The sequence below is a fragment of the Lachnospiraceae bacterium JLR.KK008 genome (genome assembly GCA_037015955.1).
Lineage (GTDB): Bacteria > Bacillota > Clostridia > Lachnospirales > Lachnospiraceae > VSOB01.
The window spans coordinates 1,588,263-1,645,933 of sequence record CP143548.1; the positions used below are offsets into that span (position 1 = coordinate 1,588,263).

Sequence of the window (57,671 nt, forward strand, 5' to 3'; positions counted from 1 at the left end):
AAGTTTACGCTGAAGATGGTGTTGTTTCAGCTTTTGCTTGCCTGGAGCGCAGCCGTGCTCGTCTATCAGATCGGGAGCAGGCTGCCGATAGTTTGATAAAAAAATAACAAAAGGGTTGATTTCCTCATGTGTTTATGTGAAAATAGAACGTGAACATATGAGGAATTTTGATATGAGAGAGATTGTATTGGATGGAGGAGCTTATGAGAGGAATCGAGACGCAGGTCAGAAAAACAAGAAGACGTGTATTCAAGGAGATTGCTTCCCTTGCCTATGATTCGGAAAATCTGATTCATGATATGGAAGCGCTTCCTTACAAGATCGTAAATTATACAGAGTCATCTTACCGGGAAAGCGTTTACAGGGAACGGGCGATCGTCCGGGAACGGCTGCGACTGGCGATGGGGATGAGCCTGCGGCCGGAAAATCTTCCGGTCCATGTGACGCAGGGGATGGAAGAGAGCAACATTGATGAAAAATATTATGAACCGCCGCTGATGCAGGTCATTCCTTCCGCCTGCAATGCGTGTCCGGTCAATGAATATGCGGTGACTGACAGGTGTATGGGCTGTGAAGCGCATCCATGCAACGAGGTCTGTCCCAAGGGCGCCATTTCGATGGTAAACGGAAAGTCTTATATCGATCAGGAAAAATGTATCAAATGTGGAAAGTGCAAGGCGGTCTGTCCGTATGATGCCATTTCTCATCAGGTGCGGCCCTGTGCGGCAGCCTGCGGTGTGAGCGCAATCAAAAGCGATGAGTCCGGCAGAGCGGTCATTGATAACGATCTGTGCGTCTCCTGCGGACAGTGTATGGTGAGCTGCCCGTTCGGCGCTATCGCGGATAAGTCTCAGATCTTCCAGCTGATCCGGGCCATGCAGTCGGGAAAAACGATCATCGCTCAGGTAGCGCCTGCCTTTGCCGGACAGTTCGGACCGAAGGTGACACCGGACATGCTGAAGACGGCGCTTAAAGAGCTCGGGTTTGCGGACGTATACGAGACGGCGATCGGTGCGGATATGGGCGCAGTGGCGGAGGCAGAGCATTATGTACATGCGGTCGCCACCGGCGAGCTGCCATTTCTGCTCACCTCCTGTTGTCCATCCTGGTCAATGCTCGCCAAGAAGTATTTCCCGGAGACGATCGGCAACATATCCAATGAGCTGACGCCGATGGTGGCGACTGCCAGAGTGATCAAACAGGAGCACCCGGAGGCGAGTGTTGTATTCATCGGTCCCTGTGCGTCCAAGAAGCTGGAAGCATCCAGACGGACCGTCCGTTCGGACGTTGACTTTGTCATCACTTTTGAAGAGCTCGTAGGCATGTTCGAGGCCAAGGGGATTTTGCTGGAAGAAATCAAGGCGATGGACGAGATGAAAGATGCCACCGGGGCCGGAAGAGGATACGGCGTGGCGGGCGGCGTGGCCAGTGCCATTGAAGACTGTATCCGTGAATATTATCCCGATGTGGAAGTCAATATCGATCATGCGGAAAGTCTGGCAGAGTGCAGAAAGATGCTGATGCTCGCAAAAGTGGGCAAGAAGAACGGCTGTCTGATCGAAGGGATGGCCTGTCCGGGAGGCTGTGTGGCAGGGGCAGGGACGAATATTCCCGTCACACAGGCGGCAAAAGAAGTAAATAAATTCAAGGCGGCGGCAGATAAAAAGCTGCCCGAGATGGAAGCGGCGGAGGAAAACTGAGAGATGAAAAAGATAAGAACGAGATTTGCGCCCAGCCCGACAGGGCGTATGCACGTGGGCAATCTGCGGACGGCGCTGTATGCCTGGCTGATTGCCAAACATGAAGGCGGAGACTTTATCCTGCGGATTGAGGATACTGACCAGGAACGCCTTGTGGAGGGGGCTGTGGAAATTATCTACCGCACACTGGAGAAGACAGGGCTGCTTCATGACGAGGGGCCGGACAAAGACGGAGGCGTAGGTCCTTATGTGCAGAGCGAGAGACAGGCGCAGGGACTTTATCTGGAATATGCCAAAAAGCTGATCGCCCAGGGTGAAGCCTACTATTGCTTCTGCGATAAGGAGCGTCTGGCGACATTGACCAGAGTGGTCGATGGAAAAGAGATCAATATTTACGACAAACATTGTCTTTCTCTCTCACAGGAAGAGATTGATCAGAAGCTGGCGTCCGGGATTCCCTATGTCATTCGCCAGAACAATCCCGCAGAGGGGACGACAGTCTTTCACGATGAGATTTATGGGGACATCAGCGTCGGAAATGAAGAGCTGGATGATATGATTCTGATCAAATCCGACGGCTATCCGACCTATAATTTTGCCAATGTCATTGACGATCATCTGATGGGGATTACCCACGTCGTGCGGGGGAATGAATATCTCTCGTCGTCGCCCAAATACAACAGGCTTTATGAAGCCTTCGGCTGGGAAGTGCCGACCTATGTGCATTGTCCGCTCATCACGGACGAGGAACATCATAAACTGTCCAAACGCTGCGGACATTCCTCATATGAGGATCTTGTGGAGCAGGGTTTTCTTACGGAAGCCATTGTCAACTTTGTGGCGTTGCTTGGGTGGAGTCCGGCGGATAACAGGGAGATCTTTTCCCTGCAGGAGCTGGTGGAAGCGTTTGACTATCATCATCTGTCCAAATCACCGGCAGTTTTTGACTATACGAAGCTGAAGTGGATGAACGGGGAATACATCAAGGCGATGGACGACACAGTCTTTTACGAGAAAGCTCTGCCATTCCTGAAGGAGAGCATCAGCAGGCCGCTTGATCTGTCAAAGATCGCGCAGATGGTCAAGACCCGGATCGAGATATTACCGGATATTCCGGCGATGGTGGACTTTTTTGAGACCTTGCCGCAGTATGATCCGCAGATGTACTGCCACAAGAAGATGAAGACGACAAAAGAGTCTTCACTGGAAGTGCTCAGAGAGCTGTTCCCTCTTCTTGAGGCGCAGGACGACTACAGTAACGATGCCCTGTATGAGCGGCTGCGTGGTTATGTGGAAGAGAAGGGGTACAAAAACGGCTACGTGATGTGGCCGGTCCGGACAGCGGTCTCCGGGAAACAGACGACGCCCGCGGGCGCGACCGAGATCATGGAAGTGCTCGGAAAAGAAGAGTCTCTGCGGCGGATCCGCAGAGGGATCGAACTGCTGGAAGAATAAGACCATTCATTCACAGAAGGAGAATTGAAAATCATAACGTTTGATTTAAATACATTCAATGCTTCCCAGCGGGAAGCGATCTGCCACCAGTCCGGGCCGGCGCTTGTACTCGCCGGTCCGGGCAGCGGCAAGACGACCGTGATCACGAAAAGGCTGCAATATCTGACGCAGGTGCTTCGCGTACCACCTGACAAAATATTGGCCGTCACCTTCACAAAGGCTGCGGCTCTGGAACTGCGGCGGCGGTCGGTGATCCTGACAGAGTCCGCATCTCAAATTCGTTTTGGCACGTTTCATGCCATCTTTTATCAGATCCTACGGGAAAGTTCTTCCAACTGTCTCACCTTACTCACCGAAGCGGAAAAGCAGCAATATATCCGATCTGTTCTTCGCAGACAGCAGATTGACGAGACGCTGGCTTCTGCCTTTCTGGAGGCATTTGCCAGTTTGAAGGGAGGCACTGTGCAGCGGCCGGGTACTGTCGCACAAGACTGCCGCAGAGGTTCGCTTGCACTGTCTGGCGCGGGAGAAGGTAAAGTGACAGGGAAGTCAGAGACCGCAGTTACACAGGAGCAGGTTACGGCTGTATTTCATCGCTACAGAAAACTTTGTCAGGAACGGAACAAGCTCGACTTTGATGATATGGCCTATGAGTGTCTGAATTTGCTGGAGCAGCGTCCTGATGTGCTGCAGCGCTGGCAGGATCGGTGCCGTTATATTCTGGCTGACGAATATCAGGACATCTCGCCGATTCAGGAGAAGATTTTATTGCTGCTGGCAAAGCCGGAAGACAATCTGTTTCTTGTCGGCGATGACGACCAGTCGATCTATGGGTTTCGCGGCGCCGGGCCGGAACGTATGCTGACGTTCCCGGAGCGGTACCCACAGACGAGACAGATCGCTCTGGAGGCAAATTATCGGTGTCGGCCGGGGATTATCCGGGCCGCAGGCGCTGTGATTGCGGAGAATACAAACCGTTTTGTAAAAACACAGACTCCCGCACGGGAAAGTGTGAATGACAGCGAAGTCATCTGCGAAGAGTTTTCGGATCAAAGGACAGAGAATCAGGAAGTGCTTCGCCTGTTGCAGTGTCTGCGCAGAGAAGGGCATCTGGCCCGGACGGCAGTCTTATTCCGCAGGAATGGGGAGGCAGACAGTCTCGTCCGGATGCTGGCTGAATCCGGGGTCCCGTATGTGCGGACAGGGAAGAAAAATTCCGGTCGGAGTGATTTTATCTGGGAAGATCTGGCGGCTTATGTCCGCCTGCTGCTGGGAGAGCGGAGGAGAGCGGATTTTTACCGGGTCATGAACCGGCCCGACAGGCAGATCGACAGAGAGAGCTGTCAGAAAGAGACGGTCTGTTTCCGCGAACTGCTCAACGGAAATGCTGACATGAATGTCATGAAAAATATCCGAAAGCTGGAAGCCGACTGTGAAAGGGCCTCACGCATGAGGCCTTTTGCCGCGCTGATGTATATTCGTAAGGAAGTGGGATATGAGGCGTGGCTGCATGGTGCATTTCAGGGAGAAGCACTGGAAGAGGCGCTGCAGATATTGATGCAGATACAGGAAATGGCGGCTGCGGCGAAAGGCTTGTGGGAACTGCGGGATCAGCTTGCGGAAAACCCGGACAGGCGGGCGGAAAGCGGGAAGATACGGAAGGAGGCGAAAAGAGACGGCGTTCATATTCTTACTTATCACGGTTCGAAAGGACTGGAATTTGACTATGTGATTCTACCTGGTCTGAATGAAGGGAATGTGCCCCATAAGAAGGCGGAAAACGGGAAGGAGATGGAGGAAGAGAGAAGGATGTTTTATGTAGCTATGACCCGGGCGCGGGAAAAACTGTATCTGTTTTATAAAACAGGGACAAAAAAAGAACCGGAAACGATGTCCCGGTTTCTGAAAGCGATTGTGGGAGATAAGCACAGCGCAACATAAATTAAAAAGGAAAAACTTTGGGTTGGAAAACCGCAGTCTTACCAACCCGCCTGTCATTTTCAGGAGTTTTTGTTATCTACAAGTTCGTCAAATTCCGAGTTGTCCAGATATTCGTCAAAGGCCTCTGCTATGGCCTCATATTCCTCGTCATCTTCGATGTAGGTCAGTTCCGGTTCAATATCCGGGTCTACCTCATCTTCATGATAACGGTACAACCACACTTCTCCGTCCGTATTTTCCCCTTTTTCATCCAAAGGGAGAAGCGCGATGTAATCTTGTTCCCGTACAGTCAGGATCGTGATAATGGCACATTCAACTTTAGAGCCGTCTTCCAGCTCCAGTTCCACAGTCATTTCTTCGTCGGTATTGTTTATCCCCATATGTTGTACCTTCCTTTCGGTTCCTATTTTCTCCCCACACTTATTGTACAAAAAGAATGAAAAAAAGTAAAGCACAGGGAAAACTATTGTATAAAATTATCGCAACCAAGGAAGATTTATGATATAATGTCCGTACAGTCATGAGCAGTGCAAAAAAAGACAGATAAAAAATACGTCGTACCTGTACGTAAGCATTCTTTCAGATAGCTTTTTTTATAGGGCGAACGCCCGTGAGTGAGCTGGAACGCAGTGGAAGCTAGCGCACTGCGAATGTATGTATATGAATATGGCAGAGCGCGGTGAAGGTACGCACTGTGGACAGAGGAATTGGATAGCAGTTACAGGGTTGTCTGTGACAGATACTTTAGCGATAGAGGATTACTTGGAAGGGAAGACTTGCATGAGAGATAAAAGTTACTATCCGAAAGGCGTAACAGTGGTAGACAGAGGCATTCAGTTTGTATTTAAAATAGAAGAACCTGCTGCAGATATAAAAATCGGGATATTTGCCGGAGAAAGGGAATTGATGAGAGTTCCGGTGTCAGAGAGCTGCCGACAGGGACAGATGTACTCTGTGCTCCTGGAAGATCTGCCGGAAAAGGCTGACAGTTATTGTTATTATGCGGATGGCAGGGAAATCTGCGATTTCTATGCGCGGGGCGTGGTCGGTATGCGCTGTTATGGACAGGAAAAGGGAGCGCTTCGCTACGAACTGCCGCGTGGGAGCTATGAGTGGGGAGATGAGGTTCGTCCCCTTCATTCTTACGGTCAGTCTGTCATCTATGGTCTGCATGTACGCGGTTTTACGAAACATACTTCCTCGGCAGTCAAAAAGAAAGGGACGTTTGCAGGCGTCAGAGAAAAGATTCCTTATCTGCGGGAGCTGGGTATCACGGCGGTTGAACTGATGCCGGCGTATGAGTTTGATGAGATCGATAAAACGGAGAGCACTTATCAGAAAGAAGCGGAGATAAAGATCAACTACTGGGGCTTTAAAGCCGGATATTATTATGCGCCTAAGAGCGCCTACGCTTATGGCCGCAATGCGGCGGCTGAGATGAAGGATATGGTCAGGGAACTGCACAAGGCGGGTATTGAAGTCCTGATGCAGTTTTATTTTCCGGAAAAGACTGCGGCGGCAGAAATCCCGGACATTTTGCGTTTTTGGGTGGAGGAGTACCATATTGACGGATTTCATCTGATCGGCGGCGATGCGCCGGTCGTGATATTGGCCACCGATCCCTTTTTAAAAGATACGAAACTGATCGGTACGCATCTGCCACTGGAGAAAATTTATCCGAAAAAGAAAGGGAGCTGGAATAGAAATCTTGCATTTTGGCGGGAGAGTTTTCCATATGATATGAGAAAGGCTTTGAAAGGGGACGAAGGCTGTATTAATGCGATGCTTTCCCATCTGCAGGACAATGAAGAGAAGGCGGGAGTTGTCAATGCCATTGCCGGATACGGCGGGTTTACGTTACAGGACCTTGTTTCGTATGACAGAAAGCATAATGAGGAAAACGGAGAGGAGAACAAAGACGGAGAAAGCTACAATAACAGCTGGAACTGTGGGGTGGAGGGGAGCACAAGGAAACGGTCGATCCGGCTCCTGCGCCGCCAGCAGATGAGAAATGCACTGGGGCTTGTTTTTCTATCCCAGGGAGTTCCTTATCTGCAGAGCGGAGATGAGTTTGGTCAGACACAAAACGGTAATAACAATCCATATTGTCAGGACAATTCCGTGACCTGGCTGGACTGGAAACTGCTCAAGTCCAATCAGGATTTTGTCGATTATACGAAAAAACTGATCGGTTTCCGAAGAAATCACGCAGTCTTTCACAGAGAGCAGGTGCTGAAGGGAATAGATTATCTCGGATATGGAAATCCGGATATTTCCTTTCATGGGGAAGAAGCATGGAAACCCGCGCTGGATCACAGCAGTCGCCATGTAGGCGTATTATACTGTGGAAAATATGCGCAAAATAAGGGCGGAGAAAAAGACAGTGACTTTTATGTCGTCTATAATATGCATTGGGAGCCTCACGAATTTGCACTGCCGAAACTACGCAAAGAGATGGAATGGAAACTTTGCATGGATACGTCAGTTCCCACAGGGTATCTGTCAGAGGAAGAAGAGGAAGCGGTTTCTCTTTCCGGAGGAATCGCATTGGCGGGAGCACGCACGATTCAGATCTATCAGTCCAGAAAAAAGGAAGAGCATTAAAGGAAGACATTACAATGAAAGCATGGAAACATTTTAAGACGATCACATATCACAAGTATCTGGTGATGAAAGGCTGTTTTGCAGTAGGGCTGTACCGACAGGGACTGCTGCATGACCTGTCAAAATATACGCTTACGGAGTTTCTGGTGGGGGCCAGGTATTATCAGGGAAACAGAAGCCCGAACAATGCGGAGAGAGAGACTATTGGTTATTCTTCCGCCTGGCTTCATCATAAAGGGCGGAACAGACATCATTATGAATATTGGATCGACTATTGCGCGGACGAGGGAACATGCAGAGAGGGGATGAAAGCGGCGCCCATGCCGGACCGCTATATTATTGAAATGTTTATGGATCGTATCGCTGCATCAAAGGTGTATAATGGCAAAGCGTATACGGACAAAGATGCGCTCGCATATTATAAAAAGGGTGCAGCGAAAATGCGGTTTTTCCTCCATCCCTATACGAGAAAGCGACTGGAGAAGCTGCTGCGTATGCTTGCCGTCAGAGGCGAGAAGGCAACCTTCGCCTATATCCGTGCGAGGAGGAGAAACGGGTATCATATCGATGTATAGAGAGGTCTGATTTCATTTTGGCAGGCGCATAATATTTCACTGTCACAAGGCCGGGAAATCCACATAGAATAATCATATAAAAAAGGAGCGAAAGCAATATGAATATTTTATGTTGGTTAATCTTGTTATGCTGCTGTAATCATGGTGGCATGGGCGGAAACTGCGGCTGTATCTGTGACTGTGGCTGTAACTGTAACTGTGGTGGTAATGACTGTGATTGCGACTGTGGCTGCAATTCTCCGGCACCTCCGTGTCCGCCGCCGTGTCCTCCGTCAGGCCCTGGCTGCGGAAATAATAACAGCTGCGGCTGTGGGAACAATAACAACAATGGCTGTGGCTGCAATCCTCCGGCACCTCCATGTCCGCCGCCTTGCCCGCCTCCGGGACCAGGTTGTGGAAACGATAACTGTGGTTGTTGCGGAAACGACGGCTGTGGCTGTGAACCGCCCAGACCGGTCTTTCCGTGTGGATGCAGTGATTGATGGCTGGCAATGGAACTAAGTGACAAGTTGGCCGTCAACAGATGGCGGTATGTTCCCCAAAGGGGCATACCGCTGTTTGTTTGGCCTCTTTGTTGACGAACGAAAGCGGCAGTGTTACACTGGATAAAGTATGACAGGGAACGATAATCAGGAGGAAATAAAAATGACAGGTGATAAGAAAGTACTTTTCAGTGCGATGCAGGCAACGGGAACCCTTACCTTGGGGAACTATCTGGGGGCGCTGAAAAACTGGATTACTCTGAGCGATGAGTATGAGTGCTTCTATTCGGTGGTGGACATGCACTCGATCACGGTCAGGCAGGACCCGGCTGAGCTGAGAAAGCGTGCCAGAAATCTTCTTATTTTATATATTGCGGCAGGACTTGATCCTGAGAAAAATTGTATCTATTATCAGTCTCATGTGTCCGGCCATGCGGAGCTTGCATGGATTCTCAACTGCTTTACGTATATGGGAGAACTGAACCGGATGACGCAGTTTAAAGATAAGGCGGCCAGACATGCGGACAATATCAATGCCGGACTGTTTACGTATCCGGTGCTGATGGCAGCGGATATTCTGCTGTATCAGACAGATGTGGTGCCGGTTGGAAAAGATCAGCTTCAGCATCTGGAGATCACCAGGGACATTGCCCAGAGGTTCAATGCGATCTATGGGGATGTATTTACGATTCCTGAGCCTTTTATCGGTAAGGCGGGAGCTAAGATCAACAGTCTGCAGGATCCGGCGAAAAAGATGTCCAAGTCTGACGACAATCCGAACGCCAGCATCTACCTGACGGATGATCCGGATACGGTTATTCGCAAATTCAAACGCGCAGTTACCGATTCCGAGGCCAATATCGCATACAACGAACAGCAGCCAGGGATTCGCAATCTGATTGACATTTACTGCGCATGTACCGGTAAGACGGTGGAAGAGACGGTAACGGAATTCGCGGGCAGCGGGTATGGAGAGTTTAAGCTGGCTGTGGGAGAGGCTGTGGCAGATATTTTGAGACCGCTGCAGACGCGGTTTGCAGAGCTTCAGAAAGACAAGGCTTATATCGACAGTGTCATCAAAAATAACGGAGAGAAAGCCAACTATTTCGCGGCGAAGACGCTGCGCAAAGTGCAGAAAAAAATCGGATTCCCCGAGAGGATTCGGTAAACTATACAAAAATCCGCAGCTGAGTAATCAGAACTGCGGATTTTTGTATTTCATAAATGGTTTCTGTTTATCTTTGCCGGACTACTTTGCCTCAGGCTATTCCGATTTCACTTCTTTCCAGAATTCGTTGTACAGTTCATCACCTGCTTCCCCGAGATAGGAATAAGTTTCAAGGTTGTCGTACTGTGACAGGTCAGGGAAGGCGATGGGAGAGTTTTTGATCTGCTCATCCTCGATAAGTTCCCTCGCCCCTTCGTTGGGGGTGGAGTAGGTGATGTATTCAAAGTTTTTGAGAGCGATGTCGGGGCGGCACATATAGTCGATGAATTTCTCTGCATTTTCTTTGTTCGGCGCGTTTTTAGGGATGACCCAGGAATCGATCCAGACATTTGTGCCTTCTTTGGGAATCACATATTCGAGATCGGGATTTTCGCGCTGGGTATAGATTGCCTCGCCGGAGTAGATAACGCCGATCGCAGCCTCATTTCCGATCATCTTATCCCGCACCTGATCGATGACATAGGCCTGCACAAGCGGCTTCTGGGCAATCAGGTCTTCTTTGGCGGCGTTTAGCTGTGCCTCATCAAGACTGTTCATGGAGGCGCCGTTTCTTTTCAGTGCGACCATAAAGGCATCTCTGACAGAATCCTGCATCAGGATATTGTCGGCATATTTCTCATTCCATAAAATATCCCAGGAGTCTACCGGATCGTCCACCATCGTCTTATTGTACAGGATGCCGACGGTACCCCAGCAATAAGGAATGGAATATTCGTTGGTGGGGTCAAACTCTTTTGACTGGTCAAAGTACTGCTGTCCGATGTATTCTCTGGCGTTGGGGATGTGGTCAAAATTGATGGTGTCGAGCAGATCGTTGTCGATCATCTTTTTGATCATATAGTCGGAAGGACAGACGACGTCATAAGCGGAGGCGCCGGCTTCCACCTTCGGATACATGATCTCATTGGTCTCAAACTCGTCATAGACGACAGTGATACCCGTCTCTTCCTCGAACGAAGTCAGTACATCGGGATCGATATATTCTCCCCAGTTGTAGACGATGACTTCACCGTTTTCTCCGCTGCTGCCGCCGCAGGCCGTGAGGGAGAGGGCGGTGATACCGCAAAGAAGCAGAGCAGTGAGTTTGACCGTTCTCTTTTTCGGGAACTGAATCTGTTTCATTTTTTGATTTCCTCCTCATGATTCGTTATCAGCATTGCTGTTTGAGTCCTCTTTTTCCCGGAAGGAGATCTGTTCACGAGAAAGAGAAGAATTAAAACCGTTACAAATATCAGTGTGGACAGAGAGTACATCTCCGGTTTGATGCCTTTTTTGACTTCTGTGTAAATTTTCGTCGATAAGGTGTCCACACCCGGGCCTTTCGTAAAATGAGTGATAATAAAATCATCGAGCGACATCGTAAAGGCCATCAGGAAGCCGGAAAGCACGCCGGGCAGAATGTCCGGAAATACGACTTTGAAAAATGCCTGTATATGTGAAGCGCCCAGATCAAGGGCGGCCTCATAAATGCTCGGATTCAGTTGTTTCATACGGGGCATGACGCTCAGTATCACATAAGGAATGTTAAAGGTAATGTGAGAGAGCAGGATTGTCATAAAACCGAAGCGAAAACCGAGTGTGATAAACAAAAGCATCAGGGAGATGCCGGTGACGATCTCGGCGTTTAACATCGGTATATTGGTGATTCCCATAATAATGGCTCTGTTTCTGCGTTTCATGCCCTGCATGGATATGCAGGCGATCGTACCGATGACCGTGGCAATGAGAGCGGAGAGCAGGGCAATGACAAGGGTATTGGAGAGCGCCTGCAGGATCGCCCTGTTATGGAACATCGACAGATACCATTTTACGGTAAAACCGTCCCATTTGGCTCTGGAACGCCCGGAGTTGAAGGAGAGGACGATCAGCGTCACAATCGGGGCATATAAAAATAATACGATCAGGCCGATGTAGAGCCTGCGGAGTGTCTGTTTCACAGTGCTGTTCCCTCCCCGTTTTTATCAAATGCGGCTTCCACAGCCATGTTGATGATAATAAAGATCATCAGGACGATGGAGAGGCCGCTTCCAAGGTGCCAGTTGTTTGTCTGAGTGAACTCCTGTTCGATCACATTTCCGATGAGCAGGATTTTGCTGCCGCCAAGCAGAGTGCTGATGACAAAGGTCGTCAGTGCAGGGATGAATACCATCGTGATACCACTGATGATGCCGGGAACAGACAGTGGCAGAGTGACCCGGAAAAATGTCTGCAGACTGTTGGCGCCCAGATCTCTGGCGGCGTTGATTACGTTTTTGTCAATCTTCACGAGCACATTATAGAGGGGCAGGACCATAAAAGGCAGGAAGTTATAGACCATGCCGAGTATGATCGCCGCTGGCGTGTTGATAATCTCCAGCGGGGGCAGGTGAAAAAAGCCCAGAATATTGTTGATGACCCCTGTTTTCTCCAGTAAAGTCTGCCACGCGAGCGTGCGCAGCAGAAAATTCATCCACATCGGAAGGATGAAAATCAGGACGATAAAACTGTGCTGGTTTACGTTCATGCCCGCCAGTATCATGGCCAGCGGGTAGGCGAGCAAAAAACAGATTGCCGTGCTGATGAGAGAGAGGCGGATAGAAATCATCAATGCTTTCGCGTGTTCCGCTGTCGCCATCGTGGCAATATTCTCAAGCGTAAAAGCTCCGGTCTTATCTGTCAGTCCATAATAAAAGACCATACAGAGTGGAATGAGGATAAAGACCACAGACCAGAATATGTAAGGAAAAGAGAGCGTTTTTTTATTCATCAATGCCGATTGCCTCCTCATCTTCGGATACCGGTTTGTTCATAATCTGGATATTAAAGGGGTCTACGAGAAGACCGACCTGTGTGCCTGCCGGAAACATTTTAGTCGACTGCACAAGCCACTCAAAACCGCCCGCCATGACTTCCATTTCATAATGTACCCCTTTGAAAATGATATGAGTGACAACACCTTCGATGATACCGCGCTGAGGCTCCACGAGTTCTACATCTTCCGGCCGGATGACGACATCGACCGGTTTGTTTTCCCCAAAACCCTTATCCACGCAGGCGAAGCGGGTGCCCAGTATCTCTACGAGCTCATCGCGGATCATGACGGCGTCAATGATATTACTGTCGCCGATAAAGTCAGCCACAAAAGCATTTTCCGGCTCATTGTAGATCATTTCCGGGGTACCGATCTGCTGAATATATCCCTGATTCATGACAACTATTGTGTCGGACATCGTCAGCGCTTCCTCCTGATCGTGGGTCACATAGATGAAGGTGATGCCAAGTTCATTTTTCAGCCGGATCAGTTCATACTGCATATCCTGACGCAGTTTTAAGTCCAGTGCGCCGAGCGGTTCATCCAGGAGCAGTACTTTCGGTTCATTGACGATTGCGCGGGCGATTGCCACACGCTGCTGCTGGCCGCCGCTCAGAGAGTCCGGCATCCGGTTCTCATAACCATCGAGATTGACGAGTTTCAGGGCATAGGTGATCTTATCACGGATATAAGATTTCGGTTTGTTTTTTATGCGCAGACCGAACGCAATGTTTTCTCCGATATTCATATGGGGAAAGAGGGCATATTTCTGAAACACGGTGTTTAGCTGGCGCTTGTGTGGCGGATACGAGGTAATATCCGTTTCGTCAAAAATAACGCGGCCTTTATCCGGAGTCTCAAAACCGCCGATGATGCGCAGAGTGGTCGTCTTGCCGCAGCCGCTGGGTCCGAGCAGTGTCAGAAATTCGTTTTCACGTATATACAGATTCATATCATCCAAAACGACATTGGAATCATAGGCTTTTGTGATATGCTGTAAGTCGATGAGTTTATGCAAGTTGGATTCCTCCTGTGTAATAACTTTTGTAAATAAGCGGAAACAGATCAAAAGCTGGGCGGACTGCTGACCCAGATTACGATGGCGCCGCCTTTGCCCGTGCATTCGATGTAGTGGGTCGTGTTCGGCGTAAAATAAAACGATTCCCCCTTCTTCGCCGGATAGGACCGCTTGCCGAGATGGAGAACGATACTGCCGGAAAGCACGTAACCGAATTCCTCTCCCTCATGGGGATTATCCGGGTATGTGGAGCCTCCCGGCTCGAGAGTGAGGCAGATCGGTTCCATAATGTTTTTCTGGGCGTTGGGAATGATCCATTCGACTTTGTTTTTCAAGTCTGTGTCCTGTTTTTCAAAATAATCCTCTTTATGAAATACGATTTGTTCTTCGGTGTTTTCGTTGAAAAAATCCTTCAGATCCGTCCCCAGACATTGAAGAATGTCCACGAGAGTGGCAATGGAGGGAGAGGTCAGGTCCCGCTCGAGCTGGGAGATGAATCCTTTTGACAGTTCGGCTCTGTCAGCAAGCTCTTCCTGAGTCAGTCCTTTTTGGATTCTCAATTCTTTGATCTTCGTTCCGATATTCATGACAACACCTCAATAGTAAACACAAAGTTTAATAAAACTAAACAAACGCTGATAAATATTATACTAGGTTTCTTCCGCTTGTCAAGCATTATGCTTTTGAAAAATCACCGTATTTTTTGTTGACCCTGTTGTTGGCAGATGATACAATAAAAGCGCAGATGGAGGGTAAGAGCGATGAAAGCAGACAGATATGTTGCCTATGTATCGACCTACACGACAAAGGGAGATGCACATGGCATTAAAATTTATGATGTTGATCTGGAATGTGGCAAGCTGATCGAAAAAAACCAGGTGATGATCACCAATTCTTCGTATGTGACCATTTCTCATAATCAGAAGTTTCTGTATTCGATCACAGATACCGGCGTGGAGGCCTACAAGATCAATTCTGCCAGCGGCGATCTGGAGTTGTTGGGACATGGTTCCATCAATGGAATGAGAGGGTGTTACCTGTCAACGGATTATACGGATTCCTACCTGTTTGTAGCCGGGTATCACGACGGCAAGCTGACAGTGCTGGATTTAAAGGAAGACGGCAGTATCGGCGAAATCACGGATGAAGTGTTTCATAAGGGACTGGGCAGTATCGCAGAGCGGAATTTCCGGCCTCATATCAGTTGTGTGAAGATGACGAGAGACAATAAGTATCTGCTGGCGGCCGATCTGGGTATGGATCACGTAAATGTATATCGGTTTGACCATGCGACCGGAAAGGTAAAACAGATCGATATGATCCGCAGCGAGATAGAGTCCGCGCCCCGCCATGTAAAATTTACAAAAGACGGAAGGTATCTCTATATCGTGCATGAACTGAAAAATATTATTGATGTCTATCGCTATCAGGAAGTCAAGGGCAATCCCGAATTTGAAAAGATTCAGACAGTCTCCACGCTGAATGATTATCATGCGGGAGGTTCTGCGGCCTGCACGCTCAATTTTTCAATGGATGACAACTATATTATCAGCTCCAACGCGGGTGATAACAGCGTTGTCGTCTACAAAGTCAATCATGACACGGGAGAGCTGGATAAATTGTTCTGTCTGCCGATCAGCGGCGACTATCCGAAAGATGCCAATTTCTTCCCGGATCTGCGTCACATCGTATCGCTGAATCATGAGTCCAATACAATGACTTTTTTCAATGTGGATCTGGAGAAGGGTCTGCTCGTGATGAATGGAAAAGAGATTGCGGTTGATAAACCGAACTGTATTATCTTCCATAAACTGACCTGAAAGTTTACGGATAAAGACGGAAGGAATCAGATCAGAGACGATTTTGTCATATTGTCATGGAAAATTACCGAATAAGTTATTGAGATTAAGAAATTAAGAGTGAAAGGATGCTTGTCACAGAGCATCCTTTCGTTTTATGGCCGTTCCTTTGGACGGACAAAGTCCATAAATCGTTTCATCGCCTCATTGGCGGAGGCTTCCTGTCTGCAGGCAAAGCCGATCTTTCGCCTGGGGATCGGCACCGGAGAGCGCAGGCGGATCAATTCTCCCTTCTCCAGCTCTTTTGCTACGAAATCGGAGATGACACAGGCAACGCCGAGGTCGATCTTGGCGAACTCAATGAGCAGATCCATCGTCGTCACTTCGATGAGACGGTCGTTCTCGATCAGTTCCCGGCTCAGATACTTGTCCACATATTGCCGGCTCAGATTGTCCTGATCAAGCAGCAGGAGAGTTGCCTGGGAATAGATGGACTCGTGATCCGCAAAGTGACGGACATCCATACGCTTTTTGAGGTTTTCCAGGTAGCTTTTGGTAGTGACAAAAATATCCTGGATCTCTTTCAGGGGAAAGAAGCAGAGTTTTCCCACTCTTGCAGGTTCTCCGATCAGCCCTACGTCGATCTCGCCGTTTTCGAGCGCGCGGATTGTCTGATAGCTGGACTGACTGGAGATTGATATTTTAATATGAGGATTTTTCTGGACGAACTCCCGCAGATAGGGAAGAAGCATATAGCGGCAGAGTGTGGCGCTGACACCGATAGAGAGATGGCCGATCCCAAGCTCTCCCGCCTTGCGCAGATGCTCTTCCCCCTGCCTGAGAGCGGAGAAGGCAGCGTCTGCCTGCCGGTACAGGATCTGTCCTTCCGCAGTCAGAGTTACGCCCCGGGAGCTGCGGGTAAACAGAAGCGTGTCCAGATTTTGTTCCAGTTTGGAGATGGACTTGCTGATGGCCGGCTGGCTGATAAAGAGCTGATGGGCAGCGGCGGAGATGTTGCCACATTTGGCGACGACATAAAAGATATGATACAGATGCAGATTGCTTTCCATGGCGGTCCTTTCCGGTAATGCTCAGTTATGTTGGTTATAATAGAAAATCATATCATAATAATCAGTTATAGTAAATATAAATAATAGATATTGGGAAATGGGCTGCGAATGTGATAGGATAGAGGAGAAAGGCGTTTAACTGCCGTGGATCATATAGTGTGCGAAACTTTCTGATCTGTTTGTTTCATAAGTATTTTAAAAGAGAGAAAGCAGGAGGATAAAGGAATGGGAATGACAATGACGCAGAAGATTCTGGCTGCCCACGCCGGCCTGGATCATGTAGAGGCCGGACAACTGATCGAAGCGGACCTGGATCTTGTGCTTGGAAATGATATTACAAGTCCGGTGGCCATCAAAGAGATGGAAAAGATGAATATCAAGGGGGTCTTTGACAAAGACAAGATTGCGCTTGTTCCGGATCATTTTGTCCCTAATAAAGACATTAAATCGGCGGAGCACTGCAAATGCGTGCGGGAATTTGCGTATCGCAACGAGATCACCAACTATTTTGAGGTAGGTGAGATGGGGATCGAACACGCACTGCTGCCGGAGAAAGGTTTGACAGTGGCGGGAGACGTCATTATCGGCGCGGATTCCCACACTTGCACCTATGGTGCGCTCGGTGCATTTTCCACCGGTGTCGGCAGTACGGACATGGCAGCCGGTATGGCGACCGGCAAGGCATGGTTTAAAGTGCCATCTGCGATCCGGTTCCATCTGACGGGAGAACTGCCCAAATGGGTGAGCGGAAAGGATGTGATCCTGCATATTATCGGTATGATCGGTGTGGACGGCGCACTGTATCAGTCAATGGAGTTTACGGGTGACGGGATCGCCAGTCTTTCCATGGACGACCGCTTTACGATCGCCAATATGGCTATTGAGGCGGGTGGCAAAAACGGGATCTTTCCGGTAGACGAAAAGGCCATCGCCTATATGAAAGCACATTCCCAAAAGCATTATACAATTTATGAGGCGGATGAGGACGCCCGGTATGAGGCGGAGTATACGATTGATCTGAGCAAGCTCCGTCCGGTTGTCGCTTTTCCGCACCTTCCGGAGAATACCAGAACGATTGATGAGATCACGGAAGAGATTGCGATCGATCAGGTCGTGATCGGCTCCTGTACGAACGGACGGCTTGATGATATGCGCATGGCGGCACAGATCTTAAAGGGAAGACACGTGGCCAAAGGCATCCGCTGTATTATCCTTCCGGCTACGCAGGCAATCTATATGCAGGCGATGGAAGAGGGACTTCTGAAAGTCTTTATCGAGGCGGGAGCCGTTGTCAGCACTCCGACGTGCGGACCCTGTCTGGGCGGCTATATGGGCATTCTTGCGGCAGGGGAGCGCTGCATATCGACAACGAACCGCAATTTTGTCGGACGTATGGGACATGTGGATTCCGAAGTCTATCTGGCAAGTCCGGCCGTTGCCGCCGCCAGTGCAGTGACCGGAAAAATATCCGGCCCCGATCAGCTTGCGTAAGGAGGAGAGAGAAATGAAAGCAAAAGGCAGTGTATTTAAGTATGGAGACAATGTGGATACGGACGTGATTATTCCGGCAAGGTATCTTAACACATCCGAGCCGGCGGAGCTGGCTGCTCACTGTATGGAAGACATTGATCAGCAATTTATCCATAATGTAAAACAGGGAGACATCATTGTCGCCAACAAAAACTTCGGCTGTGGCTCTTCCCGGGAACATGCGCCGATCGCGATCAAGGCAGCCGGCGTAAGCTGTGTGATCGCCGAGACATTTGCGAGAATTTTTTACCGCAATGCCATCAATATCGGACTTCCGATTATTGAATGTCCGGAGGCGGCCAAAGCCATTGAGGCGGGCGAAGAGGTGGAGATCGACTTCGGCAGCGGTGTGATCACGGATGTGACGAAAGGCGTGTCCTGGCAGGGGCAGGCATTTCCGGAGTTTATGCAGAAAATCATTGAGGCCGAAGGGCTGATCAATTATATCAATCAGAAATAAACCGGCAGGAAAGCCGGATGGTCAGGCGGACAAAAACAGAAAGAGGAGAAGATGAGCAGAGGAAGACGGAAGATAGCGGCGTTTACGGCGATGCTTTTGCTGGCGGTGAGCTGTCAGGCAGAGGCGGCGCCGGAAACGCCGGTTTTGCAGAAAACAGAGCAGGAAGAGGGAATCAGTGTGGATTTTGATGTGGATCGCTTTGCACTCCCGGAGGGCGCACAGGTGCTCGTCGTTGTGGAGGGGACGGGCGGCTCTCAGTGTAACGTTTATGCCTATGAGAAGATCGATGGTGTTTGGATCGGTAAAGTACGGACCTGTGGCTATCTCGGACGGGGCGGTATGAGTAACGACCGCGTCGAGGGGGATAAAACGACGCCGATCGGTCTGTTTCAGATGAATACGCCTTTCGGACAGAAGGAGGCGATGGAAGGATTCCCGGCGAATTATCTGCAGGTGAATGAGAACCATGTCTGGCTTGCCTCTTCGAATCAGATGACAGAGGACAAGAGCGCCCGGGGCCATGGAGAGGCAGTGGGTACCCCCGCGTATGCCGGCTATTACGATTATGCCATCGATGCCGGCTATAACAAATATGGAATTGCGAAAAAAGGGTCCGCGCTGTTTTTGCACTGCATCAGGGAGGGTCGCACGGATACTTCCGGCTGTGTCGCTATCCCCACGGAGCAGATGATTGCCATTATGCGGCTGTATGGCGCTCACGGGGATGGGGCCTGCTATATTGCCCAGGCTCCCCAAGGGACATTCTCACTGATCTATGATTCTTACGGGGCAAATAACGGATTGTCTCCCGATGGTGAGTTTCAGACGGCGGCAAAAAACAGTTGAAACATACGTTCGATCGTGTTACAATGGGTGCATGAAAAAACGAGAATTACTATTTGCAGGGACGGTTCTGGCGGTGGCCGGTGCTTTCTTTTTAGTTCAGAGAGCGGCGTCTTTGACTGATGGAGAAGAAACGGTGACGGTATATCAGGAGAAGGAGCAGATCGCCGTTTATTCTCTCCGGGAAGAGCGGGAGGAGACGATTTACGGAGCAGACGGCAGTATGAACCGTCTTGTGATCCGCGGAGGGGAAGCATGGATCGAAGATGCGGACTGTCCGGACCGTCTCTGTGTAAAACAGGGCAGGATCTCCCGCAATGGACAGGCAGTGACCTGTCTGCCCCATAAACTGGTGATAACGGTGGAAAGCGGCAAAGAGACGGAACTGGACGGGGTCACAAGGTGAAAATATGAGAAGTCATTCGGAGAAAACGGCAGCGCTTGGTGTGCTGCTCGCTTTTGCGCTGATTCTTGGATACGTGGAGACTCTAATTCCGTTTTCTTTTGGCGTGCCGGGCATGAAGCTGGGGCTTGCCAATCTGGCGGTCGTACTTACGCTTTATCTGTCAGGCGTGAAAGAGGCTTTCTGGATTGATATACTGCGGATCGTGTTGAGCGGTTTTTTGTTTGGCAGCATGTACAGTCTGCTGTACAGCCTTGCCGGCGGCATGTTGAGCTTTGCGGCAATGGCGTTTGCGAAAAAGACCGGAGGGTTCGGAGTCTGCGGGGTAAGTATGGCCGGAGGGGTGTTTCATAACATCGGACAGCTTGCTGTGGCGGCCTTTGTCGTGGAGACAAAGGGTATCTTTTATTATCTGCCGCCGCTTCTCGTTTCCGGGACGGTCACGGGGATGCTGACCGGTATCATATCGGGGCAGACACTGCGAAGGATAAGGAGATAAGAGATGATCGCTTATGTGAAAGGCACGCTGGAGGAAATAACGGAAAACAATGCGGTCGTGGAGAACGGAGACATTGGTTATAATGTGAAGATTTCTGCCGGGACGATGAGCCGGCTGCCGGGACTGCACCAGTCGGTGAAACTGTACACCTATACTTGTGTGCGGGAAGATGCTTTTTGCCTGTACGGTTTTTTGACAAAGGAGGAACTGCACATATTCCGGCTGCTGATCACAGTGAACGGTGTGGGACCTAAAGGGGCTCTCAGCATTTTGTCTGTCATGAGCGCGCAGGATCTGCGTTTTGCCGTTGTCGCTGCTGACAGCCGTATGATTGCCAAGGCGCCGGGGATCGGTAAGAAGACGGCGGAACGGGTTATCTTAGATCTGCGGGACAAGGTATCGCTCGAGGACGCGCCGGAGAACGGACAGCAGCCGGAAGTTTCCGTCTCGGGGGCGCAGGACAGAGGCGCGCGAGGCGAAGCAGTGGAAGCACTCATTGCTCTCGGATATAGCGGAGCCGATGCGCTGCGGGCAGTGAAGCAGGTGACAGACGTGGACGAGACGGACACGGAAGCAATTTTAAAAGCGGCTTTAAAGCATATATTTTAGCAGGCGGAAACGGACATGGAACGTAGAGTGATCGAAACCAGTCTGATGGAGGAAGACGTCAGATTGGAAGGGAGTCTCAGGCCCCAATATTTAAAGGATTATATCGGACAGGAAAAAGCAAAGGAAAATCTGAAGATTTATATTGAAGCGGCCAAACAGCGGCAGGACGCGCTGGACCACGTCCTGTTCTATGGCCCGCCTGGTCTTGGCAAGACGACGCTGGCGGTAATCATAGCCAATGAGATGGGCGTCAATCTGAAGATCACGAGTGGCCCGGCGATTGAAAAACCGGGCGAGATGGCAGCAATCTTAAACAACTTACAGGAGGGAGACCTTCTTTTTGTCGATGAGATCCATCGGCTCAACAGGCAGGTGGAGGAAGTGCTCTACCCGGCGATGGAGGATTATGCCATTGATATTATGATCGGGAAGGGGGCGTCTGCCCGTTCGCTCCGTCTGGACCTGCCTAAATTCACGCTTGTGGGTGCGACGACGCGGGCCGGACTTTTGACGGCGCCGCTGCGTGACCGATTTGGCGTTATTCACAGACTGGAGTTTTACAGTGTGGAGGAGCTCTGCCAGATCATTCTTCATTCTGCCCGGGTGCTGCAGGTGGAGATCGAGGTAAAAGGAGCGCGGGAACTGGCGAGAAGGAGCCGGGGAACGCCCCGTATTGCCAACCGTATTTTAAAGAGAGTGCGTGATTTTGCTCAGGTACGGTATGACGGCGTGATCACAGAGAAAGTAGCGGGCATTGCCCTTGACCTGCTCGATGTGGATAAACTGGGACTGGATTTTGTGGACCGTAACATACTGGTGACAATGATCGAGAAATTTGGCGGCGGTCCGGTGGGACTTGACACACTGGCAGCGGCCATCGGTGAGGATGCGGGCACGATTGAGGATGTATACGAACCATATCTGATCAAAAACGGTCTGCTCAACAGAACTCCCAGAGGACGGACGGTGACAGATCTCACATATCGGCATTTTGGGCTTGAAATTCCGACATAATCTAGGTATAATATTTCCGTTACGAGAGTCGGCGATATGGTTACAAATGAGGAGTGTGGAAATGTCAGCAAAAACAGATACGGAAGTCATTATCGGAGGTAAGGTCTTTACATTGAGCGGTTACGAGAGTGAGGAATACCTTCAGAAAGTTGCTTCTTATATCAATAACAAAGTGGCAGAATATAATAAAGTTGACCAGTTCCGCAGACAGCCGATGGATATTCAGAATGTACTAATGCAGCTTAATATCGCAGACGATTATTTCAAGGCGAAAAAGCAGATCAGTATTTTGGAGGAAGACATAGAGAGCAAGGAGAAAGAGATCTACGATCTGAAGCATGAGCTGATCGCCGCTCAGATGAAGATGGAGAGTACCGAGAAGAGTATGAAAGGATTGCAGAACGAGCTGAATGAAAATGCCAAAAAGATCGTTCGCATGGAAACGGAGTTAAAGGGACAGAAAAAGGCATAAAGACAGATGAAAAAAGTTGAGCTATTAGCGCCGGCAGGAAATTACGAGGGCTTTTTGGGAGCGATCCATGCGGGTGCGGATGCTGTATATATTGGTGGTAAAAAATATGGAGCCAGAGCATACGCTGCGAATTTTACGGAGGAAGAGGTATGTCTGGCTATTCGTTATGCACATTTATTCGACAGGAAGCTGTATCTCACTGTGAATACGCTTGTCAAAGAGTCCGAGATCGGGGAACTGACAGAGTATATCCGGCCTTTTTATGAAGCGGGTCTGGATGGCGTTATCGTTCAGGATGTGGGAGTGCTTTCTCTCCTGCGGAAGTCATTTCCGGGTTTGCCGTTGCATGGCAGTACGCAGATGACGATCACCGGAGCACGCGGAGCCAGATTCCTGATGGGTCAGGGCGTCTCACGTGTGGTGCCGGCGAGGGAGTTGTCTCTCGGAGAGATTCTCAGGATCAAAGAGACTGGGATCGAAGTGGAAGCGTTTATTCATGGAGCGATGTGCTACTGTTATTCCGGACAATGTCTCTTCAGCAGTATGCTCGGAGGCAGAAGTGGAAACCGGGGCAGGTGTGCGCAGCCATGCAGGCTGCCGTATGAACTTGTAGGGGCAGACGGACCTGCGGGGCAGGGCTACTATCTGAGTCTGAAAGATATGTGTACGATCGCCTTTCTACCTCAGTTGATCGAGGCTGGCATCGATTCCTTTAAAATTGAAGGACGGATGAAAAAGCCGGAGTATGCGGCGGGCGTCACGGCCATTTACCGAAAATATATCGATCGCTGTTATGCCGCGCCTGGAGCAGAATATACCGTCGATCAGGAGGACATGGAAAGACTGCGCAGCCTGTATATTCGCAGTGAAATACAGGAAGGATATTATCACAGGCATAACGGTCGGGAGATGATTACACCACAGCAGCCAGGATATGCGGGGACAGATGAGACCTATCTGCAGGAAATCCGTCAGACCTATTTGGAACAGAGGTCCAAAATACCGGTCTGCGGGGAAGTCCGCCTGGAAAAGGACAGGCCGGCTCTTCTCACATTATGGACAGAGAACGGCCGATACGGTTATGAAGAGAACTCTGCAAAGAGACAGGATCACACTCTTGCATCCCGGAGATACCGGATCTGCCAGACAGGCCAGACTGCGCAAGCGGCGATGAACAAACCGCTGACAAAAGAAGCGGTGGAAAAACAGCTGCGCAAGACCGGTAATACGCCTTTTTTCATGGAAAAGCTGGAGATAATGATGGAGCCGGATCTGTTCTTGCCGGTCAGGGCATTGAATGATCTGCGCAGAGATGCACTTTTGGCGCTGGAGGAAGCGATGACCGGCGCAGATGCCGTTACAAGGCATATCACTGCGTCCGCAGGCTCGGAAAGCAAATGGAATGCAGAGACGACATATCATAAGACGAAGCATTTGACAGAGACAGAATACGGTACAGAAACAGAACGTGATATGGTGATGACAACAGTGCCTTATCTGGCCGTGCAGATACAGCACAGAGAGCAGTTCCCGGCAGTATCGGAGCTTCCGGAGATCAATCGGCTCTATATTGACGGCGATCTGTTTTTGGCAGACGCAGCAGACAGGGGGCAGGAAGCCTTTGATGTCAGACTGGTGGACTGGAAAGCCAAAAGGCCGGGCAGGACACTGTTTCTGGTCATGCCTCAGATTGTCCGTCTGCGGGACGAGGCGTATCTGGAGACGGTCAAAGGAGTATTGTCTGCCTCTGCGGCAATCTGGGACGGCGTTCTCGTGCGCAATCTTGAAAGTCTCTGTTGGCTGCAGGAAGAGAATTACCGCGGTGAGATCATCGGAGATGCCGGCCTTTATGTATGGAATCGCCGTGCAAAAGCGTTTTATGAACAGATTGGCGTCTCTGTCTGCGCGCCTTTAGAATGTAAGAAAGAAGATCTGTATGAAACAGGCACTGAGGGAATGGAAGTAATTGTCTATGGCCGGACACTGCTGATGATTACGGCAAACTGTGTCAGAAAAACGGCTGGCCGGTGTCCGAAAGAGACGGGTGCGCGGCCCCGGGCCGGGAGAGGACAGGCAGAAACTCCATCTGGCCAGGAGGAGAGCCGGATGCTTCTGCGTGACCGGTATGGGACAGATTTCCCGGTTCGCATCGTATGCACACACTGTTATAATGAGATTTATAACAGTATCCCATTATCTTTGCACGAATACGGAAAGTCTGTGATCAAAGAGTGTCCTTCCGGTATTCGGCTGGCTTTTACTACGGAAGGAGAAGAAGAGATCCGGCAGGTGCTCGCCTGCTACAGAGACTTTATCAGGGAGCCGGAAAAGCGTCGAAAGGTCGATTTTTCTTATACAAAGGGGCATTATAAAAGGGGAGCGGAGTGATCCGGCGATCGTATGGCACAATATATCAGTGAATTTTCCAAATATTTTATTACGCTGTTCGTTTCTTTTTATACGTACGAGTGCTTTGCAGTGTTCCGGTATGAGACGGAAAGCGAGCGCAGCGGTATTTATATCCGGCAGAATCTGTTTATGTTTCTCGTTCATCTGGGCTGTTTTCTGCCTATTTATGTCAGGACGGGGAAGATGGAATATCTGTTTTTCTTTTTATTCCAGCAGATCGCCATGTACACGGTTATTGTACTGTATCATCTGATTTATCCGAAAGCAAACCGGCTTGTCGTCAACAATATGTGTTTTCTGATGGTGGTGGGATTTACGGTTCTGACGCGCCTTTCTTATGATAAGGCGGTGCGGCAGTTTGTGATCGCGGCGGTTTCTGCGGTCATTGCCCTTCTTGTTCCCGGCCTGATGCAGAAAGTGAGAAACTGGAGCCATTTTACATGGATATATGCGGCGGTGGGGCTGGCGGCGCTGGGAGTGGTGCTCGTACTGGGGGCGGTGACAAATGGTTCCAAGCTGGCGTTTTCTGTCTTTGGCGTCTCGTTTCAGCCATCTGAGTTTGTGAAGATTGTATTTGTATTTTTTGTCGCCTCTATCCTCTGTCGTTCCCTCTCTTTTTGGAATGTGGCGCTGTCTGCAGCAGTCGCAGGCGGTCATGTGCTCATTCTCGTGCTCTCCAAAGATCTCGGAGGCGCCTTGATCTACTTTGTCACCTATGTGGTACTGGTCTATGTAGCTACCGGGAAAAGGCGCTATCTGGCCGCAGGACTGTTCGGAGGGGGAGGCGCGGCATATTTGTCTTACCGTCTGTTTGCCCATGTGCAGGTGCGGGTACAGGCCTGGCGCGACCCGTGGAGTGTGATTGACAGGGAAGGGTATCAGATCACGCAGTCTTTGTTTGCGATCGGGTGTGGGGGCCTGTTTGGGCTTGGTCTCTGTCAGGGAAGTCCGAAGTCGATTCCTTATGTGGAGACGGACTTTATCTTTTCGGCGATCGTGGAGGAACTCGGACTCTTATTTTCTCTCTGTCTGATCCTCATTTATGTCAGTTGTTTTATTATGTTTATGCAGATTGCGCTGTCGATGAAGGAGCAGTTTTACCGGCTGACGGCAGTGGGGCTGGGTGTCACCTACATCTTTCAGATTTTTCTGACGATCGGCGGCGGCATCAAATTCATTCCGCTGACCGGTGTGACATTGCCTTTTATCAGCTATGGAGGAAGCAGCGTACTGAGCACGATCCTGATGTTTTCCGTCGTTCAGGGACTGTATCTGACAGGAGGAAGGAAGAATGCCTCAGAAAAAAAGAACAGAAAAAAAGAAGAACCGGAAGAAGAGTAAAAACCGGGAGATTATGGTCGTGACAGCCGGCTTTGTGGTACTCTATCTGTCTATGATGGGGTATCTGTCTCTGTATGCCATGACCCATCAGGAAGAACTGATGAACAATAGCTATAATAACCGCCAGAATATTTTGAGCCAGCAGAACCGGAGAGGTACGATCTATGCGAGCGGTGGAGAAGTGCTGGCGGAGACTGTGACAGATGAGAACGGGAATGAGAAGCGGGTATATCCGTATGCCGGTCTGTTTGCCCATGCGATAGGTTATGTGGACAAAGGAAAAATGGGCATGGAGTCGCAGGCCAATTACTATCTGATCCGCTCCAGCATTCCTGCGGTGGCAAAGGTGAAGGGAGAAATCAGCGGCGGGAAGAGTCCCGGGGATAATGTATATACGACATTTGATGTGACGTTACAGGAAGCTGCCTCGAAAGCGCTGGGCATCTACCGGGGTGCGGTCATTGCCATGGACCCGGAGACAGGGGAGATTCTCGCCATGGTGTCCAAACCGGATTTCGACCCCAATCTGATCTCTCAGCTCTGGGACGGATTGCTGGAAGACGAGGAGAGCGGGACACTGCTCAACCGTACGACACAGGGACTGTATCCGCCCGGTTCTACTTTTAAGATGATAACGACACTGGAATATATCCGGGAAAACCCCGATACGTATCAGACCTATCAGTATTCCTGCAATGGGAGCTATCGCAGGGGTGAGAGTGTGATCAACTGTTATCATGGAAGTAAACACGGAACGATCGGACTGAAGACAGCGTTTGCCAAATCCTGTAATGCGTCCTATGCGGACATTGGCCTGCTGCTGGACAAAGATGCCTTTGCGCAGACGCTCGATACACTGCTGTTTAATCAGGAGCTGCCGATGGAAGGCGTCTATAATCAGAGCAAGCTGGTGATCACCGGGGCGGAAAGCGACGAAGAGATGATGCAGAATGTCATCGGTCAGGGAAAGACTCAGATCACGCCGCTCCATGTTGCCATGATCACATCGGCGATTGCCAATGACGGTATTTTGATGAAGCCCCGTATGATCAGGCGGGTCGAGAGCGCAGAGGGCGTCAAAGTAAAAGAGTATTCACCCGAAACATATGGATCACTTATGAGCAGTGAGGAAGCGGCCATTTTAAGAGAATATATGGAGGAAGTCGTAAAGAGCGGAACCGCTACGAAACTGTCCGGGCTGTCTTACACCGCTGCAGGCAAGACGGGTTCGGCGGAGTATAACAAGCAGAAAGGAGAGAGCCACGCCTGGTTCACAGGCTTTGCACCGGCGGAAGATCCGCAGCTTGTGGTGACGATCATCATAGAAGGGGCCGGATCCGGTGGAGATTATGCGGTACCGATGGCGAGACGGGTTTTTGACGCTTATCTGGCATCGGCGGAAGAATCTTCCGGCGGGGAATAAAAGGTTTGCTTAATAGGACAAGATAGGATATACTATTAAGGATATCAGGCTGACACACCTGGGCAGGAGGGATTGCAATGATCGAGGCAACGAGCTGTGGCGGTGTGGTTATTTTTCGGGGAAAGATTCTGCTTTTATATAAAAACTACAGAAACAAATACGAAGGCTGGGTTTTGCCGAAAGGAACTGTAGAAACGGGAGAAGAATTTAAGGATACTGCACTTCGGGAAGTGCTGGAGGAATCAGGAGCCAGAGCGTCCATCATAAAATACGTGGGAAAAAGCGACTATACGTTTAATGTACCGGACGACACGGTAGAAAAGGAAGTCCATTGGTATTTGATGATGGCTGACAGTTACTACAGCAAACCACAGCGTGAGGAATATTTTGTAGATTCAGGATACTATAAATTTCATGAAGCCTATCATCTTCTGAAATTTGCCAACGAAAAACAGATATTGGAAAAAGCGTATCATGAATATCTGGAACTGAAGAAAAATAATTTATGGGGAAACCGAAAATATTATTAAAACATGTATATGAGATTTCATAGGGAGTTATATGTAGACAATTCCATCAGAAATGTGAGAAAAGTAAAGTGGAAGCTGAAGCATCACGACGGACAACTGCGCATATTTGTTATCGCTCTGTCACCGGGCAGAGATGAGCTGGAAATCTACCACTGTGCCCTTCTCCAACAGAAATACTATAAGAAATATCCGCCTTATATCGTAGGGATTGCAGGAGGATATGACAATGCGGTGGAGCTGTTGCAGCAGATGGTCGCTGACATTTATAGAAAAACAGGCGGCTATGCGCTGAAGGAATATTTTTTAAAGAGTTAAGAAAATCAGAGGGACTTATGCTACATATACTGGGAATGGTTGGAAAGGGAATCGGGATCACACTGCTTTGTATTTTGGTCGTGCTGGTCGTTTTACTGCTCTGTGTGCTGTTTGTTCCGATCCGCTATCGGGTGGCAGGCGTGAAAGAGGAGACAGGAAAGCCGCAGGCAGCCGTCAGAGTATCCTGGCTGTTTCATGTGCTCTCCGCCTTTGCTACATGGGAGGGATCACTCCACTATGGCCTGAAAGTCTGCGGGATTTGTATCTACGACAATCTGCGCAGGGCGCGGAAGGAAGAAAGGCACGAAGACCGGAAAAAGAGCGGGAAAAATAAGAAGCGCAATCTGAAAAAGTGCCCGGAAGAGAAGGCGGGAGATGAAGAAAAACAGCCGGAAACAATCCAGGAAACGCATTCTCAGATACGGCAGGTAACTCCGCCGCAGGAGAGTATCCCACCTCCGGTGGAAACAACGTCCGTACAAAAGGAAGTTCGACCGGAGCAGGGGAAATACAGGCAGGAAGAAAAAACGCAGCAGATAAATAGCAAAACTTCTCTTTCCGGGAAATGGCATACTCTTTGCCGAAAGATCAGACAATTTTTTTCCATGCTCCTGAACCTGTTGCAAAGGCTCCTGGAAATCCCGCATCAGATACATGAAAAAATCGATAGACTCAGAGAGAAGCTGGAGAAGTTTATTGCATTTTTACAGTGCGAGGAGCTGAAACGGGCATTTACCCTCTGCAAACAACAACTGCTGTCCGTGTTGAAAAGCGTCAGGCCAAGGACAGTGAAAGCAGATATATGTTTTGGCTTTGAAGACCCGTCTGTAACGGGACAGATTCTGGCCGCGGCAGGAATGTTCTATCCGATATTGGGGAAAAATATAATTTTAAGACCGGATTTTGAAACGACCGTGTGCAGTGGCAGGATAACAGTCAAAGGCAGAATTACAATATTTGTCTTATTAAGGACAGCATGGATTCTATACTTTGATAAAGATATAAAACGATTGATCCGCATATGGAAAAAGGAGGAAGCGTTAGATGGGAGACAATAATTTTACAGGAGTAGTGGAATCCCTGCTCAAAGGTATGGACACCGTGTTATCCACCAAGACGGTAGTGGGGGAAGCTACAAAGATAGGAGATACAATCATCCTGCCTCTGGTAGATGTGACATTTGGCGTCGGTGCAGGCGCCTCAAAGGGAGATAAAAAGAACGGTGGCATGGGCGGTATGAGCGGCAAGATGACTCCTTCCGCCGTACTCGTGATCAAAAACGGACAGACGAAACTTGTCAATATTAAAAACCAGGATACGGTGACGAAGATCCTGGATCTGATCCCTGATCTGGTAGACCGTTTTACAACGCCAAAGGAAGAGATGCCGAAAGATGACGAGGCGATTGACATTGCCTTTCCGGAAGAAAAATAGGAACGTTTTTGTCGCGGATGCATAGGATAGTCAGTAAGAAGTGACGAATGGATTTGTCTGTGATGAAAAAGCTGATTGGTTTTGCCGCCATCTGGATTGCGGTCGGTATGCTGCTGATGTTTTTGTTAGGCAACCGGTTTACCGGTCTTATTTTGATGGGTGCATTTGCGCTGGTCGGCTATTTTGCGATGTTTTGTGGATAAATAAGCAGTTGGAGAAACAGGAATGGAAGAAATGAAAGATGAGACAACGCAGGGAGAAGAAGTATCTCCCTGTTTGGAAAACAGGGAAGATTGCCTTTGCCCGGAGGAAGAACAGATGGAAGCAGAGGAGCAGCTTATAGAAGCAGAGGAAGACTCTTCGGAAGAGATCATACAGTGTTCCGAAGAGGAACGTGCATTCGCAGAGCGGGAAACTCAGCTTGCGGAAAAGGAAAAATGGCTTTCCGGTGAGGAAGAGAGGCTGCTCGGGGAGCGAAAGCAGCTGGAGGAAGAGAAACGGCGGGTACAGAAAGAACTGCAGAGCATCAACCGGAAGATTACGGAAGGGCAAAGAAAACTGAAGGAGGACAAGCTGTTTTTTGACCGGAAAATGGAAATATTAAAAGGTGGATTCGCGCAGCTGGAGGCGGACAGAAAGGAACTCGAGGAGGAGCGAATGCGTCTGCAGGCAGAGAAAAAATCTGCGGGAGGTCCGTATCTCACGGATGAGGCCTCTGTACGGCTTTTTTTCAGAGGTGTCAGCAATATGCTCACTTTGCGGAAGCGGTATAAGGATCTGATTAAAATATTTCATCCGGATAATCTGTGCGGGGATACGGAATTGCTGCAGAAGATTAATGAGATGTATGAAGTTCTCCTGGAAGAGATTGGATGGCAAAAAAAAGCATAAGGTTTTTCCTTATGCTTTTTCAAAAGTCATTTTAAATTGTATGGGCAGTTAGGCTCTTTCCACTTTGTTGGATTTCAGACATCCGGTACAAATGTGTATTCTTTTGATCGTGCCATTGATGTTACATTTTACCCTTTTAATGTTAGGTTTCCAAATATGATTGGATCTTCTATGAGAATGGCTCACGTTGTTTCCGAAATGAACGCCCTTGCCACAAACTTCACATTTCGCCATTTTTGCACCTCCTAAACGATATAATATTGTATCTGCTATGAATGCGTATCTACGCTCGCAACAGTGAAATTTTAGCATATTTGGTATTGAAATGCAAGCATAAATATCTTAAAATTATGGAAAATGAATAGAGGAGGTTTTATTTGAATGAAAAGAACTTCTATAAATACCCATATGGGGAATATTTCGATAGACAATGAAGTGATCGCTCAATATGCCGGTTCGGTGGCGGTGGAGTGTTTTGGCATTGTTGGCATGGCTTCCGTAAATATGAAGGATGGAATCGTGAAGCTCCTGAAAAAGGATCGGATTACCCACGGGATTTCTGTCTCCATCGGGGAGGATCGGAAACTGACGCTCAATTTTCATGTCATTGTCTCATATGGTGTGAGTATTTTGACTGTTGCAGATAATCTCGTTGACAGTGTCAGATATAAAGTGGAAGAATTTACAGGACTTGAGATCGAAAAGATCAATATTTATGTAGAAGGGGTTCGAGTGATCGATTAAGGAGGAAGTGATAGTGGAAAGCATAAATATAGACGCCGGAATGGTCGCAAAGATGTTTCTGGCGGGCGCCCGGAATCTGGAGGCTAAAAAAGAATGGATCAATGAACTGAATGTTTTTCCGGTGCCGGATGGAGATACCGGTACCAACATGACGATGACTGTTCTCTCGGCGGCGAGAGAAGTGGCCGCACTTAAAGAGCCGGATATGAAAGATCTGGCCAGAGCCATTGCCTCCGGCTCATTAAGGGGGGCGCGTGGAAATTCCGGTGTCATTCTCTCCCAGTTGTTCCGCGGCTTTACGAAAGGGATCAAAGAGTATGATCAGGTCACAGTGCCAATTTTAACAGACGCTTTCGGGAAAGCGGTGGATACTGCATATAAGGCCGTTATGAAGCCAAAAGAGGGAACGATACTGACCGTTGCGCGGGGAGGAGCCGAGAAAGCCGAGCAGCTCTGTGAGGAAGGCGTGGAAGATCTTTCCGTTTTTTTCTGCCAGGTGATCGAACATATGGAAGATGTTCTCAATCAGACGCCGCAGATGCTGCCTGTACTCGCACAGGCAGGCGTCGTAGATTCGGGCGGCCAGGGGCTTGTAGAAGTATTAAAGGGAGCTTATGATGCTTTTCTCGGTAAAGAGACGGACTATGCGCCGTTTTTGCCGGAAGAGCGCGCAGCGGAGGTGACAGTGACCGCTGTGCAGGAGACAGACATCAAATACGGTTACTGTACGGAATTTATCATAATGCTGGAAAAGCCGATCCGGAAGGCAAAGGAAGACGCGCTGAAAACATATTTGGAGTCGATCGGAGATTCTATTGTCGTAGTAGCGGATGACGAGGTCATAAAGGTACATGTACATACCAATGACCCGGGACTTGCCATACAGAAAGCACTGCGATATGGTGCGCTTTCCAATATGAAGATCGATAATATGAGACTGGAGCATCAGGAAAAGCTGTTTCGGATGCAGGATGATAAAGTCTCACAGACAAAAACTCCTCCACAGAATATGCCGGAGGAGAAGAAGGACGTTGGATTTGTCGCTGTCTGTGCGGGGGAAGGTTTGAATCAGATCTTCCGGGAACTAGGTGTGGATTATATTATAGAAGGCGGACAGACAATGAATCCGAGTACGGAGGATGTACTGAATGCCATTGAGAAAGTTAATGCGGATACGATCTTCCTGCTCCCGAATAACAAAAATATCGTGATGGCCGCCAATCAGGCCAAAGCGCTCACAAAGGAGAAGGAGATAATCGTCATCCCGACAAGTACTGTGCCTCAGGGAATTACAGCGGTGATTACGTATGTACCGGAGCTTTCCGCAGCAGAAAATGAGAGTGCGATATTGGAAGAAATCGGCCATGTAAAGACCGGACAGGTCACTTATGCGGTGAGAGACACTTCCGTAGGGGGAAGAGAGATCCGCCAGGGAGACTACATGGGAATCAGTGATACTGGGATCGTGGCCGTGGGGACGGATTTGGAGCGGACAGTTATGGAAACGGTCGACGCACTGCTCACGGATGAAGCAGAGCTTCTCAGCATTTATTACGGCAATGAAATATCAGAGGAAGCTGCCGAAATTTTGAGACAAAAAGTGGAAAACAGACATCCGGAAGTGGATATTGAGCTTCAGGACGGTGGTCAGCCGGTTTATTACTATATGATTTCCGCAGAATAATAGTGGAATGGTTGAAATGAAATTGAAAGGGGATAGAGAACGAGATTTTCTATCCTTTTTCGGTTCAGATTTATTCTCGTATTTTAGTCAGAATATAACCGAAGCGAATCCATTTGGAAGTGTCGTTGATATTGTGGCTGTCGATGATGATTGGCTCACCGTATCCGTTGATCGGGTCCAGTATCCATGTATCTGAGGGATGTAGCTTGCGAATATAGGCTCTACCTGTTTCTTTGTTTAAAAAGATCCCGGTATCCCCTTCGCGGATCGCTTTGTGGCAGACAAGAAGGACATCGCCGAGATTATAGACCGGATGGAAATGATCGGATGTGACCTGAATGCCGCAGTACAGATCGTTTCCAAATTTTTTGCGATAGGCAGCGGCGTTCAGCTTATAATAGTTAGAGGAATCGTAGATCATGCCGTCCTCCATATTTCCGGTAGGGACAAATACTGTGATGTAATCCTCTGCAGGTTCGTCTCTGTGAGAATTGGCAAATTCGAGTTCAAAATCAATGATCCCTCTGATAAAATTTTTTTGACGGAGCGACAGTTTCTGAAGTTTCATTACAAGTTCCGAATCTTCCGGATAATCATCAATCAGTTCAAAGACCCATTTCCCTGTCAGATTTCGCAGTAAATATACCGTATATAAGTCTATTTTTGTTGTGACTCCCGAAACCATTTTCTTGTAACCGGAGAGCGACATATCCAGTTTTTTTGCCATCTGTGCCTGTGTCAGATTCTGTTTTACTCTTTCTTTTTCAATGTTTAAAATAAAATTATTTACCATTTCCTGCTTTGTCAACATGATAATACCCCGATAGCCACTTCCATGTCCAAGTTGTGTCGTTTTGTAGGATTAGAAGCTGTTTTTTGTCTACTACAGTAACGCCTGACTCATTATATAATCCAAATTATAACATACGAAAATCAAAAAAGGAAGGATGGCGTAACTATGAAGAGGGAGAATGTGGAAAGCGTATTGATTGCGATGGGAATGCCAATCAAATTAAAGGGATTCAAATACATCACAGACGCAGTAATGCTCTTGGATACACCTGAATGGGAAAATCCAAAATGGACAGCTTTATATTATAAGATCGGGACGATGAACGATGATACGGGTTCACGGGTGGAACGGGCGATCAGAAATGCGTTTATGACTACGCGGACTAATGTTGCTGATTACGAGATGATAGAACATTACATTGGATTTGTCAACTGTGAAAATTCCAATTCCATTACATTCCTTCACAAAAATATTAAAAATGATTTTCCGGACGTAGAAGAAATACCAAAACCGGAGCAGGAAGAGACTCAAAACTTGAATGATGTGACGACAGACATGGTCAAAGAGATCGTCAGGCAGACATTGAAAGAAATGCTGTTTGAATTTGTATGAGACGGTCTGTTGTTTCGTCATTTAGTAAGATAGTGCAGAAGCACTATCTTACTAACAGGTCGTCAAGACCTGCTGTGTCAGCGATCGGGTTGTCTTCGCAAAAAACAGTATGCAGATAACCCAGATCGGCAAGAGGTGACAGATCAGTCACATAATTGTCTGCAATATCCAGTACTTCCAAATACATCAGATTATTTTGAGATACAAAAGAAAGATCTTCCAGGTAAGCGCTTTCAAGATAAAGCTCCTGCAAATTAGGAAACCTGGAAAACAGATCCGTATGGTTGGCGAGAGTGAGTTCTTCTGTATCATGCAAAGAACCATATTCGCCGCTGCTGATCGGGTGGAGAGATACATGATTCATATTTAAAATCGCCAGATTTTCGTTTGTTACAACCTGATCCACATTAAATCCGATTGTGCAGTCTTCCATATAAAATTCTGTCAAAGTAGGAATACCAAGCAAAACCGCCGCATCGGCATAGGCAGTGCTTTCATTGATGCTGAGGTACTGGAGTTTGGGCAGACTGGTGACCGGTTCGAAGGAAATATAGTAACCGGACATATCAAGCAGCTCCAAAAATGCCAAATTCTGCATTTGTGAGAGGAAAGAAAGATCCTCACAGTTGCAGCGATCCAGTGTAAGACCGATCAGACTCTTAGCTTCGGCAAGTGAGGCCAGATCACCGGCTCCTGTTATGTTCAGGTATTGCAGATTTTCCATACCTGCCAGAGAGGGCATAGTATCTTCATAAGTCACACCAAATTGCAATTCTACCAGATTTGTCAGTGTCTCGATAATCGTGAGATCATTCAGTTCCCATGTATCTTCCAGATAAAAATATTCCATAGTATCAGCACGTGAGGAGACCGCATCGATGGAGATCAGATCCTGCGCGCCTATAATATCCAGATAATAGAGATCAGGCATATTCGCGACAAAGCCAATGTCTTTTAAAGCCATGGAGTCGATGGAGAGTGCCTGCAGGCTGTCAAGTTTATAAAGAGGACTGAAGTCTTTGATGTGGTCACAGTCAACGAGAAACAGCGATTCGAGGCCGGAGAGCGCCATCAGGCCGCTGATGTCAGACAGACTGGAACCTTCGGCCGAGAAAGACTTCAGGTTTGGAAAATTTTCAATGCCGTCACAGGAGTCCATAAAGATCGTGGAATAGATCTGGATCGATTCCATCTTTTCCGGATGGGGAACGATTTCACAGAGATCATCCAGCGTCATATCGGAAGCGATATGGACAAGACTCTCCATGCCGTCCAGGTCACCGGGGTAAATATTGCCATATTCAATCGATAGGGTAGTAACACCGCGGAAACAGGAGAGATCGGCAAATTCCGTGTAGAAATCGCCGTCGATATAAAACCAGTGTTCCATCCCGTCATCCAGAGCGCAGTATATACACTTTCTGTTATCTTCGTCGTAATAAAAAGACAGTTCAGTAATCCGGTCCAGTTCTTCCGCAGACACTTGCGTATAATCTTTTTCATAGATCTTGGAGACAAGAGACTGGAAAAATTCCGAAGCAGGCTGCTGCGGATGCGCCTGATAGCTGTCGTCTGCAGTATCCACCGTTTCAGTCGGCGCAGCGATCGCTTCTTCGGATTCTGTTGTCTGATCGGCTGAAAGAAAAGCGGTCAACAGTCCACCGAGAAAGATGAGCACAAGCACAGAGAGAATGCCGATGTTGACATAGGTCATCGTACCAGTCTTTTTATTCCCTTTGGAGACAGTGATGGGGCGCGGTGTGGCGCCCGGATAAAAGCGGGTGGAAGTGACAGGGCCAACATTTTGCGGCGCGGAATTTGGCCTGGGGGAGACAGACGGTGTGGGTTGTGCGGAGGCAGCGTTTTTGTCTATGATCTGATAATATCCACATTCGGGGCAGATCATCCGTCCGCTGCTTTCTTTTAATCGCTTCGCACAGACAGGGCATTTTTCCAGTTTCATATGTATCGATTCCTTTCCTAAATGATACTTTCAGTATAGCATGAAAAAAATGAGATAACAAGACGACAGCCCCGTCACATGTCCGGATTCAGTGCGTGGGACGCTCGATACGCTCCATACTGGTTTTATCATAGATGATCGTCTGGCTGCTGTAGAGACCGTAGTAGCCGGAAAAGAAATAGCTGACTGCACAGGCGGTTGCAAGCAGAAGCAGATCTGTCCGTTCAAAGATTTCCAGACCGAGCAGAAGGGAGGCCAGAGGACAGTTTACGACGGCACAGAAAAGAGCGATCATGCAGATCGCTGCGGCAAGAGGGATGTCAATACCGAGAAGGGGGCCAACCAGATTGCCAAAAGCGGCGCCGATGAACAGAGTGGGTACGATCTCGCCTCCTTTGTAACCCATTCCCATTGTCACCGCCGTAAAGACGATCTTCCATAAAAAGGCGGTCCGTGGCAGCTGTCCGTGGAGTGCACTGTCGATCATATTTGCACCCGCTCCGTTATAGTAACTGTTGCCGACAAGCAAAGTCAGAAGAATGATGATTACGCCGCCGACAAAGATACGGATATAATCATTGCTTATTTTTTCTTTGGAGATATGGGAGACTTTGTGCAGTGTATGACAGAGCAAAATGCCGACGACACCGCATAATACCGCCAAAAGGATCACCTTCAAAAATAGAAGGAGAGAGAGCTCATAGGTGCCGTCAACGAGATAGCGGGTAGCGCTTATGCCCATGTAACTCGTGAGACCGTAGGCGACAGCAGCGGAAATGATGCAGGGTACGAAAGCGCCATAATAGACGATGCCGACATTGGATACTTCCATGCTGAATACAGTGGCCGTGATCGGCGTACCGAACATGGCTGTGAAGACTGCACTCATTCCGCACATAACGAGTATGCGCCGGTCCTGTTCGTGAAGCCGCAGAAGGCGGCCACAGGTGGAGCCGATACTGCCACCGACCTGCAGGGCGGCCCCTTCCCGGCCGGCGGAACCTCCGCACAGATGAGTCAGTATCGTACCGACAACGATGAGAGGTGTCATCCGGAACGGGACTTGCTGATTTGAGTGTATGGAGTCCAGTACGAGATTGGTGCCTCTGTCGTCTGCCAGTCCTGCGCGGCGGTACAGAAACACGATCAGCAGACCGGCAAAGGGGAGCAGACAGAGCATATAGGTATGGCCTTCACGAAACAGGGTCACCTCTTCGATACAGGTGTGGAACACGGAACCGATCAGTCCACTGATGACACCAATGACAGAGGCAATGACCAGCCATTTTAAAAAGTATAAAAGACAGCCTGCAAGCCGTCGCCATGTCTCATTGTGGAACAGAGCCCATTTTTTATTCATATGCAGTAAACCTCCTGATTTCTAATATTATCTGATAACTGTTTATATTGTAGTATAGGATTATCGTAAAAATTTGGCAAGTCGTTTTCGGAAGGAAACAGAGATCATATGAAAAAAGAATATATGTTCGAAGTATTGTGCGATATGTGGATGGATGATATAATATCCGGAAGAAGATTCATATCAGGGAGCGGCAAGATGGAACAACGGACGGAAGTGAGGGCATTAAAAGGGATCGGCGAAAAGACAGCGGCGCTTTTTGCCAGACTGGATATTATTTCGATCAGGGATCTGATTGAACATTATCCGATCGGTTATGATATGTTTGAAGATGTTCTCTCTGTCAGCGAAATCAGGGCCGGAGAGCTGTGCGCGGTGCAGGGGTGTCTGTCAGGAGGTATATCCGGAAAAAAGGCAGGCAGGCTGACGATCTCTGCGTGCCGGATCGCTGATCAGACCGGCGAAGTCAGTCTCACCTTTTTTAATATGCCTTATTTAAAAAAAATGATCAGACCGGGGGAACCATATATATTCCGGGGAGTTGTACAGGGGAAAGAGGGAAAATGGAAGATGGAGCAGCCAACGGTCTATAAGCCCGAGGCATACCAGGCATTACTGAATGCGCTGCAGCCAAGGTATTCTCTGACGACGGGATTGACCAATCACGCCATCACAAAGGCGATGCGTCAGGCATTTTCTGTCTGTGCCGATCTTGAGGAGTATTTACCGGACAATATCAGGGAACGCTATCAGTTGACAGGTTATCGGGAGGCTTTGGAAGGGATTCATTTTCCCGCAAGTGAAGAGATGCTGCAAAATGCCAGAAGACGGCTTGTATTTGATGAATTCTTTTTGTTTATGATACGGCTGCGAAAATGCAGGGAATATACGGAGTCCATTCAAAATCCCTATCCTCTGCTGGAGACGGCGGACACGGTACGACTCGTGCAGAAGCTGCCGTATGCACTGACCGCGGCGCAGCAGCGGGTCTGGCGGGAAGTCAGGGAAGACCTTGGAGGACCTTCGGTGATGAACCGCCTGATTCAGGGGGATGTGGGAAGCGGCAAGACAGTGATTGCCGTGCTTGCCCTTCTGATGGCTGCGGCAAACGGCTGTCAGGGAGCGATGATGGCTCCCACTGAGGTCTTGGCGAGACAACATTTCGAGACGATCCGGGAGATGACAAAATGCTATGGACTGCCTCTGGTTCCGGTCCTGCTCACCGGTTCCATGAAGGTTCGGGAGAAGCGGGAGGCCTGTGCCCGTATAGAGTCCGGAGAGGCCAATGTCATCATCGGTACTCATGCGCTCATTCAGGACAGTGTCGTCTACCGGAAACTGGCGCTTGTAGTCACGGACGAACAGCATCGATTCGGTGTCCGCCAGCGGGAAGCGCTCGCCGGCAAGGGGACAGAGCCGCATGTGCTTGTTATGAGTGCGACGCCAATTCCGAGGACACTGGCGATCATTTTATACGGCGATCTCCACGTCTCTGTGATTGATGAGCTCCCGGCGCAGCGCCTGCCGATTAAAAACTGTGTGGTGGGCTGCGACTACAGAAAGACCGCTTATGCGTTCATCCGCAAAGAGATCGAAAAGGGCAGACAGGCGTATGTCATCTGTCCGATGGTTGAAGAAGGTGAGATGGAAGGGCTGGAAAACGTCGTCGATTATGCGGAAAAACTGCGGGCTGTCTTTCCGCCTCAAGTGCAAATATCCTGTCTTCATGGCAAAATGAAGCCGGTGGAGAAAAATCGGATCATGGAGGCGTTCGGGCGTGGAGACATCGAGATTCTCGTTGCGACAACGGTCGTGGAAGTGGGAATCAATGTTCCCAACGCCACTGTGATGATGGTCGAAAACGCGGAGCGGTTTGGCCTGGCGCAGCTTCATCAGCTCCGGGGACGGGTCGGCCGGGGAACAGAACAGTCTTACTGTATCTTTGTCAGTGCCAGCGACCGGAAAGATACGATGCAGCGGCTCTCTATTTTAAATCGTTCGAACGATGGTTTTGAGATTGCGGGAGAGGATCTGAAGCTGAGAGGACCGGGCGACTTGTTCGGTATCCGTCAGAGCGGCAGTCTGCAGTTTAAGCTGGCGGATATTTATCAGGATGCAAGGCTGCTGCAGGAGGCCAGCGAGGCATCTGAGTGGTATCTGCGCGAGGACGGTTCGCTCACTGCCATTCCTTATGTTGACTTTAGAGGCATCTGAACGTAAAATAGATAACAATGAAAAAGATAAGAGTATCAGGGAAAAGTGAGGAAGAGACAACGTGTCAAAGACTGCGATCGTAACAGACAGCAACAGCGGTATGACTCAGGAAGAGGCGAAAAAACTGGGAGTATATGTGCTTCCGATGCCTTTTATGATAGAGGATAATACTTATTATGAAGAAAAGGATCTGAGCCAGGACGATTTCTATGAGAAAATGGCGCAGGAGGCAAAGATTACAACTTCCCAGCCTACACCGGAAGAGGTGATGACCCTGTGGGACAGGGTGCTTTTGGAATATGACGAGCTCGTCTATATCCCCATGTCGAGCGGCCTGTCCGGGTCCTGCCATACGGCACAGCTTCTCGCACAGGATTACGAAGGAAAAGTGTTCGTGGCAGACAATCAGCGTATTTCTGTGACTCAGAGAAGAAGCGTGCAGGACGCCCTGTATCTGGCAAAAGAAAAAGGTATGTCCGCGGCCCGGATCAAAGAGTTTCTGGAGGAAGACAGGGTAAATTCCAGCATCTATATTATGCTTGATACGTTGACATATTTGAAGCGGGGCGGGCGCATCACACCGGCCGCGGCGGCGCTCGGCAATATACTTCGTTTGAAACCGGTCCTGCAGATACAGGGAGAGAAGTTGGACGCCTTTGCCAAAGCCCGCACGACAGCGCAGGGGAAAACGATCATGGTCAATGCTGTCCGCAGCGATATTGCAGATCGTTTTGGCGGAAATGAGGAAAATGTCTGGCTTTATATCGCTCACAGCCACAATGAGTCCGGAGCCGCCGCCTTTGCAGAGGAACTGAAAAAGGAGTTTTCACAGCATCAGATTGAGATCCAGAGATTGTCACTGAGTATCGGCTGTCATCTCGGACCGGGCGCGCTGGCACTGGCCTGTTCGCGTAAGATCCCGCTGTGAGTATGGTGTTTGGATGACAGATGCCGATGGATGCTTATGTATATAAAGATAAAAAAAAGCTGCGCTGCGGTTATACAACCGGTTCCTGCGCCGCTGCGGCGGCCAAAGCGGCGGCGTGGACCCTTCTGCTGGGTGAGACACCGGAGCAGGTGACAGTGGATACTCCCAGAGGGGTTTGCCTCACTTTACCGGTGGAAAAGATTTCATCGGGAGGAACCAGGGCCTGCTGCGCCGTCAGAAAAGACGCCGGTGATGACGCCGATGTGACGGATGGTATACGGATCATCGCGGAAGTGGCGAAAGAGTCCGCGGCCGGCGTGCAAATCACGGGTGGCAGAGGAATTGGCAGGGTTACGAAAAAAGGTCTGGAACAGGAGATCGGCAGTCCTGCCATCAATCGGGTCCCGCGGCAGATGATCCGGGAAGCGGTGGAGGCGGTGTTGGAAGAAGCCGGATATGAGGGCGGTCTGCTGGTGATCGTATCTGCACCGGAGGGAGAGGCGCTGGCAAAGAGAACGTTTAACCCTGCGCTTGGCATTGAGGGCGGTATCTCGATTCTCGGAACAAGCGGCATCGTGGAACCGATGAGTGAAAAGGCGCTGACGGATACGATTGCCCTGGAGATGCGGATGCAGGCGGCGGCCGGAAGACGATACTGTGTGATTACACCTGGCAATTATGGGATGGATTACATCCGCCGGGTCTTATCGCTTGACCCTGTCTGTACGGTCAAGTGTAGCAATTTTATCGGTGATACGCTGGATATGGCGCCTGCCTGTCATATGAAAGGAGTACTCCTGATCGGGCATCTGGGGAAACTGGTAAAGCTGGGGGCAGGCATCATGAATACCCATTCCCGATACGGAGACGGACGCATGGAAGTGCTCATGGCCTGCGCACTGGAAGCGGGAGCAGAGCTCTCCCTGCTGAAAGAAGTGATGAGCTGTGTTACGACCGATCAGGCGGTGACATTGCTTTCGCAGGAGGGAATCCTTTCGCCTGTGATGGATCGCCTGATGAAGAAAATAGAGTACCATTTAAAAAGACGGGTGTTTGACGGCATCGAGACAGGTGCCGTCGTCTTCTCCAACGTGCATGGCCTTTTGGGGATGACGGTGCAGGCGCCCGGTCTGCTTGCACGGATAAGAGAAGCAGACGGAGTGGACAGGGCCGGAGAAGGCAGGAAGGGGGAACGTTTATGATATGTTTTGTCGGTGCTGGCCCGGGCGCCAGGGATCTGATCACGATTCGTGGTCAACGGCTTCTTTCCGGGGCGGACCGGATCATATATGCCGGTTCCCTCGTGAATCCGGCTCTTTTAGAGTATGCCGGAGAACATTGTGAGATTTATAACAGCGCGGAGATGACATTGGAGGAAGTGATCGAGACGATGCGGGAGGGGGATGCCAGAGGGATGGAGATTGTCAGGCTTCACACTGGGGACCCCTGCCTTTATGGGGCGGTGAGAGAGCAGATGGACGCTCTGGACAGGCTTGGCATCGCCTATGAGGTCTGTCCTGGTGTCAGCAGCTTCTGCGGCGCGGCCGCTTCCCTGAAAACGGAGTATACATTGCCAGGACTGACTCAGTCAGTCATTATCACAAGAGTCTCAGGCAGGACGAAAGTACCGGAAAAAGAGCGGCTTTCACGGCTGGCGGAGCATGGCGCGGCGATGGTTCTTTTTCTGAGCGCCGGACTGTTGGAGGAAGCGCGCAGGGAATTGCTGCAAGGCGCATACACGGAGGAGACGCCCTGTGCAATCGTATACAAAGCGACTTGGGCGGAGGAGAAAATCGTCCGGGGGACACTCGGCGGACTTGTGGAGATGGCGGCGGAAAACGGCATTACCCGGACGGCACTGATCGTCGTCGGAGAATTTCTCGGTGACGATTATGAGTTGTCAAGGCTGTATGCCGCCGATTTTTCCACCGGGTATCGGGAGGCCTCGGTGTGATGCGCATCGGTATCGCCGCCTTTACGGAGCGGGGCGGTCAGCTTGGGCGTTTTCTGCTGGAGGAATATGGCAGAGCCGGATATGAGGCGGAAGGCTTCCTGTCCGAAAGACATCGGATGGAGAACATGCAGCCTTTTTCGGATCTGGGCAGTGCAACCCGTCTTATGTTTGAGCGGGAGGACATGATTGTCTTTGTGGGTGCCTGTGGCATCGCCGTGCGTGCGATTGCGCCTTATATCAAAGATAAATTGCATGATCCGGGCGTGGTCGTGGTAGATGAATGCGGCAGACACGTGATTTCTCTGCTGTCAGGCCATGTGGGACGGGCCAATGATTTTACCGAATATACGGCGCGTATCCTTGACGGCGAACCGGTTATCACGACAGCCACGGACAGCCGCGGACTCTTCGCGGCGGATCAGTGGGCGGTCAGAAACCGGCTGCATATTGTCAATCCACAGACGGTCAAAGAGATTTCTTCCCGCATTCTCGCCGGGGAGCGGGTCGGTTTCTTTTCGGAATTTCCGTTTGCCGGAGAGCTGCCGGCAGAACTCACCATGGAAAATGGGGAAATAGAAAAAGAAGAGGTGGAGGCGGGGATCGCAGTCTCCTGTGAGAATACATATCATCACCGTTTTCCGGTTACGCTGGCGCTGATGCCGAAAGATCTGACGGTGGGGATCGGCTGTAAGTCAGGGAAGACTGTCTCGGAACTCCATGATTTTCTATGTCAGATATTTGAGAGATACCATCTGCGGACAGAGCGGATCGGTAAGATCTGTTCTGTGTCTGTCAAGGCACGGGAGGAAGGACTCATCAGGCTGGCACAGGCGCTCGGTGTTCCATTTGAGACTTATACGCCCGGGCAGCTTTCACAACTGGAGGGAGATTTTGCAGCCTCTGAGTTTGTCAGGGCGAAGATCGGTGTAGACAATGTGTGTGAGCGGAGCGCCTGCTTTGGCAGCGGCGGGAGAAAGCTGGTCGGCAGGCAGACAGGCAGCGGGATGACGATAGCTGTCTATGAGAGGCAGACGATTTTGTTTTTTTGATAGAAACATAAGGAGGGAGCTATGAGTCTGTATGTGGTGGGGATCGGACCGGGCGGGTTGGACGGTATGACAGTGGAAGCGAAAAATGTCCTGGAATCATGTCATATTATTGCCGGGTATACGGTATATACGGAGCTGTTAAAGCCATACTTTCCACATAAGAAATACTACAGTACGCCGATGAAGCAGGAAAAAGAACGATGCGGCTGGGCACTGGCGAGAGCTGCCGAAGGGGAAGCCATAGCCGTTGTGTGCAGCGGGGACCCGGGTATCTATGGGATGGCAGGTCTGCTCTGCCAGTTACAGGCACAGGCGCAGCAGGAAACGGTCCGGGCGGCAGAGATTATCGTGATCCCCGGCGTGACGGCGGCAAGCAGCGGCGCAGCGCGGCTTGGCGCTCCTTTGACGCATGATTTTGCGGTCATCAGTCTGAGCGATCTGCTGACACCGCTTGCCGTTATCCAAAAGCGGCTGCGCTGCGCCGCCATGGGGGACATGGTCATCTGCCTGTATAATCCGGCCAGCCGGAAACGGGCGGATTATCTGCGGATGGCCTGTGACATCGTTCTCGAATACAAGAGTCCGCAAACCGTATGCGGTTATGTGAGACAGATTGGCAGAGAAGGGGAAGAGGTAAGGGTTCTCTCACTGGAGCAGCTGCGGGATATACAGGCGGACATGTTTACGACGGTTTATATCGGCAACGATTCCACGATGGAGCTCGGAGGAAAGATGGTGACACCGCGGGGATATGCCGATGTGTAAAGTCATCATTTTCGGCGGGACGACAGAAGGCCGGATTCTGTCGGTCTACTGCATGGAACACGAGATACCGGTGGTAGTCTGTGTGGCTACTCCTTACGGAGCACGGATCGTGAAACGGGAACAGGAAAACCGGCGCCAGGAGACAGCGCCCGTAAATACAGACGGCAGGGACAATGGATTTTCCGTTCATGCCGGAAGGCTGGAGACTGAGGAAATGAAGGCTTTACTTTGCCATGAAAGGGCCGGACTGGTGCTTGATGCCACACATCCCTATGCGCTGCTGGCTACAGAAACGATCCGGACAGCCTGCAAAGCGCTGGACATACGTTATCTGAGAATCGTCAGGGGAGAGGAAACGGCAGATGCGGAGGAGGGGACACTTTCCTTTGACACGATCCGGGACGCCGTCACTTTTCTGTCCGCGGAGGAAGGCAATATATTTGCGGCGACCGGCGGCAGCGGACTGTCTCTCTATACTGCGCTGCCGGGGTACCGGGACAGACTGTATGTGCGGGTCCTTCCGAGCCCACAGTGCATCGCGGACGCGCTTGCACTCGGTATCGAGGGGCGGCATCTGACCGCCATGCAGGGACCGTTCTCGGAAGAGATGAATTATGCGTTTTTAAAGGAATTTGAGATACGGTGGATGGTGACGAAGCAGTCGGGTGCAGCCGGCGGTTATCTTGAAAAACTGCGGGCAGCGAAGAGAGCGGGCATTCCGCTGCTCGTCATCCGCAGAAGAGTCAAAGAGACCGGTATCAGTCTGGAAGAAGCAATACATTGTCTGGAGGAATGGAAATGAGCAAAAATATCAGTATTGTAGGAATCGGTATGGGCAATCCGGATCTGCTGACAAAGGAAGTGCGCTGTGTACTGCTGGAGGCGGATCTGATCATCGGAGCCAGACGAATGAGAGACGCTCTGCCGAAAAACTGCAAGGGAGAATATCATGAGACGTATGACGGCAAGGAGATCCTCTCGATTATCGATCAGACGCCCTGTGAGAACATCGTGATCTGTATGTCCGGTGACAGCGGTTTTTACAGCGGGACGAAAGGTCTTGTCTCAGTGCTGGAAAAGAAATATGAAACCGTGAACATCATGGCCGGCATATCCAGCATTTCCTATCTGTCAGCCAGGAGCGGTATCTCCTGGCAGGATGCCTGCATCGTCAGTCTTCACGGCAAAAAGGAAAACTGGATTCAGGCCGTAAAGACCCATGAGAAAACGTTCATGCTGCTGGGCGGCAGTCTGCGCGGCGTGGTTGAGCGGCTCTGTCTGGCCGGACTGACACAGTGTACGCTGGTCATAGGCATCCGTCTCTCTTATCCCGACGAAAAGATCATCCGGGAGAAGGCGGAGACGCTTCTTGACCGGGGAGATAAACTGTCGGGTGTCGATACGTCACTCTGTGTCTTGTTTATTCTCAATGATCAGGCGGTCTGCAGTACACCTTCCACCGGCATCCCCGATGATGAGTTTATCCGCGGACAGGTCCCGATGACAAAGAGTGAAGTGCGTGCGGTGACGATGAGCAGACTGCATCTGAAAGAAAACGCCGTCGTCTATGACATCGGCGCCGGGACCGGCTCGGTTTCCGTGGAGATGGCGGCGCAGGCATGGCGCGGCACTGTCTATGCAATCGAATGCGTGCCAAAGGCGCTGGAGCTTCTGCATGCCAATAAGGAAAAATTTATGGCGGATAACCTGCAGATCACAGAGGGAAAGGCCCCGGAAGTATTTGCGTCTCTTCCTGCCCCGGACGCTGTCTTTATCGGCGGCAGCAAGGGGGAGAGAGATGGAATACTGGAGGCCGTATTACAGAAAAACCCTCAGGTACATATCGTGATGAATGTGATTTCTCTCGAATCGTTGACAAACATATTGACACTTGTAAAAACATATGAACTGGAAAATCTGGAGATCACGCAGATCACGGCGGCGAGGGGACGAGAGATTGCGGGACAGCATTTGATGGACGGACAAAATCCGGTCTTTGTCCTCTCGATGGACGCGAAAGGCAGATAACGACCTATGGGAACGCTTACCGGAAAACGGGTGATGATTGCCGGGACAGGCAGTGGCTGCGGCAAGACGACGGCTGTCTGCGGCATTTTGTATGGTCTGAAAAAAAAGTTTGGACTTTCTGTCGCCTCATGGAAATGTGGTCCGGACTATATCGATCCGATGTTTCATAAAAGGACGCTGGGGATTGCCGGCGGCAATCTGGATTTGTTTTTTTCGGGAGCCGGTCAGGTCTGTGAACTGCTTGCAGTCCAGGCGGCGAATGCGGACATCAGCGTGATCGAGGGCGCTATGGGGTATTATGACGGAATCGGTATGACACAGGAGGCAGGCTGCCATGCGTTGGCACAGGTGACAGAGACGCCTGTCATCCTTGTCGTAAATCCGAAGGGAATGGGTGCTTCACTCTGTGCCCTCCTGCATGGATTTTTGCACTACCGGAAGCCAAACGCGATCAGAGGCATTATATTTAATGAGATCACGGCAAAGCGGTATGAGAGTCTAAAGCCGCTGGTGGAAGCTATGGGGCTGAAGGCGGTCGGGTATCTGCCCAGGCAGAGAGAATTTGTGCTGGAGAGCCGTCATCTGGGTCTGGTTACGGCTGACGAGATCCGGGATTATCAGCAGAAGATTCGGATTTTTTATACGCTCATTGACAATACGATAGACTGGGAGCTGTTTATGGAAATAGCGTCCGGAGCACCGGAGGTGAGCTATCGGGAGAGTTCCCGGCCTGCCGGGCAGCGGACAGTGAGAATCGGGATAGCCAGAGACGAGGCATTCTGTTTTCTATATGAGGACAATCTCCGCTATCTGCGAGAGCGCGGCTGTGAACTGGTATTTTTCAGCCCGCTCAGAGACAGACATCTGCCTGCTCAGACAGATGGCCTGATCCTGTGCGGCGGCTATCCGGAATTGTATGCGCATACGCTCTCGGAAAATGCGGAAATGAGACAATCCGTCAAAGCAGCGGTACAGGCAGGAATGCCCTGTATTGCGGAGTGCGGCGGCTTTCTCTACCTGCAGAACAGTCTGACCGACCCGCAGGGGGCGACTTACAAGATGGCGGGAGCGCTTGCCGGGGGAAGCGCCAAAGGCCGGTCGCTGCGTCATTTTGGGTATATCGCCATGTCATTACGGTCGGGGAACCTTTTCGGAAGGAGCAGGATGCAGCTGCGCGCCCACGAGTTTCATTATTACGAATGCGTTCCTGACGACATGACATATCAGGCATTTGCCGTGCAGAAGGCTTCCGGCGAGGCGGAATGGATGACCGGATGGGCAGGAGATACGTTGTATGCGGGTTTTCCGCATATTTATTTTTATGGAAATGAGGATTTTGCGGAGGCTTTTCTGGAAAAAGCGCAGGCTTTTCGCCGGATACAATACCAGAATCAGTGCTCATGAATCAATGGCATCGTAAATCGATGAGGAGAAAGAAAGTTACAGAGGGAAAGAAGATGGAGGAAAGGAATCCTTATCAGACGCTTGGAACAGGAAGGAATCCGGACGCTGTGGCTGCAAAAAAGGCCCGGGAACAGTGGGACAGCATTGCCAAACCACTGTACGGGCTGGGCAGACTGGAGGATGCGATCGTTACGATTGCGGAAATCCAGGGAACGAAGGACATTGCCATAGAGAAACGTGCAGTCCTTGTATTTTGCGGGGATAACGGCATTACCACGCAGGGCGTGACGCAGACAGACAGTCATGTGACGGCTGTCGTATCGGACAATATCGCTGAGGGAAAGGCCAGTGTCAACCGGATGTGCGGGCGGTGCGGCGCGGATGTGTTTGCCATCGATATGGGGATCCGGGACGAGACGCATTCCCGGCATCTTATTTCCCGCAAAATCCGCAGGGGCACGAGAGACTTTTCCACAGAACCGGCCATGCGTATGGAAGAAGTGCAAAGAGCGGTCGACACAGGGATTGATCTTGTCAGAACATATGCAGAAAAGGGATACACACTGTTTGCTGTCGGGGAGATGGGCATCGGCAATACGACGACGGCAGGTGCCATGGCAGCGGCGCTGCTTGATCTGCCCGTGGAGGAAGCCGTAGGCAGGGGCGCGGGATTGTCAGGAGAGGGCCTGGCAAAGAAAAGAAAGATTGTGGCCGCCGCTCTGGAGCGGTACGGGCTGCGGCAGAGATCCGCACTGGAAGTGCTGGCCTGCGTGGGAGGTTTTGACATTGCCGGTATGGCGGGCGCCTTTATCGGCGGCTGGCTGTACGGTGTCCCGGTTATCGTGGATGGCATGATCTCGGCCGTGGCCGCACTCACGGCGGCAAGACTCTGTCCGGGAGCGGGTCGCTGTATGCTCGCCTCTCATATGAGCCGGGAACCGGGTATGCAGGCTGTGATGAAGGAACTGGCGCTCGCGCCGGTCATCGACGCTTCGCTGGCGCTTGGTGAAGGAACCGGCGCGGCACTGTTGTTTCCCATGCTCGATATGGCGGCGGCCGTCTATCGCAGTGAAGAAACATTTGCGCAGATACAGATTGAGAGTTATCAGAAGTTTGAGGAAGAATGAATGTTGTTTGTGATCACAGGGGCGAGTGGGAGCGGAAAGTCGGAATATGCGGAGCAGCTTGCGGGCAGACTGGCCGTGAGAGAGCGGATTCAGAGAAAGCTCTATGTGGCCACGATGGAGACGGAGAGCGATGCGGCAAGAGAGCGAATCGCACGCCACCGGGCGCTGCGGGCAGGAAAAGGGTTTGTCACAGTTGAGTCCGTTATGGGACTGGGCAAGGAAGCGCTTCGGGACTCCCTGCCGGGGACGGTCGTTTTACTGGAATGTGTTTCGAATCTTTTGGCCAATCTGATGTTTTCCGCTGGAATGACAGCTATGGAGGCACAGCGGGAAATTCTTTCTCAGGTGCAGGAAGCCTGTGGGATCTGCCGGCACCTTGTCGTCGTCACGAACGAAGTTTTTTCGGAAACAGTGGGGGACTCCGGGGCGCTTGACCAGTATGTGCGGGCGCTCGGCGGCATTAACTGTCATCTGGCCGGGTTGGCCGACGCCTTTTGTGAGGTCGTGTATTCAATCCCGGTATTTCTGAAAGGAGAGAAGCTATGCCGGTTTTAAAGAGTTTTTGTCTGGCATTTTCCATGTATTCCAAAATACCGATGCCGAAAGTGGCATGGGAAGAAAAGAATATGCGCTATGTGCTCTGCTTTTTCCCTCTTGTCGGTCCGGCAGTCGGCGCCTGCCTGTATCTGTTGTGGCGGCTTCGCGGCTGGCTGGGAGTCTTCGTCCCCTTTCCGGTCTTTGTCCTTGTGGGGACGGTTCTGCCGATCGCGCTGACGGGAGGAATCCACATGGATGGCTTTATGGACACAATGGACGCGCTTCACTCTTATCAGAGCCTGGAACGGAAACTGGAAATTCTCAAAGACTCTCATATCGGTGCGTTTGCCTGTATGAGCATGGTATGTGAAAGATGTCTCTACGGGGCTGCGCTCTTTCTGCTTCTGGAAGTGCGGCAGATCTTGTTTCTTGGAATCGGGTTTTTTCTGTCCCGGATTCTGAGCGCATTTCTTCTCGTCACGGTCAGGAGTGCGAAAAAAGACGGGCTGCTCTATACGTTTGCCTCCAGCGCCCATAAGGCGACTGTTCTGGCTGTGTTATCGGTATGGATGTTTCTGGCTGTGGCATTTGGCTGTTTTCTATATGGAACGCCCGGTGTGGCTTGTATTATTCTCAGCCTCCCGACCGCGCTCTGTTACCGGCGGATGGCGTACCGGCAATTTGGCGGGCTGACAGGAGATCTTGCGGGCTGGTTTGTTGTCGTATATGAACTGGTGTTTGCATGGCTGACAGGAATCATGGGGTATCTATGGAACTTATAATCGGTGGCTGCTATCAGGGAAAGCTGGCTTATGTGGAGCAAAAACTGAGACAGCGGAATGTTATACTGGACAAATGTGCTGTTTTGGACGGAGCTGAGATCGACGCCTTCGCAGCGCCCAGCCAGTGGCGCAGACAGATTTCGGGCCGTATGGTCCTGAATCATCTGCATCTGTTCGTGAAAAACTGTGTCTGTCATGGTCATGACGACAGGATTTCCATGGCGCTGGCGCTGTTTTTGGAGGAGGCGCCAGAGTTACTGGTCGTCTGTGATGAGGTAGGCTGTGGGGTCGTACCTTCCGCGCCGCAGGAACGGGCGTACCGCGAGGCTGTGGGACGGGCGCTCTGCTTTCTGGCACAGCGCGCGGACAGCATGGAGCGTGTGATCGGCGGAATACCGATGCGGATCAAATGAAAGAACAGCGGAAAAGGACAGATAAGATGGTGGACGGGAAAGCGAAGGAACCGGAAAAGATGGAATGGCTCTGGGTCCGGCATGGAATGACAGCAGGAAATAAAAACAGACGGTATATCGGTTCCGGGACAGACGAGGGGCTGTGTCCGGAGGGCAGGCAGCTTCTCCGGCAGCGGAAAGAGAGGGGGCTGTATCCGGCTGTCTCTCATGTCTGTGCCAGTCCGATGAAGCGATGTCTGGAGACGGCACAGCTCCTGTATCCGGGCGCAGAGATACGGATCGTGCCGGATTTTCGGGAGTGTGATTTCGGTCTGCTGGAAAATAAAAATCATGAACAGTTGTCTGGTCTGCCTTTTTATGAGCAGTGGCTGTCACAAAAGGGGAACGCAGCCTTTCCGGGCGGAGAATCGCCGGAGGACTTCTGTCGCCGCAGTGTGCGGGCGCTGGAGACGATTGTGCGGGCGGGAATGCCGGAAGGAAAAACAGCTTTCGTTGTGCACGGCGGGACGATCATGTCCGTCTTTTCCCATCTGGATGAGAGACAGGGAGGCTTTTATGATTACCATGTGGACAATGGAGACGGCTACCGGTGCACGGCGCAGATTGAGGGCGGACAGATCCGATTGCGAAATTGTCGGAGGATCGGAGAGGACAGGTTATGAATACTGTGTTTGCGATGGGGATCGGATTTGCGCTGGACTGTCTGCTGGGCGATCCTCATCATCTGCCGCACCCGGTCCGGTGGATCGGCAGACTGATCGGATTTCTTGACAGGCAGCTTCATCTGAAAAAAAGCAGTTCTGCCAGGCGGCAGCTTGCAGCAGGTATTCTGCTCGTCGTGCTTGTAACTGCAGTAACGGGCGGTGCGGTTATGCTGATCCGGCTGTTTACTTATCGTCTGTCCATTACATTTGGCATCGCGGCGGACGGTATTTTATTTTATTATTGTATTGCGCCGCGCAGTCTGTATACAGAGAGTATGGCCGTTTATGATGCACTGGAGAAGGATTCGCTGACAGGCGCGCGCCAGAGGCTGTCGATGATCGTCGGCCGGGATACCGAATGCCTGACAGAAGAGGGGATTATCAAAGCAGCTATTGAGACTGTGGCGGAAAACACGTCCGACGGCGTGACTGCGCCGGTGATCTATATGGCCATCGGCGGCCCGGTACTCTGCTTCCTCTATAAAGCAGTGAATACGATGGATTCCATGGTCGGATACCACAGCGAGATCTATGAATATTTTGGGAAGGCGGCAGCGAGAGTGGATGATGTCTGGAATTATATTCCTTCCAGGCTGACAGCACTGGTCATGCTCCTTTTGGCGATTCCTCTGCAATTATTGTCTCGATTTTCAGAAAATTGCAAAAATTCAAACAATAATCATAAGAAAAATTGTGCAGAAAATTCGCTCAACAGCAGGGATTTTACCAATAAATATCAGACAAATCTATATTTTCCTCCTGTTATTTCCAACAAATCTATCGACTGGAAGCGGGGATGGAAGATTTACCGGCGTGACAGACATTGTCACAAAAGTCCCAATTCCGGGCAGACAGAAAGTGTCTGCGCCGGTATACTCGGCGTCCGGTTGGCAGGGGATGCCAGTTATTTCGGAAAAACCGTACACAAACCCCATATCGGCGATCCGGTGAGAACGGCAGAGCGGGAAGATATCCGCCGGGCGAATCTGATGATGTACGCGGCGGCGATCGTGGTACTGCTGCTTGCGGCAGCCCTGCGGATGCTGTATGATTGTTATTGATCAAAAAGAAGTGTGAGGCAACGATATGACCGACAGATATAAACCGGCGGAGATTGAGGCGGAGAGTTTCCGTATCATCGAAGAAGAGATCAGGCAGATGGGCAGACAGGTGCCGGAAGAATATGCCGCCGTCATCAAACGGGTGATCCACACGACGGCTGATTTTTCCTATCTGGACAGTCTTTACTTTTCGGAACAGGTGATGACGCTGTCAAAAGAAGCGCTTCGAAGTGGCAGCAAAGTCATTACCGATACGAATATGGCAAAGGCAGGCATCAATCGCCGTGCGCTGCACAAGCTGGGCGGAGAAGTCGTCTGCTATATGGCTGACGAGGAGGTGGCCAGGGAGGCCGCGCAGCGACAGGTGACAAGAGCGCAGATCAGTATGGAGCGGACGGTGTTATCCACTGAGAATCTGATTTATGTCATCGGCAATGCACCGACGGCGCTGTTGACGATCGTCAGACTGACGCGGGAGGGCAGAATCCGGCCCCGGTTTGTGATCGGGGCGCCGGTTGGATTTGTCAATGTGACAGAGGCAAAGAGACAGCTCATGGCTTCCGGGATACCCTGCATCGTGCCGGAGGGCCGGAAAGGCGGCAGCAACGTGGCGGCCGCGATTCTGAATGCGCTGTTATATGAAGTGGCGGGAAGAGAAGAAGACAGGAGCGGGACAACATGAAAAGAAATAAAAAAACAAAACGATGGAAACGGGCAGTGCTGTGTATGATAACCGCGCTCGCCGCCGCGGGAACCATCCCGGCCGGAAACGGCATCGTGTCTGCACAGTGGTCGGAGGAACCGGCGGAAACCGCCGACTTCCCGGGAAGCATACGGGATGAATCGCTGGAACAACAGATCGGCATGTATCTCGAGGCAGTCGCAGAGGGAGATGCAGACAGAGCAAGAGCGCTGCGCGGTATGGAAAATAAGGTCACGCAGACGCAGGAGGCCGTCTGCTTCCGGCATGGCCTGCGGGGATTCGATGATGTGAAGACCGTCATCTACCCGCTTGGAGAGGACAGGCTGGTGTTTGTCTCTTATGATATGGTCATCGACGGGCTGGAACCTGCTCTGCCCGGACTTGTGACATGGCTGGCGGAGCAGGATGGTCAGGGCGGGTGGATATTGCTGACTGACAATGCCTCTCCCTCAAAGGAGCAGCAGGCTCAGATCAGAGCCCGTTTAGAGACGGATGAAATCGGCGGCTGGTTCGATGAGATCAATGAATCCTTTATGGAGATTGTATGGGCGGATGCTGATGTGTATGCGTGGCTGCAGGCAGTCTCCGACGATTCTAAGTCCGATGAGATCAATCAAACGGGATACCGGAAGGAAACGCCATGAACCGTCAGGAACGATTTTTGCAGCTTCACGGCGGGGACAGGTACCGGCTCGACATCAGACTTGATTTTTCGGTAAATACAAATCCGCTGGGAATGCCGGATTATGTCAGAAGAACGGTGCAGGCGTCATTTTGTCAGTCTGAAGACCGGTACTGTGAGTGGTATCCGGACCCGGAGTGCAGCCGGCTGCGGAAAGCGCTGGCCGCGTATCATCACATATCAGGGGAAGCGATCCTCTGCGGAAACGGCGCCTGTGAGCTGATCTATGCTCTTGTCCGCGCCCTGGCGGCGAGCGGGGCGAGAGCGGTCAGAGCAGTCCTTCCGCTTCCGTCATTCGGGGAGTACGAGAGGGCACTGGCAGCTGTCGGTGCGGATGTTACCTGTTATCTGTTGGAGGAAGCGCACGGGTTTGCATGGAATGAAACGATTTTGGAGACACTGACGCCTGATACGGACCTGCTCTTTCTGTGCAATCCCAACAATCCGACCGGAAACCGGATTCCGGAAACACTCTTGGAGCATATTCTGAGACATTGCCGGGAGCGGGAGATCGTCGTACTGCTCGATGAATGCTTTCTGGAACTTGCGGTACAGGAAGAGAAAGAGAATGTTGAGGCCGAAGGATATGAGGACTTCGGGGAACCGAACATTGACAGAAAGCAGCAGTGCAGACTTGTCCGGATCACGGAAGAATATCCAAACACAGTTGTCTTAAAGGCATTTACGAAGTGGTATGCCATGCCGGGACTGCGGCTTGGTTATTGTATCAGCGGTAATGGTCTGCTCCTTGCACGGATGAGAGAGCAGATCCCATGCTGGAGCGTCTCCGGGATCGCTCAGCTTGCCGGAATGACTGCTCTGGACAATGCTGAACATATTGACTATATCGGTCAGTCAACACAATTAATCCGGGTGGAACGGGCTTTTTTGAAAAGCGGACTGGAAAAGCTGGGAATGCACGTTATTCCGGGCTGTGCCAGCTTTCTCTGTTTCTCCGTAAAGTCCTGTGAGGACTCTTTTCATGACCTGTATGAAAGGCTGCTGGATGTCGGTATTCTCATCCGGGACTGTCGTAGCTTTCGGGGAATGGGTGACGGCTGGTACCGGATCGCCGTCAGGCCCCATGAGGAGAATGTATGTCTGCTGCGGGAGTTGGAGAAGATGAAAGGAACAGTATGAAGGCCAGAAATATCATGATCCAGGGAACGATGTCCGATGTGGGCAAGAGCCTGTTTACGGCAGGGCTGCTGCGGGTCCTCTCGCAGGATGGCTACCGGGCGGCGCCGTTTAAATCACAGAATATGGCGCTCAATTCTTATATCACAGCACAGGGGCTGGAGATGAGCCGGGCGCAGGTTATGCAGGCGGAGGCGGCAGGCATTGATCCGGACGTGGCTATGAATCCGATATTGCTGAAGCCCAATTCAGATATGGGCTCTCAGGTCATTGTCAACGGCGAAGTGTTCGGCAATCTGACAGCGGCGCAGTATTTCCGGCGTAAGCATGAGTTCGTGCCGGATATCAAGGCTGCCTATCATAAACTGGAACATGACTATGAGATTCTCGTTATCGAGGGGGCGGGCAGCCCGGCGGAAATCAATTTAAAGCAAAATGATATTGTCAATATGGGACTGGCGCAGATGATCGATGCACCGGTCCTGCTCATCGGGGATATTGACAGAGGCGGTGTTTTCGCCCAGCTCTATGGCACGGTGGCCCTGCTGGAAGCACAGGAGCGGGCTCGCATCAAAGGCTTTATTATGAATAAATTCCGCGGGGACAGACGTCTTCTGGAACCGGGACTGCAAATGCTCTATGAGCGATGTCCGATTCCGGTCGTTGGCGTGATCCCCTATACGGAACTTGATATTGAGGATGAGGACAGTCTGTCGCGGCGTCTGCTTCCCGGCAGCGTCCGGGACAGGATTGATATTGCCGTCATCCGCTTCCCGCATATCGCTAATTTTACGGATCTGAATCCGCTGGAGCGGATCAGCCATGTCTCTTTGCGCTATATTTCAGACTGCCGGGAACTTGGCTGTCCGGATCTGATTATCCTGCCGGGCACGAAAAATACGATGCGGGACCTGCAGTGGATGCGGGAAAATGGGATCGAGACAGAGGTGCGGCGACTTGTTGGCTCTGACCTGAGCCTGCTGCTGGGTATCTGCGGCGGCTTTCAGATGATGGGGGAAGAGCTCGCCGATCCGTACGGTGTGGAGGCTGGCGGCATATCGCGGGGACTGGGGTATTTTCCTCTGCGTACCATATTCGGGACGGAGAAAGTCAGGCGCAGAGTGCGGGGAACCATTCTCACACAATGCAGTGCGTCCGGTTCCCGGTCAGTATGGGAGAGGCTGGCGGGAAGCACCTTCCTGGGCTATGAGATGCACATGGGCACCTCAGACAGTGTGGGCGGCGCACAGCCCCGGAGGCTGATGGAGCTGACGGATGAAGACAGCGGCAGTGAAAACAGTCGCCACAGGCGGCGGGCAGACAGGATAACAGGAGGCGGTAACCATATGGATGGCTGCATATCGGGCAACTGTATCGGCACTTATGTTCACGGCCTGTTTACATCGGGCACGCTGCGTGACAACCTGCTGGATCTTTTGTTTGAGAGAAGAGGGCTTACCAGGGATGCAGCCGGACAGACCGACTACCTGACCTACAAAAACAGCCAGTACGACCGCCTTGCCGATGTCATCCGGGAACATACGGATCTGAAAGCGATCTATCGGATGATTGGGCTGGAGTGAGAAATCTTTCCTTTATTTTTGTTTGACGAACACCGTTTTTATGATATATATTGTATGCAGTGAATTTTTGTAAATGTGGGAGAGGGTATTATGGCGAACAGGGAGACCTATGACGCTTCCAATATTACCGTCCTGGAGGGACTGGAAGCGGTGCGGATGCGGCCCGGTATGTATATCGGCAGCGTATCTACGAAGGGTTTGAATCATCTGATCTATGAGATCGTGGATAATGCGGTGGATGAACATCTGGCCGGCTATTGCAGCCGGATCACAGTGATCTTAAACGAAGACGGCTCGGCCACTATTCATGACAATGGCCGTGGGATTCCGGTCGGTATGCACGAAAAGGGGGTGAGTGCGGAACGGCTTGTTTTCACGACATTGCATGCGGGCGGTAAATTTGACGCTTCGGCTTACAAGACAAGCGGCGGCCTCCACGGTGTCGGTTCCTCTGTTGTCAATGCACTTTCTACATGGTTGACCGTACAGGTCAAACGAGATGGCTGCATTTATGAAGACCGTTACGAGCGGGGGAATCCGGCGGTGGAGCTGGAGGGCGGCCTTCTTCCGGTTATCGGCAGGACAAAAGAGACGGGAACGAGCATCAC

Annotated in this window: 58 protein-coding genes and 1 pseudogene (2 of these 59 cut by a window edge); 48 read left to right on the forward strand and 11 right to left on the reverse strand. The window is 50.6% G+C overall.

Annotated elements, in window-relative coordinates; genetic code table 11:
• The 4 genes from feoB to V1224_08145 all read left to right on the forward strand — a co-directional run.
• Positions 1-96, forward strand: the end of a protein-coding gene (gene feoB, locus V1224_08130; GenBank protein WWR17380.1) for a ferrous iron transport protein B. The gene continues 1,911 nt to the left of window position 1, outside the view; the window shows 96 of its 2,007 coding nt (coding positions 1,912-2,007); the start codon falls outside the window, past its left edge; it ends in the stop codon at positions 94-96.
• A gap of 107 nt (positions 97-203) precedes the next feature.
• Positions 204-1,700: a 4Fe-4S dicluster domain-containing protein gene (locus V1224_08135; GenBank protein ID WWR17381.1), complete on the forward strand. Its 1,497-nt coding sequence runs from the start codon at positions 204-206 to the stop codon at positions 1,698-1,700.
• A 3-nt stretch (positions 1,701-1,703) separates the two neighbouring features.
• Entirely contained in the window at positions 1,704-3,155 is a 1,452-nt protein-coding gene (gltX, locus tag V1224_08140; GenBank protein ID WWR17382.1) for a glutamate--tRNA ligase, read from the forward strand.
• Positions 3,156-3,179: 24 nt separating this feature from the next.
• Positions 3,180-5,096 (forward strand): ATP-dependent helicase, encoded by a 1,917-nt coding sequence (locus V1224_08145; protein WWR17383.1) that lies wholly within the window; start codon positions 3,180-3,182, stop codon positions 5,094-5,096.
• A gap of 59 nt (positions 5,097-5,155) precedes the next feature.
• Here the strand turns inward: V1224_08145 and V1224_08150 are convergent, their stop codons facing one another.
• Positions 5,156-5,476, reverse strand: a complete 321-nt coding sequence (locus V1224_08150; GenBank protein WWR17384.1) for a DUF1292 domain-containing protein — start codon at positions 5,474-5,476, stop codon at positions 5,156-5,158.
• Between the two features lie 274 nt (positions 5,477-5,750).
• Between V1224_08150 and V1224_08155 the strand changes: the two genes are divergently transcribed.
• Positions 5,751-7,700: an alpha-amylase family glycosyl hydrolase gene (locus V1224_08155; protein WWR17385.1), complete on the forward strand. Its 1,950-nt coding sequence runs from the start codon at positions 5,751-5,753 to the stop codon at positions 7,698-7,700.
• A gap of 14 nt (positions 7,701-7,714) precedes the next feature.
• Complete coding sequence (locus V1224_08160) at positions 7,715-8,275, forward strand: DUF5662 family protein (protein ID WWR14482.1); 561 nt, start codon at positions 7,715-7,717, stop codon at positions 8,273-8,275.
• Between the two features lie 72 nt (positions 8,276-8,347).
• On the opposite strand, the gene V1224_08165 is transcribed toward V1224_08160, so the two are convergent.
• Positions 8,348-8,767 carry a hypothetical protein gene (locus V1224_08165; protein ID WWR14483.1) on the reverse strand — a complete coding sequence of 140 codons (420 nt, stop codon included), beginning with the start codon at positions 8,765-8,767 and terminating at the stop codon, positions 8,348-8,350.
• Positions 8,768-8,920: 153 nt separating this feature from the next.
• Here V1224_08165 and trpS point away from each other — a divergent pair, with 153 nt between their 5' ends.
• Positions 8,921-9,925: a tryptophan--tRNA ligase gene (gene trpS, locus V1224_08170; GenBank protein WWR14484.1), complete on the forward strand. Its 1,005-nt coding sequence runs from the start codon at positions 8,921-8,923 to the stop codon at positions 9,923-9,925.
• Positions 9,926-10,021: 96 nt separating this feature from the next.
• Here the strand turns inward: trpS and V1224_08175 are convergent.
• From V1224_08175 to V1224_08190, 4 genes and pseudogenes are all read right to left on the reverse strand, one after another.
• Positions 10,022-11,922, reverse strand: a pseudogene (locus V1224_08175) (extracellular solute-binding protein).
• A complete protein-coding gene (locus V1224_08180; GenBank protein WWR14485.1) occupies positions 11,919-12,752 on the reverse strand; it encodes an ABC transporter permease in 834 nt (277 codons plus the stop codon). Before V1224_08180 ends, V1224_08175 begins: the two are co-directional and overlap by 4 nt.
• Positions 12,724-13,794 (reverse strand): ABC transporter ATP-binding protein, encoded by a 1,071-nt coding sequence (locus V1224_08185; protein ID WWR14486.1) that lies wholly within the window; start codon positions 13,792-13,794, stop codon positions 12,724-12,726. The genes V1224_08180 and V1224_08185 overlap by 29 nt, the downstream gene beginning before the upstream one ends.
• A gap of 47 nt (positions 13,795-13,841) precedes the next feature.
• Positions 13,842-14,381, reverse strand: a complete 540-nt coding sequence (locus V1224_08190) for an XRE family transcriptional regulator (protein ID WWR14487.1) — start codon at positions 14,379-14,381, stop codon at positions 13,842-13,844.
• Between the two features lie 174 nt (positions 14,382-14,555).
• Between V1224_08190 and V1224_08195 the strand changes: the two genes are divergently transcribed.
• Positions 14,556-15,614, forward strand: a complete 1,059-nt coding sequence (locus tag V1224_08195) for a lactonase family protein (GenBank protein ID WWR14488.1) — start codon at positions 14,556-14,558, stop codon at positions 15,612-15,614.
• A 134-nt stretch (positions 15,615-15,748) separates the two neighbouring features.
• On the opposite strand, the gene V1224_08200 is transcribed toward V1224_08195, so the two are convergent.
• Positions 15,749-16,663 carry a LysR family transcriptional regulator gene (locus V1224_08200; GenBank protein WWR14489.1) on the reverse strand — a complete coding sequence of 305 codons (915 nt, stop codon included), beginning with the start codon at positions 16,661-16,663 and terminating at the stop codon, positions 15,749-15,751.
• Between the two features lie 225 nt (positions 16,664-16,888).
• On the opposite strand from V1224_08200, the gene leuC reads away from it, so the two are divergent.
• From leuC to V1224_08285, 17 genes are all read left to right on the forward strand, one after another.
• Positions 16,889-18,154, forward strand: a complete 1,266-nt coding sequence (gene leuC, locus V1224_08205) for a 3-isopropylmalate dehydratase large subunit (GenBank protein ID WWR14490.1) — start codon at positions 16,889-16,891, stop codon at positions 18,152-18,154.
• Positions 18,155-18,167: 13 nt separating this feature from the next.
• Positions 18,168-18,653: a 3-isopropylmalate dehydratase small subunit gene (gene leuD / locus V1224_08210; GenBank protein ID WWR14491.1), complete on the forward strand. Its 486-nt coding sequence runs from the start codon at positions 18,168-18,170 to the stop codon at positions 18,651-18,653.
• A gap of 51 nt (positions 18,654-18,704) precedes the next feature.
• The gene (locus V1224_08215; GenBank protein WWR14492.1) at positions 18,705-19,499 is read left to right on the forward strand and encodes a L,D-transpeptidase family protein; all 795 of its coding nucleotides are present in this window, start codon (positions 18,705-18,707) and stop codon (positions 19,497-19,499) included.
• 31 nt (positions 19,500-19,530) lie between these two features.
• A complete protein-coding gene (locus V1224_08220; protein WWR14493.1) occupies positions 19,531-19,902 on the forward strand; it encodes a NusG domain II-containing protein in 372 nt (123 codons plus the stop codon).
• Positions 19,903-19,906: 4 nt separating this feature from the next.
• The gene (locus tag V1224_08225) at positions 19,907-20,398 is read left to right on the forward strand and encodes a Gx transporter family protein (GenBank protein WWR14494.1); all 492 of its coding nucleotides are present in this window, start codon (positions 19,907-19,909) and stop codon (positions 20,396-20,398) included.
• A 3-nt stretch (positions 20,399-20,401) separates the two neighbouring features.
• A complete protein-coding gene (ruvA, locus tag V1224_08230) occupies positions 20,402-21,007 on the forward strand; it encodes a Holliday junction branch migration protein RuvA (GenBank protein WWR14495.1) in 606 nt (201 codons plus the stop codon).
• A gap of 15 nt (positions 21,008-21,022) precedes the next feature.
• A complete protein-coding gene (gene ruvB, locus V1224_08235) occupies positions 21,023-22,021 on the forward strand; it encodes a Holliday junction branch migration DNA helicase RuvB (protein WWR14496.1) in 999 nt (332 codons plus the stop codon).
• Between the two features lie 61 nt (positions 22,022-22,082).
• On the forward strand, positions 22,083-22,493 hold the full coding sequence (locus V1224_08240; protein WWR14497.1) for a cell division protein ZapA: 411 nt from the start codon (positions 22,083-22,085) through the stop codon (positions 22,491-22,493).
• A 6-nt stretch (positions 22,494-22,499) separates the two neighbouring features.
• Positions 22,500-24,881: a U32 family peptidase gene (locus V1224_08245; protein WWR14498.1), complete on the forward strand. Its 2,382-nt coding sequence runs from the start codon at positions 22,500-22,502 to the stop codon at positions 24,879-24,881.
• A 12-nt stretch (positions 24,882-24,893) separates the two neighbouring features.
• On the forward strand, positions 24,894-26,243 hold the full coding sequence (locus V1224_08250; protein ID WWR14499.1) for an FtsW/RodA/SpoVE family cell cycle protein: 1,350 nt from the start codon (positions 24,894-24,896) through the stop codon (positions 26,241-26,243).
• A complete protein-coding gene (locus tag V1224_08255; protein ID WWR14500.1) occupies positions 26,194-27,666 on the forward strand; it encodes a penicillin-binding transpeptidase domain-containing protein in 1,473 nt (490 codons plus the stop codon). The genes V1224_08250 and V1224_08255 overlap by 50 nt, the downstream gene beginning before the upstream one ends.
• A gap of 77 nt (positions 27,667-27,743) precedes the next feature.
• On the forward strand, positions 27,744-28,196 hold the full coding sequence (locus V1224_08260) for an NUDIX domain-containing protein (protein ID WWR14501.1): 453 nt from the start codon (positions 27,744-27,746) through the stop codon (positions 28,194-28,196).
• 9 nt (positions 28,197-28,205) lie between these two features.
• Entirely contained in the window at positions 28,206-28,511 is a 306-nt protein-coding gene (locus V1224_08265; GenBank protein WWR14502.1) for a hypothetical protein, read from the forward strand.
• Between the two features lie 17 nt (positions 28,512-28,528).
• Positions 28,529-29,569 carry a DUF2953 domain-containing protein gene (locus V1224_08270; GenBank protein ID WWR14503.1) on the forward strand — a complete coding sequence of 347 codons (1,041 nt, stop codon included), beginning with the start codon at positions 28,529-28,531 and terminating at the stop codon, positions 29,567-29,569.
• Entirely contained in the window at positions 29,556-29,945 is a 390-nt protein-coding gene (locus V1224_08275) for a GerW family sporulation protein (GenBank protein WWR14504.1), read from the forward strand. Before V1224_08270 ends, V1224_08275 begins: the two co-directional genes overlap by 14 nt.
• A gap of 47 nt (positions 29,946-29,992) precedes the next feature.
• The gene (locus tag V1224_08280; GenBank protein WWR14505.1) at positions 29,993-30,148 is read left to right on the forward strand and encodes a hypothetical protein; all 156 of its coding nucleotides are present in this window, start codon (positions 29,993-29,995) and stop codon (positions 30,146-30,148) included.
• Between the two features lie 22 nt (positions 30,149-30,170).
• The gene (locus V1224_08285) at positions 30,171-30,836 is read left to right on the forward strand and encodes a hypothetical protein (GenBank protein WWR14506.1); all 666 of its coding nucleotides are present in this window, start codon (positions 30,171-30,173) and stop codon (positions 30,834-30,836) included.
• A 48-nt stretch (positions 30,837-30,884) separates the two neighbouring features.
• Here V1224_08285 and rpmB read toward each other — a convergent pair whose 3' ends face one another.
• Positions 30,885-31,070: a 50S ribosomal protein L28 gene (gene rpmB, locus V1224_08290; protein ID WWR14507.1), complete on the reverse strand. Its 186-nt coding sequence runs from the start codon at positions 31,068-31,070 to the stop codon at positions 30,885-30,887.
• Between the two features lie 147 nt (positions 31,071-31,217).
• Here rpmB and V1224_08295 point away from each other — a divergent pair, with 147 nt between their 5' ends.
• Together V1224_08295 and V1224_08300 are read left to right on the forward strand one after the other, a co-directional pair.
• Positions 31,218-31,580, forward strand: a complete 363-nt coding sequence (locus tag V1224_08295) for an Asp23/Gls24 family envelope stress response protein (protein WWR14508.1) — start codon at positions 31,218-31,220, stop codon at positions 31,578-31,580.
• A 40-nt stretch (positions 31,581-31,620) separates the two neighbouring features.
• Positions 31,621-33,264, forward strand: a complete 1,644-nt coding sequence (locus tag V1224_08300; GenBank protein WWR17444.1) for a DAK2 domain-containing protein — start codon at positions 31,621-31,623, stop codon at positions 33,262-33,264.
• 70 nt (positions 33,265-33,334) lie between these two features.
• Here the strand turns inward: V1224_08300 and V1224_08305 are convergent, their stop codons facing one another.
• The gene (locus V1224_08305) at positions 33,335-34,075 is read right to left on the reverse strand and encodes a helix-turn-helix domain-containing protein (protein ID WWR14509.1); all 741 of its coding nucleotides are present in this window, start codon (positions 34,073-34,075) and stop codon (positions 33,335-33,337) included.
• A gap of 147 nt (positions 34,076-34,222) precedes the next feature.
• Between V1224_08305 and V1224_08310 the strand changes: the two genes are divergently transcribed.
• On the forward strand, positions 34,223-34,669 hold the full coding sequence (locus V1224_08310; protein WWR14510.1) for a sporulation initiation factor Spo0A C-terminal domain-containing protein: 447 nt from the start codon (positions 34,223-34,225) through the stop codon (positions 34,667-34,669).
• A 43-nt stretch (positions 34,670-34,712) separates the two neighbouring features.
• Here V1224_08310 and V1224_08315 read toward each other — a convergent pair whose 3' ends face one another.
• Both V1224_08315 and V1224_08320 read right to left on the reverse strand, forming a co-directional pair.
• On the reverse strand, positions 34,713-36,632 hold the full coding sequence (locus V1224_08315) for a hypothetical protein (GenBank protein WWR14511.1): 1,920 nt from the start codon (positions 36,630-36,632) through the stop codon (positions 34,713-34,715).
• Positions 36,633-36,720: 88 nt separating this feature from the next.
• Positions 36,721-37,992: a chloride channel protein gene (locus V1224_08320; protein WWR14512.1), complete on the reverse strand. Its 1,272-nt coding sequence runs from the start codon at positions 37,990-37,992 to the stop codon at positions 36,721-36,723.
• A gap of 108 nt (positions 37,993-38,100) precedes the next feature.
• Here V1224_08320 and recG point away from each other — a divergent pair, with 108 nt between their 5' ends.
• The 20 genes from recG to V1224_08420 form a co-directional block, all read left to right on the forward strand.
• A complete protein-coding gene (recG, locus tag V1224_08325) occupies positions 38,101-40,206 on the forward strand; it encodes an ATP-dependent DNA helicase RecG (protein ID WWR14513.1) in 2,106 nt (701 codons plus the stop codon).
• Between the two features lie 61 nt (positions 40,207-40,267).
• Entirely contained in the window at positions 40,268-41,134 is an 867-nt protein-coding gene (locus tag V1224_08330) for a DegV family protein (protein WWR14514.1), read from the forward strand.
• 26 nt (positions 41,135-41,160) lie between these two features.
• A complete protein-coding gene (cbiD, locus tag V1224_08335) occupies positions 41,161-42,336 on the forward strand; it encodes a cobalt-precorrin-5B (C(1))-methyltransferase CbiD (GenBank protein ID WWR14515.1) in 1,176 nt (391 codons plus the stop codon).
• Entirely contained in the window at positions 42,333-43,088 is a 756-nt protein-coding gene (gene cobM / locus V1224_08340) for a precorrin-4 C(11)-methyltransferase (protein WWR14516.1), read from the forward strand. Before cbiD ends, cobM begins: the two co-directional genes overlap by 4 nt.
• Positions 43,088-44,137, forward strand: coding sequence for a cobalt-precorrin 5A hydrolase (locus tag V1224_08345; protein ID WWR14517.1), 1,050 nt, complete (start codon positions 43,088-43,090; stop codon positions 44,135-44,137). The genes cobM and V1224_08345 overlap by 1 nt, the downstream gene beginning before the upstream one ends.
• Before the next feature lie 21 nt (positions 44,138-44,158).
• The gene (gene cobJ / locus V1224_08350) at positions 44,159-44,902 is read left to right on the forward strand and encodes a precorrin-3B C(17)-methyltransferase (protein ID WWR14518.1); all 744 of its coding nucleotides are present in this window, start codon (positions 44,159-44,161) and stop codon (positions 44,900-44,902) included.
• Positions 44,889-45,704: a precorrin-6A reductase gene (gene cobK, locus V1224_08355; GenBank protein WWR14519.1), complete on the forward strand. Its 816-nt coding sequence runs from the start codon at positions 44,889-44,891 to the stop codon at positions 45,702-45,704. The genes cobJ and cobK overlap by 14 nt, the downstream gene beginning before the upstream one ends.
• A complete protein-coding gene (gene cbiE / locus V1224_08360; protein WWR14520.1) occupies positions 45,701-46,930 on the forward strand; it encodes a precorrin-6y C5,15-methyltransferase (decarboxylating) subunit CbiE in 1,230 nt (409 codons plus the stop codon). The genes cobK and cbiE overlap by 4 nt, the downstream gene beginning before the upstream one ends.
• A 6-nt stretch (positions 46,931-46,936) precedes the next feature.
• The gene (locus V1224_08365; GenBank protein ID WWR14521.1) at positions 46,937-48,334 is read left to right on the forward strand and encodes a cobyrinate a,c-diamide synthase; all 1,398 of its coding nucleotides are present in this window, start codon (positions 46,937-46,939) and stop codon (positions 48,332-48,334) included.
• Between the two features lie 20 nt (positions 48,335-48,354).
• A complete protein-coding gene (gene cobT, locus V1224_08370; GenBank protein WWR14522.1) occupies positions 48,355-49,461 on the forward strand; it encodes a nicotinate-nucleotide--dimethylbenzimidazole phosphoribosyltransferase in 1,107 nt (368 codons plus the stop codon).
• Positions 49,462-50,016, forward strand: coding sequence for a bifunctional adenosylcobinamide kinase/adenosylcobinamide-phosphate guanylyltransferase (locus V1224_08375; GenBank protein ID WWR14523.1), 555 nt, complete (start codon positions 49,462-49,464; stop codon positions 50,014-50,016).
• Entirely contained in the window at positions 50,004-50,780 is a 777-nt protein-coding gene (locus V1224_08380; protein ID WWR14524.1) for an adenosylcobinamide-GDP ribazoletransferase, read from the forward strand. Before V1224_08375 ends, V1224_08380 begins: the two co-directional genes overlap by 13 nt.
• Positions 50,768-51,193, forward strand: coding sequence for a bifunctional adenosylcobinamide kinase/adenosylcobinamide-phosphate guanylyltransferase (locus V1224_08385; GenBank protein ID WWR14525.1), 426 nt, complete (start codon positions 50,768-50,770; stop codon positions 51,191-51,193). Before V1224_08380 ends, V1224_08385 begins: the two co-directional genes overlap by 13 nt.
• Positions 51,190-51,855, forward strand: a complete 666-nt coding sequence (locus V1224_08390) for a histidine phosphatase family protein (GenBank protein ID WWR14526.1) — start codon at positions 51,190-51,192, stop codon at positions 51,853-51,855. Before V1224_08385 ends, V1224_08390 begins: the two co-directional genes overlap by 4 nt.
• A complete protein-coding gene (gene cbiB / locus V1224_08395) occupies positions 51,852-52,958 on the forward strand; it encodes an adenosylcobinamide-phosphate synthase CbiB (GenBank protein ID WWR14527.1) in 1,107 nt (368 codons plus the stop codon). The genes V1224_08390 and cbiB overlap by 4 nt, the downstream gene beginning before the upstream one ends.
• Positions 52,959-52,983: 25 nt before the next feature.
• Positions 52,984-53,640: a precorrin-8X methylmutase gene (locus tag V1224_08400; protein ID WWR14528.1), complete on the forward strand. Its 657-nt coding sequence runs from the start codon at positions 52,984-52,986 to the stop codon at positions 53,638-53,640.
• Complete coding sequence (locus tag V1224_08405; protein WWR14529.1) at positions 53,637-54,305, forward strand: hypothetical protein; 669 nt, start codon at positions 53,637-53,639, stop codon at positions 54,303-54,305. The genes V1224_08400 and V1224_08405 overlap by 4 nt, the downstream gene beginning before the upstream one ends.
• On the forward strand, positions 54,302-55,483 hold the full coding sequence (locus V1224_08410; protein ID WWR14530.1) for a threonine-phosphate decarboxylase: 1,182 nt from the start codon (positions 54,302-54,304) through the stop codon (positions 55,481-55,483). Before V1224_08405 ends, V1224_08410 begins: the two co-directional genes overlap by 4 nt.
• The gene (locus V1224_08415; GenBank protein ID WWR14531.1) at positions 55,441-57,063 is read left to right on the forward strand and encodes a cobyric acid synthase; all 1,623 of its coding nucleotides are present in this window, start codon (positions 55,441-55,443) and stop codon (positions 57,061-57,063) included. The genes V1224_08410 and V1224_08415 overlap by 43 nt, the downstream gene beginning before the upstream one ends.
• A 90-nt stretch (positions 57,064-57,153) precedes the next feature.
• Positions 57,154-57,671, forward strand: partial view of a DNA gyrase subunit B gene (locus tag V1224_08420; protein ID WWR14532.1) — the 5' portion only. 1,405 nt of this gene lie beyond the right edge of the window; 518 of the gene's 1,923 nt are visible here — the first part of the coding sequence; it begins with the start codon at positions 57,154-57,156; its stop codon lies beyond the right edge, outside the window.

Coding starts and splice junctions, on each gene's coding strand:
- gltX (WWR17382.1), top strand. CDS start 1,704: ATGAAAAAGATAAGAACGAGATTTGCGCCCAGCCCGACAGGGCGTATG.
- V1224_08270 (WWR14503.1), top strand. CDS start 28,529: ATGCTACATATACTGGGAATGGTTGGAAAGGGAATCGGGATCACACTG.
- recG (WWR14513.1), top strand. CDS start 38,101: ATGAAAAAAGAATATATGTTCGAAGTATTGTGCGATATGTGGATGGAT.
- V1224_08155 (WWR17385.1), top strand. CDS start 5,751: ATGTATATGAATATGGCAGAGCGCGGTGAAGGTACGCACTGTGGACAG.
- V1224_08280 (WWR14505.1), top strand. CDS start 29,993: ATGGATTTGTCTGTGATGAAAAAGCTGATTGGTTTTGCCGCCATCTGG.
- V1224_08345 (WWR14517.1), top strand. CDS start 43,088: ATGCGCATCGGTATCGCCGCCTTTACGGAGCGGGGCGGTCAGCTTGGG.
- leuD (WWR14491.1), top strand. CDS start 18,168: ATGAAAGCAAAAGGCAGTGTATTTAAGTATGGAGACAATGTGGATACG.
- V1224_08160 (WWR14482.1), top strand. CDS start 7,715: ATGAAAGCATGGAAACATTTTAAGACGATCACATATCACAAGTATCTG.
- V1224_08200 (WWR14489.1), bottom strand. CDS start 16,663: ATGGAAAGCAATCTGCATCTGTATCATATCTTTTATGTCGTCGCCAAA.
- V1224_08305 (WWR14509.1), bottom strand. CDS start 34,075: ATGTTGACAAAGCAGGAAATGGTAAATAATTTTATTTTAAACATTGAA.
- cbiB (WWR14527.1), top strand. CDS start 51,852: ATGAATACTGTGTTTGCGATGGGGATCGGATTTGCGCTGGACTGTCTG.
- V1224_08315 (WWR14511.1), bottom strand. CDS start 36,632: ATGAAACTGGAAAAATGCCCTGTCTGTGCGAAGCGATTAAAAGAAAGC.
- V1224_08225 (WWR14494.1), top strand. CDS start 19,907: ATGAGAAGTCATTCGGAGAAAACGGCAGCGCTTGGTGTGCTGCTCGCT.
- V1224_08215 (WWR14492.1), top strand. CDS start 18,705: ATGAGCAGAGGAAGACGGAAGATAGCGGCGTTTACGGCGATGCTTTTG.
- leuC (WWR14490.1), top strand. CDS start 16,889: ATGGGAATGACAATGACGCAGAAGATTCTGGCTGCCCACGCCGGCCTG.
- V1224_08195 (WWR14488.1), top strand. CDS start 14,556: ATGAAAGCAGACAGATATGTTGCCTATGTATCGACCTACACGACAAAG.
- V1224_08410 (WWR14530.1), top strand. CDS start 54,302: ATGAACCGTCAGGAACGATTTTTGCAGCTTCACGGCGGGGACAGGTAC.
- V1224_08375 (WWR14523.1), top strand. CDS start 49,462: ATGTTGTTTGTGATCACAGGGGCGAGTGGGAGCGGAAAGTCGGAATAT.
- V1224_08250 (WWR14499.1), top strand. CDS start 24,894: ATGGCACAATATATCAGTGAATTTTCCAAATATTTTATTACGCTGTTC.
- V1224_08295 (WWR14508.1), top strand. CDS start 31,218: ATGAAAAGAACTTCTATAAATACCCATATGGGGAATATTTCGATAGAC.
- V1224_08285 (WWR14506.1), top strand. CDS start 30,171: ATGGAAGAAATGAAAGATGAGACAACGCAGGGAGAAGAAGTATCTCCC.
- V1224_08260 (WWR14501.1), top strand. CDS start 27,744: ATGATCGAGGCAACGAGCTGTGGCGGTGTGGTTATTTTTCGGGGAAAG.
- V1224_08245 (WWR14498.1), top strand. CDS start 22,500: ATGAAAAAAGTTGAGCTATTAGCGCCGGCAGGAAATTACGAGGGCTTT.
- V1224_08255 (WWR14500.1), top strand. CDS start 26,194: ATGCCTCAGAAAAAAAGAACAGAAAAAAAGAAGAACCGGAAGAAGAGT.
- V1224_08300 (WWR17444.1), top strand. CDS start 31,621: ATGGTCGCAAAGATGTTTCTGGCGGGCGCCCGGAATCTGGAGGCTAAA.
- V1224_08220 (WWR14493.1), top strand. CDS start 19,531: ATGAAAAAACGAGAATTACTATTTGCAGGGACGGTTCTGGCGGTGGCC.
- V1224_08180 (WWR14485.1), bottom strand. CDS start 12,752: ATGAGGAGGCAATCGGCATTGATGAATAAAAAAACGCTCTCTTTTCCT.
- V1224_08190 (WWR14487.1), bottom strand. CDS start 14,381: ATGAATATCGGAACGAAGATCAAAGAATTGAGAATCCAAAAAGGACTG.
- V1224_08390 (WWR14526.1), top strand. CDS start 51,190: ATGAAAGAACAGCGGAAAAGGACAGATAAGATGGTGGACGGGAAAGCG.
- V1224_08415 (WWR14531.1), top strand. CDS start 55,441: ATGTCTGCTGCGGGAGTTGGAGAAGATGAAAGGAACAGTATGAAGGCC.
- V1224_08240 (WWR14497.1), top strand. CDS start 22,083: ATGTCAGCAAAAACAGATACGGAAGTCATTATCGGAGGTAAGGTCTTT.
- V1224_08275 (WWR14504.1), top strand. CDS start 29,556: ATGGGAGACAATAATTTTACAGGAGTAGTGGAATCCCTGCTCAAAGGT.
- V1224_08365 (WWR14521.1), top strand. CDS start 46,937: ATGGGAACGCTTACCGGAAAACGGGTGATGATTGCCGGGACAGGCAGT.
- cobK (WWR14519.1), top strand. CDS start 44,889: ATGCCGATGTGTAAAGTCATCATTTTCGGCGGGACGACAGAAGGCCGG.
- V1224_08150 (WWR17384.1), bottom strand. CDS start 5,476: ATGGGGATAAACAATACCGACGAAGAAATGACTGTGGAACTGGAGCTG.
- V1224_08265 (WWR14502.1), top strand. CDS start 28,206: ATGAGATTTCATAGGGAGTTATATGTAGACAATTCCATCAGAAATGTG.
- cobJ (WWR14518.1), top strand. CDS start 44,159: ATGAGTCTGTATGTGGTGGGGATCGGACCGGGCGGGTTGGACGGTATG.
- V1224_08385 (WWR14525.1), top strand. CDS start 50,768: ATGGAACTTATAATCGGTGGCTGCTATCAGGGAAAGCTGGCTTATGTG.
- V1224_08135 (WWR17381.1), top strand. CDS start 204: ATGAGAGGAATCGAGACGCAGGTCAGAAAAACAAGAAGACGTGTATTC.
- cobM (WWR14516.1), top strand. CDS start 42,333: ATGATATGTTTTGTCGGTGCTGGCCCGGGCGCCAGGGATCTGATCACG.
- trpS (WWR14484.1), top strand. CDS start 8,921: ATGACAGGTGATAAGAAAGTACTTTTCAGTGCGATGCAGGCAACGGGA.
- V1224_08400 (WWR14528.1), top strand. CDS start 52,984: ATGACCGACAGATATAAACCGGCGGAGATTGAGGCGGAGAGTTTCCGT.
- rpmB (WWR14507.1), bottom strand. CDS start 31,070: ATGGCGAAATGTGAAGTTTGTGGCAAGGGCGTTCATTTCGGAAACAAC.
- ruvA (WWR14495.1), top strand. CDS start 20,402: ATGATCGCTTATGTGAAAGGCACGCTGGAGGAAATAACGGAAAACAAT.
- cbiD (WWR14515.1), top strand. CDS start 41,161: ATGGATGCTTATGTATATAAAGATAAAAAAAAGCTGCGCTGCGGTTAT.
- cobT (WWR14522.1), top strand. CDS start 48,355: ATGAGGAGAAAGAAAGTTACAGAGGGAAAGAAGATGGAGGAAAGGAAT.
- V1224_08380 (WWR14524.1), top strand. CDS start 50,004: ATGCCGGTTTTAAAGAGTTTTTGTCTGGCATTTTCCATGTATTCCAAA.
- ruvB (WWR14496.1), top strand. CDS start 21,023: ATGGAACGTAGAGTGATCGAAACCAGTCTGATGGAGGAAGACGTCAGA.
- V1224_08310 (WWR14510.1), top strand. CDS start 34,223: ATGAAGAGGGAGAATGTGGAAAGCGTATTGATTGCGATGGGAATGCCA.
- cbiE (WWR14520.1), top strand. CDS start 45,701: ATGAGCAAAAATATCAGTATTGTAGGAATCGGTATGGGCAATCCGGAT.
- V1224_08320 (WWR14512.1), bottom strand. CDS start 37,992: ATGAATAAAAAATGGGCTCTGTTCCACAATGAGACATGGCGACGGCTT.
- V1224_08405 (WWR14529.1), top strand. CDS start 53,637: ATGAAAAGAAATAAAAAAACAAAACGATGGAAACGGGCAGTGCTGTGT.